The following is a 41,617-nucleotide window of genomic DNA, read 5'->3' on the forward strand; positions in this document are numbered from 1 at the left end:
GCCCGTCATCGACGGGCCGCGCCTTTCAAATCAAACGACTACTGCGGGAAGACCACCACACGCCGGCGGGGGTCTTCGCCCTCGCTCTCGCTGTGGACGCCCTTCACCGACGCAACCGCGTCGTGGACGACCTTGCGCTCGAACGGCGTCATCGGCTGCAGCCGCACCCGCTCGCCGCTCTCCAGGACCTTCTGCGCCGTCGCGCGGCCGAGGTCGCGGAGTTCCTCGCGGCGGTCGGAGCGCCAGCCCGCAACGTCAAGCATCAGCCTGCTGCGCGTGCCCGTCTCCTGCTGCACCGCCAGTCGCGTCAGTTCCTGCAGCGACTCGAGCACCGTGCCGCGGGGACCCACCAGCTTCTCCAGGTCCTCACCGCCGTCGATGCTCACGACCGCGCGGCTGGCCTCGACGTCGAGGTCGATGTCGCCGTCGTAGTCGAGGATGTCGAGCAGCCGCTCCAGGTAGTCCCCGGCGATGTCGCCTTCCTGGACCAACAGCTCCTCTGTCGACCCACGCCCGCTGGTCTCGGTCGCACCCTCGGCCGGGGTTTCCCCGCCCTCAACCTCGACAACGGTCTTCTCGGACTCCTGCACCGTCTCCGGCACGGTTTCTCCTCTCCAGGTCCAGCAACGCCTCAGCGGTTCTTGCGACCTGACTTCTTGCTACGGGATCGGTCTGAGATCAGACCGGGAATCTCGGTGCCGTTATCGGCGGGCGGCTGCGGCGTGACGGCCGGCTTCTCCGTCGAAGCAGCGGGCTTCGGAGTGGTCGAGGCGGTGGAAGCTGCCGGGCCGGCGGGACGCTTCTTGGCCGCGGGCTTCTGGCCGGGCTTCGGAGCCAGCGCGTTGCGCTTCTCGATGACCGCGGCCTTCTTCTCCTCTTCCTCCGCGTCGATCTTGCGGTACACGAAGTGCTGCTGCGCCAGCGTCCACCCGTTGTTGCTCAGCCAGTACATGAGCAAACCGATCGGGAAGAAGAAGCCACCGATGAGCACGCCCAGCGGGAACATGTACAGCGTCAGCTTGTTCATCATCGCGGTCTGCGGGGTGGCCGACTCCGGGTTCTGCCGAGCCACCGAGTGCCGCGCGGTGAGGTGGGTCAGGATGCTCGCCGCGATCATCAGCGGGACGGCGACAGCGATGACCGCGCCACGGGAGACATCGAACCTCGCGAGCTCAGCAGCCGGCTCAGTGATCCAGTTACCCAGACGCGCACCGAAGAGGTCGGCCTTGAGGTAAGAGTCGACACCTCGACCGTCGAAGAAGTAGTTCTCCGTGGGGCTGTTGCCGAACGAGCGGAGCACGTGGAACAGACCGAGGAAGACCGGGATCTGCAGCAGCATCGGCAGACAGCCACCCAGCGGGTTGACGCCGTGCTGCTGCTGCAGCTTCTGCATCTCCTGCTGCATCTTCTGCTTGTCGTTCTTGTACTTCGTCTGCAGCTTCTTGATCTCGGGCGCGAACTCCTGCATCTTCCGCATGGAGCGCACCTGCTTGACCGTGGGCTTGTACATGATCGCCCGCAGTGTGAAGACCAGGAACACGATGCCCAACGCCCAGGAGACGGCGCTCGCCTCGCCGAACACGTGGCCGAAGACCCAGTGCCAACACCAGAGGATGAAGGACACCGGGTAGTAGATGAAATCGAGCACGGACTACTCCTCGGCAACATTCGGTTCGGCCGGGCTAGGGGACCCGGACTCGTTCTTCGGCTTTCGGGGCGGCACGGGGTCAAGGCCGCCTGGGTGCCACGGACCACACCGCAACAGTCTGCGTAACGCGAGCCACGAGCCGCGCACCGCACCGTGGACGGTCAACGCCTCGACGGCGTACGCGCTGCAGCTCGGATAGAAGCGGCATGCGGGCGGGAGCACCGGCGAAATCCACCGCCGGTAGACGTGCACGGGAACCAGCAGCACGCGCGCGACCGGGCCGGGACGATCGGCCGCGACTTCGCCGCGTACCGCCGTTGCCTGCTTCACCGGTCACCACCACTGTCATCCGCGATCAATCGCAGTTTGCGGATCGCGGCGTCGAAGTCCTGGCCTAGTTCGGCACTCGTCGCGCCTGCCGCCGGGGGGAGAGCCCTAACAACCAACGCGGTACCGGCCGGGAGAGTTCCGAGCCGGGCACCCGCGACGTGCCGGAGCCTGCGCGCGACGCGGTGGCGGACCACCGAGTTGCCCACAGCCTTACTCACGACAAAACCGACCCTCGGCGGCACGGTGTCCCGCTCCGCACAAGGGTCGGCTTCGGTAGTCGCTTGCATCCGCTCCGTCACGGCATGCACCACGAGACGGGGACGTCCAGCACGGCGACCTTTCCGGGTCACCCGTTGGAAGTCCGCGCTGCTGGTCAGCCGAGCGGCCGCGGGGAGCACGGCGGCCTGGAATCAGGCCGACAGCTCTTTGCGGCCCTGCCGACGACGGGACGCGATGATCGCGCGGCCCGCGCGGGTCCGCATACGCAGACGGAAGCCGTGGGTCTTGGCCCGACGACGGTTGTTCGGCTGGAAGGTGCGCTTGCTCACGGCTCGTTCTCCCGATACTTGCTGGCCAGGTGGTTCCGGCTGAGTTCTTGTCTCGCGCCCCCTGCCGGGCACGGCTGGACGAACTCGCGCGACAACCAGTGACGGGCACGCAGAACTCGCCCGCCGCAAGCGGGAGACCTTATGAGGGTACGCACTGGGTCGAGCCGGGCCAAACCCGGGGCCTGTCGTCGACGCGGGGCGACCGCTCGGCGACACGCCGATGTCGTCCACATTGTTGCCTGCGACCTCGTCTTGTGGCATCGGGCCCGCCTTGTTAGCGTGCGTTCCCTTGGCTGGACGGACGGGGAATGGGAGCCCTGCTGAGCCGTCGTCGCCGAGCCACTGAGTACCGTGAACCCCCCACCGGGGGTTTCCTCTGCGGTTCGCCGTACCTTCGTGCACAGTTGTGGACAACCCTGTGGATGCACGTTTGACGGCGCCCGCGGACGGGACCAGCCTTGGACCACAAGCCGACGAGGGGAGGGGAGCGGCACCGATGTCCGACAATCAGCTGAATCTGGCTGTGGTCTGGGAACAAGTAGTTCGAGAGCTGTCCGCGGGAACACTGTCCCCGTCGCAGCGCGCCTGGATGCGCATGACCCGGCCGATCGGACTTCTCGACGGGACCGCTCTGCTGTCGGCGCCCAGCGACTTCGCCAAGGAAGCCATCGAACGCGCGCTGCGCGAGCCGATCACCGAGGCCCTGTCCCGCCGCCTCGGCCGCGCCGTGTCGCTCGCCGTCAAGGTCGATGTCGCGCTCGCGCCGCCCAAGCCCGCACCCCCGGTGCAGCACCCGGGCCCGGTCGACCAGCTGCCCGACGGCCAGGACGCCCCGATGGCCGTAGCCGTCGAAGCTCCGCCCGCCTCGCAGTACGCGGGCGAGGCCGAGGACGACGGCGAAGAGGTCGACGAAGAGGGCGACGCGCTCGCCACGGTCCACGAGATCTGGCCGACCTTCACCGGCCAGCCCACGACCAGCGGTCAGCCCTTCACCGCTCCCGCGCAGCCGCAGACGTCGAAGACCCGGCTGAACGAGAAGTACACCTTCGACACCTTCGTCATCGGCGCGTCCAACCGCTTCGCGCACGCGGCCTCGGTCGCCGTCGCCGAGGCGCCCGCCCGCGCATACAACCCGCTCTTCATCTGGGGCGAGTCCGGTCTGGGCAAGACCCACCTGCTCCACGCGGTCGGCCACTACGCGCAGCGCCTGTTCCCCGGCATGCGCGTGCGCTACGTCTCGACCGAGGAATTCACCAACGACTTCATCAACTCGCTCCGCGACGACCGGAAAGTGGCGTTCCAGCGCCGCTACCGGGACATCGACGTGCTGCTGGTCGACGACATCCAGTTCCTTGAGGGCAAGGAAGGTACTCAGGAAGAGTTCTTCCACACCTTCAACACCCTGCACAACGCGAACAAGCAGATCGTGGTGTCGTCCGACCGTCCGCCCAAGCGCCTCGAGACGCTGGAGGACCGGCTGCGGACCAGGTTCGAGTGGGGCCTGATCACCGATATCCAGCCCCCGGAACTCGAGACCCGCATCGCCATCCTTCGGAAGAAGGCCGCGCAGGACCGGCTGGCCGCGCCCGCCGAGGTCCTGGAGTTCATCGCGGCCAGGGTCGAGGCGAACATCCGGGAACTCGAAGGCGCCCTCATCCGAGTGACGGCTTTCGCCTCGCTGAACCGCCAGCCGGTCGATGTCACCCTCGCCGAGATAGTCCTCCGCGACCTGATTCCAGACTCCCAGGCCCCGGAGATCACCGCGCCCACGATCATGGCCGTGACCGCGGAGTACTTCGGTGTCTCCATCGACGACCTGTGCGGCCCAGGCAAGACGAAAGCGCTTGCGCAAGCCCGCCAGATCTCCATGTATTTATGCCGGGAGCTCACGGACCTGTCGCTGCCGAAGATCGGCCAGACCTTCGGCGGCCGCGACCACACCACGGTCATGCACGCGGACAAGAAGATCCGCAAGGAGATGGCCGAGCGGCGGCGCATCTACGACCAGGTCCAGGAACTGACCTCCCGCATCAAACAGCGCGCACGCGCCTGACGCCGCTGAACGCCCGCCTGCACCCCGCGGGCGTGGCTGACAGCCGCGCCTGCTGCGGCGGGCACCGATACCTGTCCCTGTATCCCGGAGATAGGCGGGCGAGGCTATAGAACGCACCCAATGACAAGGCTGGCAACACCCGGCCCTTCGACGATCAACGATCGCGAAGGGCTTAAGTGCTTTGCCCAGACCACCCCAACACCGGCGCACGCCCAACAAGCCCGCGCGACAAGCAGGCACAAGCGAGCGACCAGCACACCTGAGTTCGACGCGCCCGAGCGGTCGGCACCCGTGATTTGGCATGCGCAACCACGGCAACGCCCAAGTTCGGGGTCCGATTTCATGCTGCCCGGAATCGACGCCGCACCACTCGGTACACCGGAGTCCGGCAACGGAGTTCGGCTACCCGAGCCCAGCAGACCCGACCGGTCGGCACCCGAACTTCGACACGCGTATCTCGGGATCGGGTTCAGCGGCCGGGTTCGGCGATCGAGCTCGGCGTTGGTCGGTCGCCGCTGAGTGATCGGGACGCCCTCATCGGTGCCACCGATTACGGCAGGTCGGTTATCGGCCTGGCTTGGTCGCGCGGGAGCTGGTGAGGTTCGCGGCGCTTTTCGGGGAGCCGTCGTCTGCTGAGGGATGACGTGTGATCCGGCCGAACGCGCACAGCTGTCGGCTGGCGCCGGAAACGGTTCGGCTGGCGTGCGAAGCATCCGCGCACGGCAGGAGGTGGGGTGGGTGGAGCAGTGGGGCACGCCGGCCACCGACGAAGGCGTGACGGCCATCCGTCGCAGAGTGCCGCGGTGGCTGGATCAGTCGGATCGTCGGCAGTCGTAGTGACGGCTCCAGTCAAGAAGGTGGACATGCGCCCGGAAGCACCCGAGCCGCCGACCGAGCCGCGGCGCGCGCCGGTACTCCCACCTTCCCGGCGCGCGCTCATCCACATCTTTATTGCCGCCGTGGACGCCCGCCCACACCCCCAGAAAACTTCGCCGGATCCGCCCGCCCGGCGACCCGTCACCCCGGCGGGCCGCGTCGCTCAGCACAGGCGGCGCCACCCGGTCAGACCTCCAAGTCCGCCCGTTCGCATCTTTTCTGGGGCGGTGGAGCGTCCGTCCCCACCCCCCAGAAACCTTGCGAGCGTCGAAATGACGTGGTCTGCGTCACCGATACGGGGGATTTGCCTGTGTACAACCCTGTGGATGGCGGAACGCCTGCCTGGGCACAACTCGACCGACATCTGGGGAGGGATCTGTGGACAACTTGGCCCCCCTGTGGACGGATCTGGGGACCCCCGAAACCATCCACCGACGGCCCGATCTGTCCACCGGTCCAACCCCAGGCTTGCCCACAGGCCGGCACGGCCCCGGACCTGCGTCAACGGGGGTTGTCCACACAATCCACAGCACCTATTACTACTGCTGTCTTTGTTCTCCCTAAAGGAAAAGAAAAAGCTAGAAACAGGGGTCGGCGAAATCTGGGGACAGCTCGCTCCACGGCCTCCCGCCGCCACACCGCCCCGGATGACGCGGACGCGGATCACGCTCTACGGTTGGGCCCTACAGCGTGGACAGCTCGACGGACCCGCCTCGCAGGATCGGTGAGGGGGACCGGTCGGGCCTGGAAAGGACTCCCATGAAGATCCGCGTCGAGCGCGACGGCCTGGCCGACGCCGTCGCTTGGGTCGCGCGCAGCCTCCCGTCCCGGCCTCCCGTTCCCGTCCTTGGCGGGGTTCTCCTTGATGCCGGTTCAGCTGACGGCTCCGAAGGACTCACCGTCTCCGGTTTCGACTACGAGGTGTCGGCCACGGTCGGCATCCCCGCGACAGTCGCTGACGGTGGGCGGACCCTCGTGTCCGGCAGGCTGCTCGCCGACATCACCAAATCCCTGCCCGCGCAGCCGGTCGAGATCTCGGTCGACGGTTCCCGGGTGGCGATCACTTGCGGCAACGCGAAGTTCAGCCTGCCGACCATGCCGGTCGAGGACTACCCGCAGCTGCCCGCGATGCCGCAGCACGCAGGCGAGCTCGCCGGTGAGGTATTCGGCCAGGCGGTCAGCCAGGTCGCGGTCGCGGCGGGCAAGGACGACACCCTCCCGATGCTCACCGGCGTCCGGGTCGAGATCGCGGGCGACAAGCTCACCCTCGTGGCGACCGACCGCTTCCGGCTCGCGATGCGCGAGTTCGAGTGGAAGCCGTCCGGCGATGTCGAGGACGCCGCGGTGCTCGTGCCCGCGCGCACCCTGGCCGAGGCGGCCAAGGCGCTCGGCAGTTCGGGGCGCACGGTCGAACTCGCGCTCGCGCCCGGCGACGGTCTGCTCGGTCTGTCCGGTTCCGGCCGCCGCGCGACGACCCGGCTGCTCGACGCCGAGTTCCCGCGGTACCGCCAGCTGCTCCCGTCCGAGCAGACGTCCGCGGCGATCATCTCCGTCGCCCCGCTCGTCGAGGCGATCAAGCGTGTGTCGCTTGTCGCCGAGCGCGGGACGCAGGTGCGGCTCGAGTTCTCCGACGGCGGTCTGCGTCTGTCCGCCGGTGGCGACGACGAAGGCAGCGCCGAGGAAGAGCTGCCCGTGGAGTTCACCGGCGACCCGGTGACGATCGCGTTCAACCCGGGCTACCTGCAGGACGGTCTGGCCGCGCTGCACTGCGACCGCGCCGAGCTGTCGTTCACCACCCCCAACCGCCCCGCGCTGATCAAGCCGGTCGGCGAGGACGGCGAGGTCACCCCCGGCTACCTCTACCTGCTGATGCCGGTCCGCCTCCCGGGCTGACCCGCGACCGAGGAGATTCCACACATGCAGCTCGGACTGGTCGGCCTGGGCAAGATGGGCTTCAACATGCGCGAGCGTCTTCGCGCATCGGGCCACGACGTCGTCGGGTACGACCGCAACCCCGAGGTCAGCGACACGGAGTCGCTCGCCGACCTCGCGGCGAAGCTCGACGCGCCGCGGGTCGTGTGGGTCATGGTTCCCGCGGGCGAACCGACCCGGCAGACGGTTGCCGAACTGGGTGACCTGCTCGGCGAGGGCGACCTGGTGATCGACGGCGGCAACTCGCGCTTCACCGACGACACCGTCAACGCCGACCTCCTCGCCAAATGCGGGATCGGCTACCTCGACTGCGGTGTGTCCGGCGGAATCTGGGGCAAGGACAACGGTTACGGCCTGATGGTCGGCGGCGCCGATGCCGACGTCGAGCGGGCGATGCCGATCTTCGACGCCCTGCGTCCGGAGGGCCCGCGCGAGGAAGGCTTCGCGCACGCGGGCGCCGTCGGCGCGGGCCACTTCGCGAAGATGGTTCACAACGGCATCGAGTACGGCCTGATGCAGGCCTACGCCGAGGGCTACGAGCTGCTGACCGCGGCGGAGGCCGTCACCGACGTGCCCGCGGTGCTCAAGGCGTGGACCCGCGGCACGGTCGTGCGGTCCTGGCTGCTGGATCTGCTGGTCAAGGCCCTGGACGAAGACCCGGGCCTGGCCGAGCTGACCGGCTACGTCGAGGACTCCGGCGAGGGCCGGTGGACCGTCGAGGAGGCGATCAACCACGCGGTTCCCGCGCCGGTGATCTCCGCTGCGCTGTTCGCCCGGTTCGCGTCGCGGCAGACCGACTCGCCCGCGATGAAGGCGGTCTCGGCGCTGCGGAACCAGTTTGGCGGGCACGCGGTGCACAAGGCCGGACCGACGTCCGGGGCAGGCGAAGTGAAGTAGTGCACGTCCGGCACTTACAGGTCGTCGACTTCCGCTCCTGGGAGCTAGCCGACCTGGAACTGGAGCCGGGACCAGCGGTGTTGGTCGGCGCGAACGGCGAGGGGAAGACGAACCTGGTCGAAGCGATCGGATATGTCGCGACCCTGTCCTCGCACCGGGTCGCGTCCGACGCGCCGTTGGTCCGGCACGGCGCTCAGCGCGCGATCATCCGCACGGCCGTCGTCAACGACGGCCGTGAGCTGACCGTGGAACTCGAGGTCACGCCCGGCAAGGCGAACCGGGCCCGGGTCAACCGCGGCCCGGTCCCGCGGACCCGGGATGTGCTGGGCATCCTGCGCACAGTGTTGTTCGCGCCCGAGGACCTGTCGCTCGTGCGCGGCGACCCTGGCGAGCGCCGCCGATTTCTGGACGACCTCTTGGTACTGCGCGCGCCGCGCTACGCCGGTGTCCGCGCGGACTACGACAAGGTCCTGCGCCAGCGGAACGCGCTGCTCAAGAGTGCTGCGACGAGCAGGCGCGCGCGCCGCGCCGATCCCGACGCGCTCTCCACGCTCGACGTCTGGGACGGGCACCTCGCGACCCACGGCGCCCATCTGCTCGCCGCCCGGCTCGACCTGGTCGCCGATATCGGGCCCCTGGTCTCGGCCGCGTACGCGGGGGTCGCTCCCGAATCGCGTCCCGCGAAGATCGAGTACCGCGCCGGAATCGCGAGCAGCCTCCCCGAGGGCTACGGAACACCCGAGGGCGAACGCGCGGATATCGAGGTGGTCGCCGACGCGCTCCTGGCCGAGCTTGTCGTGCGGCGTGAGGCGGAACTCGATCGCGGCGTCAGCCTGGTCGGACCGCACCGCGACGAGCTCGACCTGATCCTCGGCGAGGCGCCGGCGAAGGGGTACGCGAGCCACGGCGAGTCCTGGTCATTCGCGCTGGCCCTGCGGCTGGGGTCCTACGACCTGCTCCGGTCCGAGGGCAGTGAGCCGGTCCTGGTGCTCGACGATGTCTTCGCCGAGCTGGACCGCCGCCGCAGGCAGCGACTCGCCGAAGTCGCCGTAGGAGCCGAACAGGTCCTCGTGACCGCCGCGGTGGAGGAAGATGTGCCCAGCGAGCTGGCCGGGGCGCGGTATTCCGTGGCGGACGGGGAGGTACGACGTGTCTGACGATCTCTTCGGCGGCACCATTCGGCCTAACGACCCTCCACGATCGGTTACCCCAAGCAAGGTGCGTGGCACCACATCTGGGGATAAACCTGTGGATAGTGTGGATAACACCGTGACTAAGCGTCCGTCCGGCGTAGTAAAGCCCGCCACATCCGGGGATGAATTCACACTTCAGGGTGGTCGAGAAAACAATTCATCCACTGGTACTACGGAGGGTGAGAACGCTCCGCTCCGCGGATCCGATCTTGCCCGGGCCGCCCTCGACGCCGCCCGCAAGGCCGCCGACGTCAAACGCGCCGGCCAGCGCGGCCGCAATGTTCCACGTGGAACATCCACCGGCTCCCGCCGTCGACGCCGCTGGTCAGGGCCCGGCGCCGACGACCGCGACCCGCAGCCGCTGGGCAGGCTCGCCTCCCGGCTCGCGGTCGACCGCGGGTGGAACGAGCACCTGGCGGGCGGCCAGGTCTTCGGGAAGTGGGCGGCCCTGGTCGGCGCTGAAGTCGCCGAACACGCCAAGCCGGTCTCCCTCAAGGACGGCGAACTCACCGTCGCGGCCGAATCCACGGCTTGGGCCACTCAGCTTCGCCTGCTTCAACGCCAACTCCTCGGCCAGATCGCCGCGGGCGTCGGCAAGGGAGTCGTCAAGAAACTCAAAGTCCAAGGCCCGACCGCGCCCAGTTGGCGCTATGGACCAAGGCACGTTTCCGGCCGAGGTCCGCGAGACACCTACGGCTGAGTGTCGCGGGTCGAGATCTCCGGGATGGCGTCGGGACCCGTGCCCGATCTCATCGGCCGCCCTGTGACTCAACCAGGGGTGTCCTTGACCCGGTTCTGGACGACCGCACCAGTAGTATGTGACGAGGGGTGCGCAGGGCGAGGTCCGCGCACCGCCGTCGCAGTCGATCCGACGCACGAGGAGACACCGAGCACGTGGCAGCCAACAAGCAGGAAAACTCGTACGGCGCTGGCTCGATCTCCGTCCTCAAGGGGTTGGAGGCGGTCCGGCTCCGGCCCGGTATGTACATCGGTTCCACGGGTGAGCGCGGCCTGCACCACCTGATCTGGGAGGTCGTCGACAACTCGGTCGACGAGGCGATGGCGGGTCACGCGACCAAGGTCGAGGTCACCCTCCTGGCTGACGGCGGCGTGCGCGTCGTCGACGACGGCCGTGGCATCCCAGTCGGTGAGCACCCGGAGGAGAAGCGCTCCACCCTTGAGGTCGTCATGACCATGCTGCACGCGGGCGGCAAGTTCGACAGCGAGAGTTACGCGGTCTCCGGCGGTCTGCACGGTGTCGGCATCTCCGTGGTCAACGCCCTGTCCCGGGTGCTTGAGGCCGAGATCAAGACCGACGGCCACGTCTGGCGCCAGCGCTACGAGGACACCAAGCCGGTCACCCCGGTCCAGCAGGGTGAGCCGACCCGCGAGACCGGGACGTCGATCACCTTCTGGGCCGACCCCACGATTTTCGAGACCACCGAGTACAACGCGGAGACGGTCGCCCGCCGCCTGCAGGAGATGGCGTTCCTGAACAAGGGACTCACCATCGTTCTGCGCGATGAGCGCGTCTCCGACGAGGACTCCGAGGCCGACGCGAGCGGCCTCGCGGCCCGCGTCAAGGAGCGCACCTACTGCTACCCGGGTGGCCTCGAGGACTTCGTCAAGCACATCAACCACGCGCGCGAGGCCCTGCACAAGAAGGTCGTCGCGTTCGAGGCCAAGGGCAAGGGCATCGAGGTCGAGGTCGCGATGCAGTGGAACACCGGCTACAGCGAGTCGGTCTACACCTTCGCCAACACGATCAACACGCCCGAGGGCGGCACACACGAAGAGGGCTTCCGCGCCGCGCTGACCCGAGTGGTCAACGTCTACGCGCGCGACAAGAAGCTCCTCAAGGAGAAGGACGCGAACCTCAGCGGTGAGGACGTCCGCGAGGGCCTGGCCGCGATCGTGTCGATCAAGCTGGCCGAGCCGCAGTTCGAGGGCCAGACCAAGCAGAAGCTCGGCAACACCGAGGCCAAGACGTTCGTCCAGCAGACCTGCAACGAGTGGCTCGCCGACTGGTTCGAGCGCAACCCGGTCGAGGCGAAGACGATCGTCACGAAGTCGGTCGGCTCCGCGCAGGCCCGGATGGCGGCCCGCAAGGCCCGCGAACTGGTCCGCCGCAAGGGCGCCCTCGACATCGGCGGCCTGCCCGGCAAGCTCAAGGACTGTCGCTCCACCAATCCGGAGGAGTGCGAGCTCTACATCGTCGAGGGCGACTCCGCGGGCGGCTCGGCCAAGGAAGGCCGCGAGTCCCGCTTCCAGGCGATCCTGCCGATCCGCGGAAAGATCATCAACGTGGAGAAGGCCCGGATCGACCGGGTGCTCAAGAACACCGAGGTCCAGAGCCTGATCACGGCCCTGGGCACCGGCATCCAGGAAGACTTCGACGTCAGCAAGCTGCGCTACCACAAGGTCGTGCTGATGGCCGACGCCGACGTCGACGGCAAGCACATCACCACCCTGCTGCTGACCCTGCTGTTCCGCTTCATGCGCGGGCTGATCGAACACGGGCACGTCTACCTCTCCCAGCCCCCGCTTTACAAGATCAAGTGGCAGCGCGCCGAGCCGGAGTACGCCTACTCCGACCGCGAGCGGGACGGCGTGCTCGAAGCCGGTCTCGCGGCGGGCAAGAAGATCAACAAAGAAGACGGCATCCAGCGCTACAAGGGTCTTGGCGAGATGAACGCCAACGAGCTGTGGGAGACCACGATGGACCCGGCGCACCGACTGTTGCTCCAGGTCACCCTGGACGACGCCGCCACCGCGGACGAGTTGTTCAGCGTGCTGATGGGTGAGGACGTCGAGGCCCGCCGGTCCTTCATCACCCGCAACGCCAAGGACGTTCGATTCCTCGACGTGTGATCGGTCCCCACATGATCACCCGGATGGAAGCTATGAAAGGAACTTTGCGTCGTGACTGAAACCCTGCCGCCGACGGGGGACCGGGTCGAGCCGGTCGACATCCAGCAGGAGATGCAAAGCTCCTACATCGACTACGCGATGAGCGTGATCGTCAGCCGCGCGCTGCCCGATGTGCGCGACGGCCTCAAGCCTGTCCACCGCCGGGTGCTGTATTCGATGTTCGACACCGGTCTGCGCCCGGATCGCAGCTACGTCAAGTGTTCCCGCGTCGTCGGCGATGTGATGGGCAACTACCACCCGCACGGCGACTCATCGATCTACGACACCCTCGTGCGGCTCGCTCAGCCGTGGTCCATGCGGTACCCGCTGGTCGACGGCCAGGGCAACTTCGGTTCCCCGGGCAACGATCCAGCTGCCGCCATGAGGTACACCGAGGCCCGGCTCATGCCGCTGGCCATGGAGATGCTGCGCGACATCGGCGAGGACACCGTCGACTTCGTGCCGAACTACGACGGCAAGACCGAAGAGCCGGTCGTCGTCCCGTCGCGCATCCCGAACCTGCTTGTCAACGGCGGCAGCGGAATCGCCGTCGGTATGGCGACGAACATCCCGCCGCACAACCTGCGGGAAGTCGCCGACGGTGTGTTCTGGGCGCTGGAGAATCCCGACGCCGACGACGACGAGCTGCTCGCGGCGCTGCTCGCCCGGATCAAGGGCCCCGACTTCCCGACCAAGGGTCTTATCCTTGGCACGCAAGGGATCCAGGACGCCTACCGGACCGGCCGCGGCTCGGTGCGGATGCGCTCGGTCGTCGAGGTCGAGGAAGACGCCAAGGGCCGCACGATCCTGGTCGTCACGGAGCTGCCCTACCAGGTCAACCCGGACAACCTGATCGAGAACATGGCGCAGCTCGTGCGCGACGGGAAGCTCACCGGCATCTCCGAGATCGCCGACGAGTCGAACAACCGCGGCGGCATGCGCATCGTCATCGGCCTCAAGCGCGACGCCGTGGCGAAGGTCGTGCTGAACAACCTCTACAAGCACACGCAGCTGCAGCACAACTTCGGTGTCAACATGCTGGCCCTGGTCGACGGCGTACCGCGCACGCTGCGCCTCGACCAGATCATCCGGCACTACGTGAAGCACCAGGTCGAGGTCATCGTCCGGCGCACCCGCTACCGGCTGCGCAAGGCCGAGGAGCGCGCCCACATCCTGCGCGGCTACGCCAAGGCCCTCGACATGCTCGACGAGGTCATCGCCCTCATCCGGCGCTCCCCGTCGGCCGACGAGGCCAAGACCGGCCTGATGTCGCTGCTCGACGTCGACGAGATCCAGGCCGGCGCGATCCTCGAACTGCAGCTGCGCAGGCTCGCCGCCCTCGAACGGCAGCGGATCATCGACGAGCTCGGCGAGATCGAGCGCTACATCGCCGAACTGCAGGCCATCCTCGAGAGCCCGGTCAAGCAGCGCGAGATCATCCGCGACGAACTCAAGGAGATCGTCGACAAGCACGGCGACGAGCGGCGCACCCGCATCCTGCCGTTCGACGGCGAGGTGTCGATCGAGGACCTGATCGCCGTCGAGGACGTCGTCGTCACGATCACCCGCACCGGTTACGCGAAGCGCACCAAGACCGATCTGTACCGCGCGCAGAAACGCGGCGGCAAGGGCGTGCAGGGCGCGGCGCTCAAACAGGACGACATCGTGGAGCACTTCTTCGTGTGCTCCACCCACGACTGGATCCTGTTCTTCACGAACAAGGGCCGCGTCTACCGCGCGAAGGCCTACGAGCTGCCGGAGGCCAACCGCGCCGCCCGCGGCCAGCACGTCGCGAACCTGCTCGCCTTCCAGCCCGACGAGCAGATCGCCCAGGTCATCGAGATCAAGGACTACGAGGTCTCGCCGTACCTGGTCCTCGCCACCCGTGACGGTTTGGTCAAGAAGTCGAAGCTTTCCGACTTCGACAGCAACCGCGCGGGGGGTCTGATCGGTATCAACCTCCGTGAGGACGACGAACTCGTCGGCGCGGTCCTGTGCTCCGCAGAAGACGACCTGCTCCTGGTGTCCGCGGGTGGCCAGTCCATCCGCTTCCACGCCAGCGACGACGCCCTGCGCCCCATGGGCCGTGCCACATCGGGCGTGCTCGGGATGCGCTTCAACGCCGGGGACGAGCTGTTGACCCTCGGCGTGGTGAAGGAGGGCACCTTCGTTTTGGTGGCCACCGACGGTGGGTATGCCAAGCGCACGCCCATCGAGGACTACTCGGTGCAGGGGCGCGGCGGCAAGGGCGTGCTCACGGTCCAGTACGACTCGCGTCGTGGCAGGCTGGTCGGAGCGGTGATCGTCGACATCGACGACGAACTGTTCGCGATCACCTCGTCGGGCGGGGTCATCCGGACCACGGCCGCCGAGGTCCGCAAGGCAGGCAGGCAGACAAAGGGCGTCCGTTTGATGAACCTGGGTGAAGGGACCACCCTGGTAGCCATCGCACGGAGCGCGGAAGGCGTCGCCGAGACCGACGGCGACGAAGAAGCGCCTGAGGCGCCGACCGAGTAATGCGAACGCGCAGACCTAGGGGATTCCGCTCGTGACACCACCCGACAAGCCGGACACCAACGCACCGGAGCAGGCCGCGCAGGAGCGAGCCTCCGTGGCGACCAGCAAGGTTGAGCCGGTGGCCGAGCCCGCCCCGGCGGAACCCGCCGCCCCGGCGCCGGAGACCACCTCGGTCAACCCGCCGCCGTGGCAGCGGGTCACCGCCGACGAGGCCTACGGCGACACGGGCGACACCACGGACACCCTGTCGACCGACGGCGACACCACCCAGGCGCTGCCGGTCAACGGGATCGCCGAAGCGGCCTACCAGCCGCACACCGCCGCCCCGGTGAACGAGCGTCCCGTCGTGACCGGCACCGCCGCGTCACGGCTGTTCGGCGGCCACCCGGAGCCCGAGGCCCCGCACCGCACCGCGGTCCACCTCGACCCCGGCGTCCGCACCACCCCGCCCCCCAGCGCCCTGCGCAGGCCAGGGCGGGGCCCGCGGCGGGCCAACCTGCAGATCAAGCGTTTCGACCCGTGGTCGGTGCTGAAGCTGTCCCTGGTCCTCGGCGTCGCCCTGTTCTTCGTCTGGCTGGTCGCCGTCGGCGCCCTCTACGCCGTCCTCGACGGCATGGGCGTCTGGGACAAGCTCAACGGCATCTCCAGCGAACTCCTCAACACGGGCACCGACGGCGGCAGCACCGGCGACCTCATCAGCGCGGGCCGCGTCTTCGGCGTCGCGGCGATCATCGGCGCGATCAACATCGTGTTGTTCAGCGCCCTGGCCACCGTCGGAGCCTTCATCTACAACGTGTCCGCCGACCTCGCGGGCGGCCTCGAAGTGACCCTCGCCGAACGCGAGTAAGCGGAAGGGGATACCGATTTGGGACCGCGAACCCCTCTGCGGTAACCTTCTCGCGTTCCCAGGGGCCTATAGCTCAGGCGGTTAGAGCACTTCGCTGATAACGAAGGGGTCGGAGGTTCAAGTCCTCCTAGGCCCACCAGAGCAAACAGGGCCGGTACGCGAGTCGCGTGCCGGCCCTGAGTTTTAGCCGGGTGCGCGAACCGCGACATTGGTCAGCACAGGGTGGGGTTGGCGCAGTGTGCGACCTTTCCGCCGACGACGGTTGTGAGCACCTGGATGTGTGGCAACGCGTCCACGGCGACGGTGGTCGGGTTGTTCGACAGGATCACGAGATCGGCGTGCTTGCCGGGGGTCAGGCTGCCCTTCACGTGCTCCTCGAAGGTGCCGTGTGCGGCGTTGATCGTGAACAGGCGCAGTGCCTGATCGACCGTGATGCGCTGCGCCAGCTGCCAGTCCTCGGGCGGCCTGCCGAGGTAGCTCTGTCGGGTCACCGCCTGGTGGACCGCATCGAGGGGTGATCCGTGGGGCAGATCGGCGCCTCGGTCACCCAGACCCAGCACCGGCCACGGCATGTCGCTGCTGCCGATGGTGTGAACGTCGCTCTCCACCAGTCGCGCCAGCGGGTCATCCACCGGGTCTGGCCACGGGCCACCAACTCCGGGAAGCCTGCCTCCACCGCCAGATCGCCGGGGAGTCCAGGCTGGATGGACGCGATCAAACCCAGGTCGCCCATCGTGGTGAGCTGGTCGTCGCGGATCTGGATGGCGTGCTCGACGCGGTGGCGTGCGTCCGGGTTGGGGTGGGCGGCCTGGGCCCGTGCCACCGCCGTCAGGAACTGGTCGAGGGCCTCGGCGCTGACCGTGTGCGCCGCCACCTGCCAGCCGCTGCGGTGCGCGATCTCCACATACGCGTCCAGGTCGGGCTGGTCCCAGTGGAACGTGGTGCCCCAGTCGTGGTCGAGGAACAGCTTGATGCCCGCCAACCGCAGCTGCGGGCTGAACGTGTGGCGCGGCTGGTACGCGAGGTACCAGGTGTCGAACTTGTCTTCCTCGAAGTTCATCGGCGCGTAGGCGTTGACACGCAACCGGAGTTCTCCGGCAGCGTCGAGCACGCGCAGCGTCTCCAACCACCCCTGGCTGACGAACAACTCGTTGATGCTGGTCCACCCCCGGCGCACGGCGCCGTCGATCGCCGAATACGGGGTGAGGCCCACCATGAGCCCGTCGCCAATCCCATGCGCGTGCGAGTCGATGAAACCCGGCAACACGGTCCGACCACCGAGATCCACCACACGCGTCGAGTCTTTCCGCAGCGCCAGGACACTGCCATCGTCACCGACCGCCAGGATTCGCCCCTCGCGGATCGCGATCGCCTCGGCCCGGGGCTGCGCCGCCTCCATGGTGAGCAGCACCGCGTTGTGGTAGATCACCTCAGGCGGCGCGGGCCTCGCCTCGGGAACCGGCACCAGCAGCAGCGCCGCACACGCCACCAGCGCGACACCATGACGCCACGACACCCGCATGCACCATCATCCCATCTGACGCCTGGCACCGTGACGAACGGGTGATCGAGAGCTGTCGGGGTCTTGGGTAGTGGAAGGGCGGGTTGTGGCAGACTGGGCTAGGTCACGTCGGGTGTGGCGTGGAACTGACTTGAAGTGCCAAAGGAGGCATTCGAAGTGAAGAAGCTTCTCGCGCTCGCCGCTATTGCTGGTGGCGTCCTCCTGGTGGTGCGCCGCAAAAGCTCGGCGAAGGCAGAAGCCGACCTGTGGCGTGAGGCGACCGCGCCCGCGGCCAACAACGGCGTGAAGAAGGCCTGACCCAGCACGGCGCGGCCCGCGGGCCGCGCTGAACGGGGACGTAGCTCAATTGGCAGAGCACTGCCTTTGCAAGGCAGGGGTTAGGGGTTCGATTCCCCTCGTCTCCACCGATCTGACCAGCAATAATGCTTCAGGAACGCCCGCTCGGATGTTCAATGGGCATCACAGTAGGCTCGATCGAGCGGCGCGGTGACGCCCAGCGGGTGAAGGTGTCCGCAGGTCTGGACCCGCTCACCGGTCGCCCCTTGTACCTGGCCGAGTCGACGACCGGCGAAGCCCAGCCCATCCTGAACCGGTTCCGAATCCTGGTCGACAGGCTGCCCGACGAGGTCTCCAGGCAAGGCGTCCAAGATCAGGCCGTGGAAGGACTGGTGCGCTAATGTCCGCTCACGCACACTTGTTTTGGTGGCCAGGTAGGGCAGAGTTCGGTGGGGGAGGTGGCGTCCATGATCGATAGGTTTTTGGACCCGGTCATGACGCCCAAGGACGTCGCACGGCACCTGGTCATCCCCGAGTCGACTGTCTATTACTGGTTGGCCGAGGAAGCTGCCGGTGAGCCGCTGGTGCACAAGGTCGAGCCCGAAAAGCGAGGCTGGCCCTCGGTGCCCTTCGCGGCCGTGGTCGAGGCGTACGTCCTGCGGACGTACCGTGGTCTCGGCTTCACGAAGTCGAAGATTCGCGAAGCCGCTGCGCAGACCAGGAAAGACTTCGACACCCCCTACGCTCTTGCGTCGAGGCGCATAGCCACCGACGGGATCGACATCTTCATCCACTACGCCGACGACGACATCGCCCGCGTCGGTGATGGGCAACGCCCAGTCCGCGACATCATTACCGGCCACCTGCGCTTCATCGATTGGGATCCCAGCGACAACTTCGCCAGCACTCTGCGGCTGCAGCAGTACCCCGATGTGGCGCCCGTCATCATCGACCCGCGGTTCGGTTGGGGCACCCCAGTTGTGCAGTCGACCAAGGTCCCTGTCGACGCGGTCGTCGATCTCTGGCTCGCTGGGGAGCCGCTGGAGGCAGTCGCCTACGAGTACGACATGACTCGGGAACAGGTCGAGGCCATCTGCCGGACCGCCCGTGCCGCCTGAGTTCTTCCTCGATCGAGGACTTGGGCGCGGCGTCGCCGAGCAGCTCACCCAGCGCGGCTGGATCGTGCACGGGGCGACCGACCACTTCCCGAATGACGCACAATGTGTCGAAGACGCGGACTGGCAGTTCTGTTCTATCTCGACAACCAACGCCTTGTGATCGACGAGATGGTGCGCCGATTCCATCAAGCACAGAGCGCCATCTATCGCGCGGTCAGTCGAGGCGGACCCAGGTCTATGCGGTCGGCCAGTCTGGTTTGCGACTAACCTGGCCGGGGCCGCCAACGCGAGCACGGCGGTCGTGATCCCCGTAGGTCGGTGGTCCGGGTGGGACGCGCGTAGCCGCACGGGTTCGGTGCTCGGGATGTCCATTATGGACAGAACCCTCAGATCAAAGAGCATCCCACCGGGAACATGAGCAACTGCACGCCCAGCGCCGCTGCATCCGGGCGTGATCACGGAATCTGTGCCCAGAGCCAAGATTCAGCTGCCGTTGACACCGGTGACGCTAGTACGCCAGCCTGTGCCGCTCCACCAGCGGCATTGTGGCGTCGAAGTCGAGGTCGCAGCCGTAGCGGCCTGCCAGTTCGGCGAGGTCCGGGGTCATGCCGCCCACGCGCGGGCCGAGCTCGCGGAAGAGGTCATCCAGGCCGGCGGGTGTGATGATCCCCAAGACCCTGGCCGGTTCGTCGCCGGTGTTCAGAAGGTGTGCCACTGTCCGCGCGGTTTGAAGATCAGGTCACCCGGGCGTCCGACGACCTCCCGCTCTCCCAGGAGCACGCCGACTTCGCCTGCCAGCACATAGCTGTACTCGTCCTCGCGGCTGCGGCGGTGTACGGGCGCAGCCGGCGCTCGCGGCGTCAGGCCGTGCTCGACCAGTGCCAGACGGCCGTCACTCTCACCACCGTTGATCATGAAACGGTCGGTGGTCGCGGCCTGGTCGCCGAGGATCTCACCCTCGCCCGGGCCGAGTATCTGGCTGGTGGCGGTGAGCCTGCTGTAAGTCGTCATGGCTGACTCCTTCGTCGGGGGGGTCTCCGCCACCGACGCTAGGAGCGACCGGATGTGGCCCATCCCAGATTTGTTGTATTTGTTCGGCCTGACCAGGACTTACGCTAGGTCCCACGGGCGCCGACCCCCTGAGCCGGGCGCAGGCCGAGAGCGTGCGACTCGCGGGCAGGCGCTGGACGTCGTGTCGTTCTGGCGTGCCGTGACGGCCGTGCTCGGTGGCGCCGTGCGCACTACCTGGCGCCCTGCTTCTTCACCCTGGACCCGGCGTCGCTGCTGATCACCAGCCAGGAGGATCGGTTAGCCCGAATCGGAGATCGCCACCGAGCGGAACGACTGCTACCCGCCGCACGAGATTCGGCTCGAGCCCTCGCCCGTGGGAAGTGTTTCCCCTTGACCGCAGACCGCGCCTTGCGTCATGTTCCACGTGGAACATGGCGGATCACTGCGCCATTCGGCGGTCTGGTTGACTTGCGGGGCCATGAGACGAGTTGTGATCTTCGCCGCGTCCCTGTTCGCTCTCAGCGCGTGCACCGTGAAGCCGGTGACGTCGACTGTGCCGGACTCGACGGTCGAGGTGCCCGCGAGCACCCCCGTCGCGCCCGCATCCGCCCAAGCCCCTGCCGCGCCGGAGCCCGTGGCTGATGGGCCGTGCCCATACCTTGAGTCCGCCGCGGTCGCCGACGCCAACGGGCAGCGGGTGACCAAGGTGCGGATCTCCGCGGACAAGCCGCACCCGGCGTGCTTCTTCTACCGGCCTGACGGGACCGTCCAGCTCACTGTGCGGATCTACGTCGGTGAACCCGCGGTCGCCACGGCGATCGTCGACGAGGCCGCACCGCGGGCTACGTCTGATCCGGCCCGGTCACCCCAAGGGTGGAAAGGTGGCTCCCTTTCGGGTGAGAAGGGCGCCGTGTACGCCGTGGCCAAGGACAAGGTCGCCGTCGTGGTCACTTCGAACCAGGCGCAGACCATCAAGGCCCGGCGGATCGTCGAGGCCGTCGTCACCGAACTGGGGCTCTGACGCGAGGGAAGGTGGCCCCGCGCGGGGCCACCTTCCATGTGCGCGCCTAGTTCTTGTCGGACGTGATCGGCTCGACCGGGCTGGCCTGGCCGTTGCGCTCGGCTGATTCCGGCCTGGGGGCAGGCTTCGGCTTCGGCGCGGGAACGGGCTCCGGCTTGGGCGTCTGCGCCGCCGGGGCCTGCTCCGAGCGGCCACGCATGATCACCGCGGCCACACCGCCCGCCGCGGCGAGCAGCAGGAACAGCGGCCACTTGCGGCGCTTGTTGCCGGGGTCCTTCGCGGCCTTCTTGGCCGCCGACTTGGCTGCCTTGATCTGGTCGCGAAGCTCGCTCTTGTAGGCCTTGACCTGCGGCTTCAGGTCCTTCTTCAACTGCTTGACCGGCACGGACACCTGCTCCGGAATCTCGAGGGACTGGCTGGCCCGCTTCGCGGCCTTCGCCAGTTGCTTGCGGGCGCGCCGGGTCTGCGCGGCCATCTCGTCCCGAGCGACGTGCGCGGTCTCGGCGATCACTTCGGCCATCTGCTTCGGCGCGACACCCTTCGCGGCCAGCTTCTGCTCGGCGGTCTGAGCCGCCTCACCGGCGCGAGCGGCACCTTGGCGCGCCGCGCGCCAGCCGGTACCGACGGCCTTGCCCACCGTCTCTCCGGCCCGGGTCATGGCTTCACCTCGTTCATTGTGGGACTGATTCAGACCATCAATCCTGCCCCTTCCCGACAGATCCTGCCGAAGATGGCACGATGGGGCGGTGGCAGACAGCAACGCATCCCTCGTTGGGACGAAGGTGAAGGCCACCCTGCACACCTCGCAGGGTGACATCCGGATCAACCTTTTCCCCGACCACGCACCCAAGACCGTGGCAAACTTCGTCAGCTTGGCGGAGGGCACCAAGGACTATTCGAAGATGAACGCGTCGGGCTCCAAGTCCGGACCGTTCTACGACGGCTCGATTTTTCACCGGGTGATCGACGGCTTCATGCTCCAAGGCGGTGACCCGACCGGTACCGGCCGCGGTGGCCCCGGCTACGAGTTCGCCGACGAGTTCCACCCCGAACTGCAGTTCAACAAGCCCTACCTGCTCGCCATGGCCAACGCCGGGGCGAACACGAACGGCTCGCAGTTCTTCATCACCGTGGGCCCGACGACCTGGCTGAACTTCAAGCACACCATTTTCGGTGAGGTCGCCGACCAGGAATCGCGCACCGTGGTCGACGAGATCGGCCGCACCGCGACGGGCCCGAACGACAAGCCCCTCACGGACGTGGTGATCGAAAAGGTCACCATCGAGCGCTCCGAGGGCTGAGTGTCCACTCCGCCCGAACCGACAGGAACGCAGGCGGGCCTGCCCGCCTGCGTTCGTCACCCCGGCAGGCAGACCGGGCTGCGCTGCACGCGCTGCGACCGGCCCGCGTGCCCGGAGTGCCTCGTCGAGGCGTCGGTGGGATTCCAGTGCGTCGACTGTGTCCGTCAGGGGCGCAGCGAGGTGCGGCGGGCGACCACCGTGGCCGGTGCCGAGCTGTCCGACAAACCGGTCCTCGTGCCCGCGCTCATCGCCGTCAACGTGGCGATGTTCGTCATCACGGTCGCGTTGGCCCGGGACCTTTTCAACAACCAGCAGTCCGGTCTCTTCGCGGCGCTGCTCGCTTATTCGCCGTCGATCGCCGAAGGCGAGTGGTGGCGCACCATCACCAGCGGATTCCTGCACTACGGACCGCTGCACGTGCTCGTCAACTGTGTCGCCCTGTGGTTCCTGCGTGACCTCGAGCTGCTCCTGGGCAGGCTGCGGTTCGCGCTGGTGTACTTCCTGTCGATGCTCGGTGGAAGTGCCACGGTCTACCTGTTCGACGCCGTCGAGACCAGGAGCGTCGGTGCCTCCGGCGCGGTCTACGGCATGCTCGGTGGCCTGCTCGTGGCGGTGATCCGGCTCAAGCGCGACAAGCACGTGTTGATGTCCGTGCTGGGGATCATCGCGCTGAACATCGCGTTCAGCGTCTCCGTGCCGGGTATCTCGCTGCTGGCGCACCTCGGCGGCCTGGTCGTCGGCGCGGTGGTCACGGCGGGCATGGTCTACGCCCCGTCCGCGCGGCGGCAGCCGCTCCAAATCTGGACGGTCCTCGCTGTCGTGGTCGTGCTGGTCGCGTTGTTCGCGGTGCGCACGCCCCAGGTCAAAGACCAGGTGTTCTGTGTCAACCCGACCGCGCTCGAGTGCTACTACGCGACCCGTCTCTAGGTCCGTAGACGCAGCAGGGCGTCGGTGACGTCGTGCGGCTCCGCTCCGAGGTCCAGCCTGCCCAGGATCACCAGGGCGGGCTCCTCGGCGTTGTCGGCGTCGAGTTCGACGACTTCGCTCTCTCGGCCAAGCCTGCGCGTTCGGGCGAGGCGGACGTTGACCTCGCCCCACGACCAGTGCCGCGCGCCGAACAGCCCCCGAACGGTGACACCGGTCTGGTCCGCGGCCAGCCGAGGCCGCGCGACCGTGCCGAACAAGGAAGGCAAACCCACGGCGAAAGTGGCGATGACCAGCAGAATCGTGCCTCGGACGTCGCCCACGAAAAGGGTGCCCAGCAGCGCGAGCGCGGTCATGACCCAGCCGACGCCGACGACGGCGGGCTGGGGCGCCCAACTCATGGGTTCAAGGTTTGGCACGGTTATCCACAGTAGTTATCCACACTGGGGATGACTTACATCCATGTGGTTCAGTCATGTGGGCTGAATGGATGTATCCCGCCGAACACGATGGGGTGAAACGGCAGGACTCTCCGTGGGCGCGGGTCAGCGCCAGCGCATCGTCATCAGCAGGCCGGCGATCATCAGCGCGAATCCGATGGCGAAGTTCCAGTTGCCCAGGTCCGCCATGAACCCGATCTTCTGACCAGCGATGTAGTTCACGACCAGCCACGCGAGGCCGATCAGCATCACTCCGAGCATCACCGCGACGTAAATCGGGTGGGACGGTCCCGCTGACTTGACCTTCACCGGCGTGCGGCGATCGCTCGGCGCGGTGTAGACGTCCTTCTTGCGGACCTTGGACTTAGGCATGCTGTCCTCGCCTGACGTGGAGCGTTGGGTGCGGTTGTTCTAAGGCATGGGCGCAACTCCCGCCGATGCAACACGTTAACGTAGCTGAGCACGTAGCCGAATCACCAGTCGCCAACGTTCTGACTTCGTTAGCGCGAGGGTGGACGGGCAACACCCGCGAGAGGAGCCCGCGTGAGCACGCTCGGCGGCGGCGACAGCCCAGCGGAATCCCCGGTCGGCCCTGGTCAGGGCCCAGATTTGGGAGATTCCGATCGGGTTCGCTCGGTTGTTCGCGGGCTTGGCGAATTACTCATCACGGCGGGTCTCGTGGTGCTGCTTTTCGTCGTATACGAGGTTTACGTCACCGACCTGGTTTCCGCGGGCAAGCAGCGGGACGCCACGTCGGCGCTGGAGGACACCTGGAAGGCAGGCCCGCCCGAGCAGGAGCGGGTCGACCACTTCGACGGCCTGGGCGAGGGCGCGGGCTTCGCGAAGATGTTCGTCCCCGCGCTGGGCAGCGACTACGCGTTCACCATCCTCGAGGGCACGACCGAGAAGACCCTGGAGGTCGGCCCCGGCCACTACCAGGGCACGGCGTACCCCGGTCAGCCCGGCAACTTCGCCGTGGCGGGCCACCGGGTCGGCAAGGGCGCGCCGTTCAACGACATCGACCTGCTGAACTCGTGCGACGCGATCGTGGTCGAGACCCGGTTCAGCTGGTTCGTCTACCGGGTGATGCCGAAGAAGGACGAGGCGGGCCGGTGGGCGGAGAAGGCGTCCGACCCGCGGTGCAAGGGCGTGGCCCCGCTCGGCGAGCCGTATGACGAGGTGGTCGGGCAGGAGATCGTCAGCCCGAGGGACAGTTCGGTCATCGAGCCCGTCCCGCACCGCCCGGGCGCCGAGGGCAGCGTCGGCGAGCAGGTCACGCTGATGACGCTGACCACTTGTCACCCGCGGTTCTCCGACCGCCAGCGCCTCATCGTCCATGCTGTGTTCGTCCAGCACTGGGCGAAGGACCCGGCCCATCCTGAGTTCAGGCCGCCAGAGTTGAAGGAGACCTCCTGATGTACGGGTGGATTTGGCGGCATCTGCCGGGTCCGATGGCGGTCCGCGCGATCACCGCGTTCCTGTTGATCGCGGGGGTGGTCGCCCTGCTGATGTTCGTGGTGTTCCCGTGGATCGAGCCGAAGCTGCCGTTCAACCAGGTCACGACCGAATAGCGAGCCTGGCCAGCAGCCCGACGGCGAGCACACCCGCGCCGATGAGGACCGAGCCGAACGGCAGGGTCAGGGCGAGCACGACGCAGCCGACTAGACCGGCGACGTTGAGCCACCGCGGCCACCGACGTTCGCTCGCCTGCTGGCGGCACGCGCTCGCGTTGGCGACCGCGTAGTAGACGAGCACACCGAACGACGAGAACCCGACAACGCCCCGCAGGTCCGCGACCAGCACAAGCACGCACACAGTGGCGCCGACGGCCACCTCGGCGCGGCGGGGGACACCGAAGCGGGAGTCGACGGCGGCCAGGAACGGCGGCAGGTCCCGGTTGCGGGCCATCGCCATGGCGGTCCGGCCGATGCCGGTGATCAACGCCAGCAGCGCGCCGAGGCTGGCGGCCGCGGCGCCGATCCGGACCGCGATGGTCAGCCCAGGTTGCCCGGCCACGGTCAGCATGTCGGCCACCGGCGCTTTGGAGCCCGCGAGTCGGTCGGGGCCGAGGACGAGCAGCAACGTGACGCCGACCGCGAGGTAGACCGCCATCGCTCCGCCCAGTGCGCCCAGGATGGCGCGGGGGATGGTTCGGGTCGGTTCACGGACCTCTTCACTCACCGTCGCGATTCGCGCGTAACCGGCGAAGGCGAAGAAGAGCAGCCCCGCGGCTTGGAGCACGCCGAGCGGTCCGTGGGTGAACCAGTCGCCCATGGGGACCGCGGCGGGCAGCGCGAGTGAGACGGCGCCGACCAGGACGACGAGGACGACGCTCAGGAGCACCTTTGTGAGCAGCGCGGTCCGGGTGATGCCGAAGCAGTTGACCACCGTCAGCACCACGACCGCCGCGGCGGCGATCGGCCGCTCCCAGCCGGGCGCCGCGTAGGCGGCGAAAGTCAGCGCCATCGCCGCGCAACTGGCGGTCTTGCCGATGACGAACCCCCACCCGGCGAGGAACCCCCACCACGGCCCGAGGATTTCGCGCCCGAACAGGTAGGTGCCACCGGAAGCCGGGTAGGCGGCCGCGAGCTGAGCGGACGCGGTGGCGTTGCAGTAGGCGACAAACCCTGCGATGACCAGCGCGAACAGGACCGCCCCACCCGCACTGGCCGCTGCGGGCGCGAACACCGCGAAGACGCCTGCGCCCAACATCGACCCAAGGCCGATGGCGATCGCGTCCACCGTCCCAAGCCTGCGCGTCAGCTGAGTCACGGCGCTCATGGTGTCATGGGGGAGTTATCCACAGCCAAGATCGACATCGGCCGGATTGTCCCCTCTCGCCGATAGATTGGCCAAGGGCAGTGCCCCCCGGGGGTGGGGGTCTCCGCCCGGATCCGGTCGTGGTGGGCGGTAAGTTGTGGGTATGCGTGTACTGGTCGTCGACAACTACGACAGCTTCGTTTACAACCTTGTGCAGTACCTGGCCCAGTTGGGCGCGGAGTGCGAGGTCTGGCGCAACGACGCCGACGAGCTGGCCGATCCGGACGCGCTCACCGGATTCGACGCCGTCCTCATCAGTCCTGGGCCGAGCACCCCGGAGCGGGCTGGGCTAAGTGTCGACGTGGTCCGGCGATGTGCCGAAGCGCGGAAGCCGTTGCTTGGGGTTTGCCTGGGGCACCAGGCCATCGCCGTCGCCTACGGGTCGACCGTTGATCGGGCGCCGGAGTTGCTGCACGGGAAGACCAGTCAGGTCGTCCACACCGGCACGGGGGTTCTGGCCGGGTTGCCGCATCCGTTCACCGCGACCCGCTACCACTCGCTGACCGTGGTGCCCGAGACGATCTCCGATGAGTTCGAGGTGACCGGGCGCACCGAGACCGGCATCGTCATGGCGATGCGGCACCGGGACCTGCCGATCGAGGGTGTGCAGTTCCACCCGGAGTCGGTGCTGACCGACGGCGGGCACCGGATGCTCGCCAACTGGCTCGCCACCGCCGGGTTCGTGGTGCCGGAGGCCAGGGTCGCCGAGTTGGAGCGCGACATGCGCGCGCTCACCCAAGCGCTGGCATAAGAAAACGGCCCCTCCGTGTGGAGGGGCCGTTCTCGTCAGGCCATCAGGACGACGGGATCCCGACCCCGGGCTTGCGCCCGACGAGCAGGTTCACGGTCGCGTTCTTGTCGAGCTTCTGACCGGTGTTCGGCCGCTGGTCGATGATCTTGCCGACCTTGTCCTCGTCGTTGGTCAGCGTCTCGTTGACGTTGAGCGTGCCGGTCCAGCCCAAGGCCTTGAGGATCTGGTCGGCCTCCGTGGGTGTCTTTCCCTCGAGGTCGGGCATCTCGATGGAGACCTGGTCGCCGTTGGACACCTCGAGGGTCACCGTCGACCCGGGCTTCAACTTGCCGCTCTTCGGCGACTGGTTGACGACCGTGCCCGCGGGCTGGTCGGACGAGACGTCCTTGCGCTGCGGCTTGAAGCCCAGCTTTGTCAGGTTCGCCGCGGCGTTGTCGTAGTCCTGGCCGATCAGGTTCGGCACCTCGACCGCCTCCGGCGCCTTGCCGACGGTCAGTTTGACCTGGGTGCCGACGTTGACGCTCAGCCCACCGTTCGGCGTCTGGCTGACGACCTTGCCGACCTCGGCCGGGTCCTCGACCGGAGTCTCCTCGACTCCGGACACCTGCAGTTGCAGTTTCTGCAGCTCAGCGGTGGCCTCGTCCTTCGTCTTGCCGGTCAGGTCGGGCACGGTGACCTTGCCGGGGCTGCCGCCGATGCGGACCATCACGGTGTCGCCCTTGCGGACCGTGGCTCCGGCCGCGGGGTCGGTCCCGATCACCTTGCCGATGCGGTCCGGCCCGCAGGTGGGCGAGCCGTCCGCCGCGGGCTGGCAGGGGACGACCGTGCGGTTGATCTTCAGACCCTTCTCGGTCAGGGTCTGGATCGCCTGGGGCTCGATCTGGTCGGTGACGTCGGGCATCGGGAACGTCTCGGCCCCGGCGGGCGGTGCGTTCTTCTCCGACATCAGCCAGAAGATCAGGCCGGCGAGCCCCGCGACGAGCAGGCCGACCAGGATGATCATCCAGGTCTTGCGCTGCTTGCGTCTGCGTTCTTCCTCGTCGTCGGCGAACCGGTCGTAGTCGTCGTAGTCGTCGGAGAGGGCCTCCGGGCGGTGACGGCCGCGGGTCTCGGACTGACGAGTCGCGCCGAGCACGGCGGTGCGGTCGTCGTCGGTCATCACCATCGGCGCCGCGGGCCGCTGGCCGGACAGCACCCGGACTATGTCGGTGCGCATCTCGGCCGCCGACTGGTAGCGGTTGGCCGGGCCCTTCGACATCGCCTTGAGGACGATCGCGTCGAGCTGCGGGCTGACCCGCGGGTTGACCGTCGACGGCGGCCGCGGGTCCTCGCGGACGTGCTGGTAGGCCACGGCGACCGGCGAGTCGCCGGTGAAGGGCGGCTCACCGGTGAGCAGCTCGAACAGCACACAGCCCGCGGCGTAGACATCGCTGCGGGCATCGACGGACTCGCCGCGCGCCTGTTCGGGGGACAAGTACTGCGCGGTGCCGATCACCGCGGCGGTCTGGGTGACCGCGACCTGGCCGTCGGCGACCGCGCGGGCGATGCCGAAGTCCATCACCTTGACCGCGCCCGACTTGGTGATCATCGCGTTCGCGGGCTTGACGTCGCGGTGCACGATGCCATGGCGGTGGCTGAAGTCCAGCGCCGCGCAGACGTCGGCCATGATCTCCATCGCCCGCTGGCCCGACAGCGGGCCCTCGGTCTTGACGATGTCGCGCAGGGTGCGTCCGTCGACGTACTCCATGACGATGTACGGGAGCGGACCGGTTTCGATCCTGGTCTCGCCGGTGTCATACACGGCGACGATCGCGGGGTGGTTCAGCGCGGCGGCGTTCTGCGCCTCGCGGCGGAACCGCTCCTGGAACTGCGGGTCCCTGGCCAGGTCCGCGCGCAGCACCTTCACGGCGACCTCGCGTCCCAGTCGGACGTCCCGGCCGCGGTGGACCTCGGACATGCCGCCGTACCCGAGAGTCTCGCCGATCTCGTAGCGGTTGGAGAGCAGTCGCGGTGTGGTCATCGGTGCGTCGTCCCGCTCCTAGTCAATTCCTGTCCCATCATGCCTGCTGTCCGCCTCCGAGCCTGCGGTTCACGGTGTGGCTCGCTCATCCTGCTCATCCCGGTGGAGTCTGCTGCGGCCGGCACACGATTGTGATGTGGTCGCCGCGTTGCAGTTTCCCGATTGGCGTGATCTCCGTCACCGCACAGGCCGCTGGGTCTTCCGGCGGGACATCCGACTCGGTGACCACGGTCGTGCGAAGGCCGTCGCGCTCGAGTTCGGCGGCGACGTCCGAGGCAGGTCTGCGGATGTACCGAGTCGGAATGACCGTCACGATCTCACTATCGGTGCCCGCGTCGGACGGTTTCGGTGAGATCGACGTAGGACTGCTACCTGGCTTGCCCGCGGGCTGTTCGTCCGTGGCCTCGGTAGTCCTGGATTTGCTGCCGCCGGTCTCGTTCGGCCGCTCGTTCGAGCCGTCCGACGCGAAGATCGCGGGCAGCAGGAACGCGAGCGCGGCGATGAGCGCGACGGCGAGCACGACGATCGTGATCCACAGGCCGGTCCGACTCTCCCGCATCGGCTGACGCGGCGGGATGCGCATCGGGAACGCACCCGACGGCGGACCCGGCGGTCGGACGGGCGCCATCCCGGGGTGGGTGCCCGGACCGCTCTGCGGGCCCATCCGGTGCGCGGCCATCGCCAGACCGGACGGCGCGGGCAGCGGGTGGCCCGCGCGAACGGCGGCGACGGCGTTGGCGAACTCGCCGCCATTGCTGTAGCGCTGCCTCGGGTCTTTCACCAGGGTCGCCTCGATGACCGCGCGGGCGCCCGGCGGGACATCGTGCGGCAGCGGCCGCGGCAGGTCGCGGATGTGCATCATCGCGACCGTCACCGCGTTCTCCGACAGGAACGGCCGGTGCCCGGTGAGGCACTCGTAGCCGACCACGGCCAGCGAGTACACGTCGCTGGCGGGCTCGGCCTCATGTCCCAGGGCCTGTTCCGGGGCGATGTAGTGGGCGGTTCCCATGACCATGCCGGACCGGGTGACCGGAGCCGCGTCGGCCGCCTTGGCGATGCCGAAGTCGGTGAGCTTCACCGTGCCGGTCGGGGTGATCAGGATGTTGCCGGGCTTCACGTCGCGGTGGACGTACCCGCGCTCGTGGGCCGCCTGCAGCGCGTGACCCGCCTGTTCGAGGATGTCGAGCGTCCGCTCGGCGCCGATCCGGCCCTCCTTGGCGAGGATCGCGGCCAGCGGGTCGCCCTCGACGAGTTCCATCACCAGGTACGCGGTGTCCTGCGGGCCGTCGACGATCGCGGCCGTCTCGCCGTAGTCGTGCACCGCGGCGATGCCCGGGTGGTTGATCGACGCGGTGGTCCGGGCCTCGGTGCGGAAGCGGTGCAGGAACTCGGCGTCGCCGGAGAGCTCCGGCTTGAGCACCTTGACCGCGACCTTGCGGTCGAGCCGGGTGTCGGCGGCCTCCCAGACCTCGCCCATGCCGCCGACCGCGATGCGGCTGCTGAGCCGGTAGCGGTCGGCGAGGAGTAGGCCGGAGGTCAGCACGTCAGCTCCTCCCGGCGAGGAAGGCGTTGATCGTCGCCCGGCCGACGGCGGCCGAGAGCTTGCCGCCGGTCGCCGCGACATCGCGGCTCTCGACGAGCACCGCGACGGCGATCTTCGGGTCTTCGGCGGGCGCGAACGCCACGTACCAGGCGAACGGCGGGGTGTTCTTCGGGTCGTTGCCGGTCTCGGCGGTGCCGGTCTTCGACGCGATGGTCAGACCGTTGGTCTTGCCGTCGCCACCGGTCTTCGCCTCGGAGGCGATCATCATGTCGCGCAGCTGGTCGGCGCTGGAGCGCGACATCGCCCGGCCGAGGCTGTCCTCGTCGAACTTGGCGATCTCCGACAGGTCGGGGGCCAGCACCGACTTGACCAGCTGCGGCTTCATCCGCTCGCCGCCGTTGGCGATGGTGGCCACGATCTGGGCGTTCTGCAGCGGGGTGAGCCGGACGTCGCGCTGGCCGATGCCGCTCTGGTAGAGCGCGTTCGGATCGGTGATCTTCATGCACTGCTCGGTGCCGGGACCGACGCACGACTGCGTCACCTTCATCGGCACCCGCAGGTCGTTCTCGCCGATGCCGAACTTCGCGGACTGCTCGACGAGCTTGTCGTCGAGGTCATGCGCGAGCTGGGCGAACGCGGTGTTGCACGACAGCGACAGCGCGGTCTCCATGGTGACCGTCGTCTGGCTGCCGTTGCAGAAGCCGCGGTTGTAGTTGCGCAGCTCGGAGCCGCCGACGCCGATCCGGTCGGTCGCGGTGACCTGGTCGTCCTTGGTCTTGCCGTCCTCAAGCGCGGCCGCGGCGACGACCAGCTTGAACGTCGAGCCCGGCGCGTAGGTGTCGGCGATGGCCCGGTTGAGCATGGGCTTGCGCTTGTCCGCGTTGTACTCCCGCCACGCCTTCTCCTGCGCGGCGCCGTTGTGCGCCGAGAGCGGGTTCGGGTCGTAGGACGGGGTGCTGACCATCGCGAGGATCTCGCCGGTCTTCGGGTTCAGCGCGACGACCGAGCCGGCGAAGCCCTGCTTCTCCATCGCCTGGTAGGCGGCGAGCTGGGTGGCCGGGTCGATCGTCAGCTCGATGTTGCCGCCGCGCGGGTCGCGGCCGGTGATCAGGTCCGAGAGCCTGCGCACGAACAGGCGGTCGTCGGAACCGTTGAGGATCTCGTCCTCGGCCCGCTCCAGGCCGCCCGCGCCGTAGCGCACCGAGTAGAACCCGGTGACCGGCGCGTACAGCGGGCCGTTGTTGTACTGCCGCAGGTACCGCAGCCGGTTGTTCGTCGGCTGCACCGTCGCCAGGACCTGGATCTTGTTGTCGGACGAGCGGGCGAGGATCTTGCCGCGTTCGCGCGAGTACTCCTCCAGCAGGACCCGCTGGTTGCGCGAGTCCTTGCGGTAGTCGTCGGCCTTGATGATCTGGATGTACGTGGCGTTCGCCAGCAGCAGCACGATCATGCAGAGCATGGCCAGGCCGACTCGGCGCAGCGGTGTGTTCATGAGGGCCGCTCCGTCGGGGGTCGTTCCACCATCACGGTGCGGTCCTCGGCGATCGGCACCTGCGCCACCGGACGCGGGCGCACACCGGTCTGCGGTCGGCGCGCGGCGTCGGAGATCCGCAGCAGCAACGCGACCAGGACGTAGTTGGCCAGCAGCGACGACCCACCGTAGGACAGGAAGGGCGCGGTGATGCCGGTCATCGGGATCAGCTTGGTGACCCCGCCGACGACCACGAACACCTGCATGACCAGCAGGAACGACAGGCCGCCGCCGAGCAGCTTGCCGAAGGTGTCGCGCACGGCCAGCGCGCTGCGCATGCCGCGCATCGCCAGCAGCGTGTAGACCATCAGCAGCGCGGCCAGGCCGATGAAGCCGAGTTCCTCGCCGATCGCGGCGGCGATGAAGTCGGTGTTGGCCAGCGGGACCAGCTCCGGGCGGCCCGCGCCGAGTCCCGTGCCGCCGACTCCGCCGGTGCCGAGGCCGAACAGCGCCTGCGCGATCTGGTAGCCGCCGCCCGCGTCGTCGTAGGTGCCCAGCGGGTCGAACCAGTTGGCGACGCGCTGCTGGACGTGGGTGAACAGCTGGTAGGCGACGATGCAGCCACCGACGAACAGCGTCAGCCCGACCACGACCCAGATGCCGCGCTCGGTGGCGACGTAGAGCATCACCAGGATCGTGCCGAAGAACAGCAGCGACGTGCCGAGGTCCTTCTGGAACACCAAGACCGCGAGCGAGACGCCCCAGGCGAACAGGATCGGCCCGAGGTCGCGCGCCCGCGGCAGGTCGACGCCGAGGACCCGGCGCCCGGCGACCATGAACAGGTCGCGCTTGGAGACCAGGAACGCGGCGAAGAAGACCAATAAGAGGATCTTGGCGAATTCACCCGGTTGGATGGAGAACGGCCCGAACCGCAGCCAGATCTTCGCGCCGTTGATCGTCGGGGCGATCGCGTTCGGCAGTGCGGCGGGCAGCGCCAGCAGGAACAGCCCGGCCAGGCCGAACGTGTAGTTGTACTTCGTGAGCGTCCGGTGGTCCCGGATCACGATGAGCACCGCGAGGAACAGCACCAACGCGAGCGCGGTCCACAGGATCTGCTTCGGGACGTCGTTGTTGATCTCCTGGCCCGCCCGCAGCGCCTTCTCGGTCATCGCCAGGTCGATCCGGTAGATCATCACCAGGCCCAGGCCGTTGAGCAGCGCCACACACGGGAGGATCAGGGGGTCGGCGTAGGGGGCGTACTTGCGCACCGCCCAGTGCGCCGCGCCGAACAGGGCCAGGAACGCGAGCCCGTACCAGACGATGCGCAGCGTGAGCTGCTCGTTCTGGTTCGCCTCGACGAGCATGAGTGCCGCGGAGACAACGAACGCGGCGAACCCGAGCAGCAGCAGCTCGGTCCCTCGGCGCGTCGGCGCCGCACCGTCGGGCCCGACGCCGCTCAGCCCGGCCGCCGGACCAACCGCGCCCTGGACCGGTGATCCCATCAGCCGCCGCCCTTGTCCTCGTCGCGCGGCTTGCGGCAGTTCACACCCGGTTCCGGGGTGACCTGGCCCGCAGTGGGACCAGCGGTGGTCGTGGTCGGCGGGGCGATGTTCGAAGTGGCCACGTTCGGCTCGGAGGTGGTCTCCGGCGGCTGAACGGGCTGCGTGGTCGTGGGTGTGGTCGCAGGCGGGGTCGTGTTCTTCGCCAGATCCGCGCAGTCGGGCAGGCCGAACTTGCTGCGCAGCTCGCGGACGAACTCGCGCGCCCCGACGATGTTGTCGAACGTGATGCTGCCCGACCGGACCTCGTCCTTGCCGAACTGCTCAAGGTCGTCGACGTAGAACTTGTCGCACGTCCCCGCCGTCGCCGGGTCGCACGAGCCCTCACGCTGGCTGTTGAGCGACAACCCCAGGACACTGCCGCGCACACCCTGGAAGATCGCGATCTCGCCGTTGTCGCCCTCACCGACGAAGTACTGGTTGTTGACCCACAGCCGGGCCGCGATGGCGCCCGCGACGAGCAGCAGCAGCACCAGCAGGCTCGCCAGGACCAGCCGCACGCGCTTGCGGCGCTTGATCCTCGGGTCCGGCGGCGGCGGCGGAGCCTCGACCCGCGGCAGCCTCGGCGCGGTGATCGTGGCCGCACGGGACGCGGGGGAGTCGCCGGGCGGCATCTCGTCCATGCCGTTGCCCGCCGCGCCACCGACGATGGGGTTGTTGTCGCCGTAGTCGACGTCGATCACGTCGGCGACGATCACGGTGACGTTGTCCGGGCCACCGCCCTTGAGCGCCAGTTCGATCATCCGGTCCGCGCACAGCTGCGGATCCGGGATCTCGATGGCCTCGCTCATGGTCTCGTGGCTCACCGGGCCCGACAGACCGTCGGAACACAGCAGGTAGCGGTCGCCCGCGCGTGCCTCGCGCACCGTCAGGCTCGGCTCGACCTCATGGCCGGTCAGCGCCTTGAGCAGCAGCGAACGCTGCGGGTGGGTGGCGGCCTCGTCCTCGGTGATCCGACCCTCATCGATCAGCGACTGGACGAACGTGTCGTCGTGCGTGATCTGGGTGAACTGGCCGTTACGTCGCAGGTAGACCCGCGAATCGCCGACGTGGACCAGGCCGATGCGGTTGCCCGCGAAGAGGATCGCGGACAGGGTCGTGCCCATGCCGTCGAGGTCCGGGTCGCCCGCGACAAGCTCGGCGATGGCGCCATTGCCCGCCAGCGTCGCCTCACGCAGCTGGCCGAGAAGGTCGTCGCCCGGCTCGTCGTCATCGAGCGGCGCGAGCGCGGCGATGACGACCTTGCTGGCCACCTCGCCCGCCACATGGCCACCCATGCCGTCGGCCAACGACAACAAGCGGGGACCCGCGTACACGGAGTCCTGGTTGTTGGAACGCACCAGGCCCCGGTCGCTTCGGGCCGCGTAACGAAGAACAAGGGTCATGAGCGCAGCTCGATCACCGTTTTGCCGATACGGATCGGGACACCAAGTGGCACCCGGAGGGGTGCGGTGACCTTAGCCCGGTCGAGGTACGTCCCATTCGTCGAGCCCAGGTCTTCCACGTACCAGTCCGTTCCGCGCATCGACAGCCTGGCATGCCGGGTCGAGGCGTAGTCATCGTCGAGAACCAACGTCGAGTCATCGGCCCGGCCGATCATGATCGGCCTGCCGTCCAGCGAGATCCGGGTACCGGACAGCGCGCCGTGAGTCACCACGAGCTGCCGAGGCGCCTTACCGCGCACCTTGCCCGCCGCGGACCGGCGGAAACCGGGCACCGCGACCCGCAGCCCGGAGGCCGCGTAAAGATCGGAGCGGACCACCCGAAGCGCGGCCAGCACGAACAGCCAGAGCAGGGCGAGAAACCCTGCCCTGGTCAGCTGCATAACCAACTCTGGCACTTGTTGTGACCGCTCCCGCTTCTGCCGCGTCCGACCCGCCCGCGAACCCCGCGCCCCCGGATGGGGCCGTGTGTGGATCGCAATGAGGACTGCCCGGGGGATTAAACCCTGGACAGCCCTCAGGACGTCCGGTCGACCTCGAACGTTGCTTGCCCCGACCCGACTCTTACTCGACCGGCGAGTCGACCGCTCAGCCCTGCGTGCGGAACACCAGCGACGAATGCCCGATTCGGACCACGTCGCCATCCGCCAACTGCCAGGTCTGCACGGGCGTGCCGTTGACCGTGGTGCCATTCGTCGAACCCAAGTCGGCGAGCGTGGCGCTCTGCCCGTCCCAGGTGATCTCCAGATGACGGCGGGACACACCAGTGTCGGGCAGCCGGAAATCCGCGTCCTGACCGCGACCCACCACATTGCCGCCCTGCTTGAGGGCGTAATTGCGGTTGGAGCCGTCATCGAGCTGAAGGCTCGCGGACAGGGTGCGCGGACCGGTCTGCACGGCGGGCGGGGCGTATCCCTGCTGGGCGTACGGGTCCTGCCCATAGCCCTGCTGCGGCGCCTGGCCGTAACCCTGGTCGTAGCCAGCCTGCTGCCCGTAGCCCGCCTGCTGCCCGTAACCCTGGTCGTAGCCGCCGCCCTGCTGCTGGCCATAGCCCTGGTCGTAACCTGCCTGCTGGCCGTAGCCTGCCTGCTGCCCGTAACCCTGGTCGTAGCCCGCACCTTGCTGCTGGCCGTAACCCTGGTCGTAGCCGCCGCCCTGCTGCTGGCCATAGCCCTGGTCGTAGCCGCCGCCCTGCGGCTGCTGGCCATAACCCTGGGCGTAGTTGGGATCATTGCCGTATTGGCCCTGGCCGTACCCGTACTGCTGCTGTCCGTACGGGTCGCCCTCGGGCGGCTGGCCGTAGCCGGGAGGCTGGCTCATGGATGGGTCTCCTGCGTTGCGGGGTTGTGCCTGCTGTCTGCCTGCCTGATGGCCTGCACCGCTGACATGAGGCTTCACATCAGGGTCGACGGCTGAGCGGGTTCGGAACTGTCCGGTGTGCAGTGCTTCGGAGCGCTCCAGGGAGACTACGACGTCACCATAGGTGTCCCAGCCGTGCTCGGCGAGATGTTCCGCCACACAGTCCGCCAACAGCGACTTCATGCGGTCTTCATCGCCCGCGAAATTCTGGTGGTCGGCCGGCCCCAGCTGCACCACGTAGTGGTTTGGAGCCAGAAGTCTGCCACCCGCCAACTCGCGGACGTTGTCCTCGCCTTCACGCTGCAGCGCCTGTGCCACTTCTTGGGGCACCACGTTGCCACCGAAGACACGCGCGAAGGTGTTGCCAACGACATCCTCGAGCTTGCGGTTGAGACGCTGTCCGATGCCCATGACCCTCCTTCCCGTGCGTGCTCCTGCTGCGATCGTATCCGGGTGCGCCCGCCAGGACACGGGTATGTGCCAACCAGGTTCCGAGTGCGTGCTAGGCTTCCGCACGTTCCCAGAGACCAAGTCCCTGGAACGGTCACTCGGGCGAGTGGCGGAATGGCAGACGCGCACGGTTCAGGTCCGTGTGTCCGAAAGGACGTGGGGGTTCAACTCCCCCCTCGCCCACGCAAATAACGGCGGGTGCTCGCACAGAGCGCTCGCCGTTTTTTGCGTCTCTGGGGACCCAACCCGCACCGCGTGGGGCGCGAACAAAAATGCGGCGTTTGGGGTACGGCTCGGCGGCCGTTTGGTGGGTGGGTGCTTAAAACCAAATGGTGGCCCTCTAGCTGCGGCTTTGTTCACTGTGGGCGTTTGGTTGAGCACTCCTGGTTGAGCCGTTGAGCCGTCCACCTCGGGCGTCACCCGGTCGGCCGCACAGTCGGGGCGAAGTCCGATTACCGTTGGTCGACCGGTTAACGCCCGCCTAGCGCCGCCGGTCGCACAAGGGCATTCACACTCTCTTAATCGCCCGTCCTGGCCTGGTACTCCAGACATGTACCAATCGACACCGCGTTGATTCGCTGACCACTGTGCGGCGAGCGGCGACGGTGGAGGAGAAGGGCGGAAGTTTCGTGACCGGCATTCCAGGGCGCATCGCGGTTACCGAGAACCTCAAGGCGATGCCCGCACAGCTGGCCCCGCCGGTCGAGCTGCCCGCTCCCGTCGACGACCTCGCCGCGGCAGCACTACCGGCGCTCGGCTGGGCAGGCACCGTGCTCCCCGAGATGACTCTCCTCGGGCGCCGCGTGTGCCTCGTGGCCGAACTGCGGGCCGACGTGCACGCCGAACGGATCTGCCTCGGCCAGGAACCGGTCACCGACCGGGCCAGCGTGGCCACGTGGGCGTTCCCCGAGCTGGCGGGCCGCGTCCCCGAACCCGCGGCCCGCATCGTCGGCGTGATCGCCGTCGCCCGGCACTGGCGCACCGGCCTCGCCAACGCGGTGCCGTTCCTGCGCTACGGCGACGCGGCGGTCGTGCTCCCCACCTCAGCCGTGCTCACCCACGACTACCTCGCCAAGTGCCTGCCCCGCGCACGCGCGTACGGCGTCGGCATCGTCAGCGCCGAACCCAACGGTGAAGTCGACCTCGACCTGCCCGGCCGCTGCGACCGCGCCTTCCCCGAGACCGACGGCCTCTACCGGTGGATCAGCGAGCTGGCCTACGACTCGATCATGGAAAGCGTCGCCGTCTAGTCGGTCAGCGGCCCAGAACCCTTTCCGTATAAGGGTTCTGGAAACGACGCTCAGGATCCACCGCGGACCGCACGCCAAGGAAGTCATCGAAGCGCGGATACCGGGTGCGCAGCGAATCGGCGTCGAGCGAATGCATCTTGCCCCAATGCGGGCGACCGCCCACCTCGTTGACGATCGACTCGAACAAGTCGAAATACTCGCGATACGGCATCCCGAGGTACTGGTGGATCGCCAGATACGCGGAATCGCGGCCGTACGCGGTCGACAACCAGATGTCATCCGCCGCCGCCACCCGCACCTCGACCGGAAACATCACCGGGTCCTTCAACAAGGGCACCCGCTTGCGCAACTCCGCGAGGACCCCGCTCAACGCCTCTCGTGGGATGGCGTACTCCGACTCCACGAACCGAACCTTGCGGCTCGTCACGAAAACCTTGTGCGACCGGTCGCTGTACTCCCTCGACGACATCGCCGACGCCGACAGCTTGTTGAGCGGCCGCACCAAACTCGGCACCCGCCGCCCCAACCGGCACATCGCGCCGAACAACGCGTTCTCGACGACCTCGTACTCGACGTACTGGCGCACCCGGCCCATCGGCTCCGGCACCGCACCCGCGGGCAGCCGGTTGTTCCGCTTGGTCAAAGCCTGCTGACCGTAGGGAAACCAGTAGAACTCGAAGTGGTCATTGGCCGCGCACTGCTCATCCAGCGACGCCAGCACCGCGTCCAGCGGCTCCGGCCGCTCCTGCGCGGCCAACACGAACGCGGGCTCGGTCCGCAGCGTCACCGTGGTGATCACACCGAGCGCGCCCAGGCCGACCCGCGCCGCCGCGAAGAGTTCCGGCCGCTCCGACTCCGAACACGACACGACCGAACCGTCGGCGAGCACCAACTCGAGCGCCGCCACCTGGGTGGCGAGACCGCCGAGCCGCGCGCCGGTGCCGTGCGTGCCGGTGGAGATGGCACCCGAAACCGTCTGCGCGTCGATGTCGCCGAGATTGGTCATCGCCAGACCCAGGTGGTCGAGTTCGGCGTTGAGCGTCTTCAGCGTGGTGCCCGACCGGACGATCACCTCACCGGTGTTCAGATCCGCCGACTCGACGCCGGTCCAGCGCGACAGGTCGATGGCCATGCCGTGGGCGGCGCCGACCGAGGTGAAGGAGTGGCCGCTGCCGCGGGCGCGGACGCTCATGCCGGACTCGCCCGCGGCCTTGACGGCGGCGGTGATCTCGGCCACGTCGCGCGGGGCGCGCACTTCGCCCGCCACGGCGGATGCGGTTCCCGCCCAGTTGCGCCACGCGGCCTGCGGTGCGGTCGAACGGGTCATTGGCGACCTCCTGGCCGTCGAGTCAGCGAGGAAAACGTTAAGTGAATCTGCTTCACCTTTCAAGACTTTGCCCGTACCGTTGTCGTTGTGCCCTTGAAGAGTCAACGAACGCGGCTCGATGCTGCCACCGAACACCTCGACCCACCGGTCGCGGTGGTGGATCTCGACGCGTTCGACCGCAACGCCGCCGACCTCGCGCGGCGCGCGGACGGCAGGCCCATCCGGGTCGCCAGCAAGTCGGTGCGATGCCGGTTCCTGGTGGAACGGGTCCTGCGGACGCCGGGCTTCGAAGGGGTCATGAGCTACGCGCTGCGCGAAGCGCTCTGGCTGAACCGCGAATGGGCGGGCACCGACCTGGCCGACACGGACATCCTGGTCGCCTACCCGACCGCCGACCGCGCCGCGCTGCGCGAACTCGCCGCGGATGAACAGGCGCGCGAGCGGATCTCGATCATCGTCGACTCGGTCGGCCAGCTGGACTTCATCGACGCCACCCTCGACGCGGACCACGCGGAGATCCGCGTCTGCCTCGAACTCGACGTCTCCTGGCGCCCGCTGGGCAGCCGAGTCGTCCATGTCGGGCCCTACCGCTCTCCGGTGTTCACCCCGAAACAGGCCGCGGATCTCGCTGTGGACGTGAGCAAACGGCCGGGTTTCCGCCTGGTCGGGGTGATGGGTTACGAGGGTCAGATCGCCGGACTGGGCGACACCCCCGCTGGAAACCCGCTTCTCGGTGTCATTCGTCGCTGGATGCAGGGCCGTTCGGCGCAAGAACTCGTCCGCAGGCGCGGCACAGCGGTCCGCGCGGTCACCGCCGTGCAGGAGCTGGAGTTCGTCAACGGCGGCGGCACGGGCAGCATCGAGGTCACCCGGGGCGACTCGTCGGTCACCGAGATCGCCGCGGGATCGGGTCTGATCGGGCCCACCCTGTTCGACAACTACAGCCGCTTCACCCCGCAGCCCGCCGTGCTGTTCGCGGTCCCGGTGGTGCGCAAGCCCGGACCGGGCCTGGCGACCCTGCTCGGCGGCGGCTACCTCGCGTCCGGTCCGGCCAACAGTGCCCGGCTGCCGCGGCCGTACCTGCCCGAAGGCCTGAAGCTGCTGTCGATGGAAGGCGCGGGCGAGGTGCAGACCCCGGTCAGCGGACCGGCGGCGGACTTGCTGCAGGTGGGCGACCGGGTGTGGATGCGCCACGCGAAGGCCGGTGAGCTGGCCGAACGGTTCAGCGAGTACCACGTGCTCGACGGCGACAAGCTGACGATGACCGTGCCGACCTACCGCGGCGAGGACAAGTCTTTCGGTTAGGTCGTGTCCTGCAAGTCCGGCACACGATATCCGCGCCCGCGCGGCCCCTGGCCGCACCACGACACGACCCAAGTACACCCAGTACGAGCAGCCGCGCCGTGGCACGGCCAGGAACCACGCGGATCACGGATCTCGCGCACCGGACTCACAGGACACGACCTAGGTGCCGAAGTTCTTGCTGGAGATGTAGTCGCGCACGACCTGCTTGGCCTCGGCGATGACGACGTCCTCGGGGAACAGCTTGCGCCGGAACGCCAGGTTGAGGATCGAGTCGGCGATCTCGTTGGCGACCGCCACCGGCAGCCGCAGCTCGTCGAACGAGACGTTGAACCGCTCGGCGAGGAACGTCGCGATGCTGTCCGCGATCACCGTGTTGTTGTCGCGCTGGTCGTCGATGAGCCGCAGGTCGACCACGTCGCCGAAGCGGATGCGGCTGAAACCGGGCACCTCGCGGTACATCTGCACGTAGATGTCGAAGATGAGGTCCGCGGCGTGCCCCCAGCGTTCCAGCGGGGACTCGTCGAGCCTGCGGCCGATCTCGGCCATGAAATGGTCGAGGTTGCGCTGGGTCAACGCCTGCACGACGGCCCGCTTGTCCGGGAAGAACTGGTAGAGCGAGCCGACCGCGACGCCCGCCCGCTCGGCGATCAGGGTCGTGGTGACCCCGTCGTAGCCGAGCTCGTCGATCAGCTGGGCGCACGACTCAAGCATTTTCTCCACACGCTTGGCGCTGCGCTGCTGAACCGGCTGCCGGCGGAGTGGGGTAGGGCTGGCCACTGAATCTCCTCCTGGTCGCTGCGGTACATCTTGCCCGTTCAACGACCGATAAAGCGGCTCGGAGCGCCGACCTCCCACTATCGGGAACAAATTTCACAAATCTACCCCTGGGTAGCTTGTGGACAGTGACAAGTGGAACCGCGGACCGGTGCTGGTCGGGGGAGGGAGTACAGCAGCAC

General features: G+C 68.1%; 42 protein-coding genes and 3 tRNA genes. 23 read left to right on the forward strand and 22 right to left on the reverse strand.

All coding sequences use genetic code 11. From position 1 onward, the window contains the following. Positions 1 to 38 precede the first annotated feature (38 nt). Genes ACRDSQ_RS00135 through rpmH form a run of 5 tightly spaced genes read right to left on the reverse strand, consistent with a single transcriptional unit; the run spans position 39 to position 2,526 of the window. Positions 39 to 602 (reverse strand): protein jag, encoded by a 564-nt coding sequence (locus ACRDSQ_RS00135; RefSeq protein WP_431417671.1) that lies wholly within the window; start codon positions 600 to 602, stop codon positions 39 to 41. 29 nt (positions 603 to 631) lie between these two features. Next, positions 632 to 1,648: a membrane protein insertase YidC gene (gene yidC, locus ACRDSQ_RS00140; RefSeq protein ID WP_431417673.1), complete on the reverse strand. Its 1,017-nt coding sequence runs from the start codon at positions 1,646 to 1,648 to the stop codon at positions 632 to 634. Between the two features lie 3 nt (positions 1,649 to 1,651). Then, complete coding sequence (yidD, locus tag ACRDSQ_RS00145) at positions 1,652 to 1,978, reverse strand: membrane protein insertion efficiency factor YidD (protein WP_431417675.1); 327 nt, start codon at positions 1,976 to 1,978, stop codon at positions 1,652 to 1,654. Continuing rightward, positions 1,975 to 2,376, reverse strand: a complete 402-nt coding sequence (rnpA, locus tag ACRDSQ_RS00150; protein ID WP_431417677.1) for a ribonuclease P protein component — start codon at positions 2,374 to 2,376, stop codon at positions 1,975 to 1,977. Before rnpA ends, yidD begins: the two co-directional genes overlap by 4 nt. Before the next feature lie 12 nt (positions 2,377 to 2,388). Further along, positions 2,389 to 2,526: a 50S ribosomal protein L34 gene (gene rpmH, locus ACRDSQ_RS00155; RefSeq protein ID WP_091383715.1), complete on the reverse strand. Its 138-nt coding sequence runs from the start codon at positions 2,524 to 2,526 to the stop codon at positions 2,389 to 2,391. A 496-nt stretch (positions 2,527 to 3,022) separates the two neighbouring features. On the opposite strand from rpmH, the gene dnaA reads away from it, so the two are divergent. The 9 genes from dnaA (at position 3,023) to ACRDSQ_RS00200 (ending at position 15,890) form a co-directional block, all read left to right on the forward strand. Then, on the forward strand, positions 3,023 to 4,579 hold the full coding sequence (gene dnaA / locus ACRDSQ_RS00160; protein WP_431417678.1) for a chromosomal replication initiator protein DnaA: 1,557 nt from the start codon (positions 3,023 to 3,025) through the stop codon (positions 4,577 to 4,579). A gap of 1,635 nt (positions 4,580 to 6,214) precedes the next feature. Beyond that, positions 6,215 to 7,348 carry a DNA polymerase III subunit beta gene (gene dnaN / locus ACRDSQ_RS00165; protein ID WP_431417680.1) on the forward strand — a complete coding sequence of 378 codons (1,134 nt, stop codon included), beginning with the start codon at positions 6,215 to 6,217 and terminating at the stop codon, positions 7,346 to 7,348. Between the two features lie 15 nt (positions 7,349 to 7,363). Further along, complete coding sequence (gene gnd / locus ACRDSQ_RS00170; RefSeq protein ID WP_431417731.1) at positions 7,364 to 8,284, forward strand: phosphogluconate dehydrogenase (NAD(+)-dependent, decarboxylating); 921 nt, start codon at positions 7,364 to 7,366, stop codon at positions 8,282 to 8,284. Beyond that, positions 8,284 to 9,441, forward strand: coding sequence for a DNA replication/repair protein RecF (gene recF / locus ACRDSQ_RS00175; RefSeq protein ID WP_431417681.1), 1,158 nt, complete (start codon positions 8,284 to 8,286; stop codon positions 9,439 to 9,441). The genes gnd and recF overlap by 1 nt, the downstream gene beginning before the upstream one ends. 112 nt (positions 9,442 to 9,553) lie before the next feature. Continuing rightward, positions 9,554 to 10,177, forward strand: coding sequence for a DciA family protein (locus ACRDSQ_RS00180; RefSeq protein ID WP_431417683.1), 624 nt, complete (start codon positions 9,554 to 9,556; stop codon positions 10,175 to 10,177). 194 nt (positions 10,178 to 10,371) lie between these two features. Then, on the forward strand, positions 10,372 to 12,348 hold the full coding sequence (gene gyrB / locus ACRDSQ_RS00185; protein WP_431417685.1) for a DNA topoisomerase (ATP-hydrolyzing) subunit B: 1,977 nt from the start codon (positions 10,372 to 10,374) through the stop codon (positions 12,346 to 12,348). A 51-nt stretch (positions 12,349 to 12,399) separates the two neighbouring features. Next, positions 12,400 to 14,904: a DNA gyrase subunit A gene (gene gyrA / locus ACRDSQ_RS00190; RefSeq protein WP_431417686.1), complete on the forward strand. Its 2,505-nt coding sequence runs from the start codon at positions 12,400 to 12,402 to the stop codon at positions 14,902 to 14,904. Positions 14,905 to 14,935: 31 nt separating this feature from the next. Continuing rightward, entirely contained in the window at positions 14,936 to 15,751 is an 816-nt protein-coding gene (locus ACRDSQ_RS00195; protein ID WP_431417687.1) for a DUF3566 domain-containing protein, read from the forward strand. Between the two features lie 62 nt (positions 15,752 to 15,813). After that, positions 15,814 to 15,890 (forward strand) — tRNA-Ile (locus tag ACRDSQ_RS00200). Between the two features lie 73 nt (positions 15,891 to 15,963). On the opposite strand, the gene ACRDSQ_RS00205 is transcribed toward ACRDSQ_RS00200, so the two are convergent. Together ACRDSQ_RS00205 and ACRDSQ_RS00210 are read right to left on the reverse strand one after the other, a co-directional pair. Further along, positions 15,964 to 16,323, reverse strand: a complete 360-nt coding sequence (locus tag ACRDSQ_RS00205) for an amidohydrolase family protein (protein WP_431417688.1) — start codon at positions 16,321 to 16,323, stop codon at positions 15,964 to 15,966. Beyond that, a complete protein-coding gene (locus ACRDSQ_RS00210) occupies positions 16,239 to 17,273 on the reverse strand; it encodes an amidohydrolase family protein (protein ID WP_431417689.1) in 1,035 nt (344 codons plus the stop codon). The genes ACRDSQ_RS00205 and ACRDSQ_RS00210 overlap by 85 nt, the downstream gene beginning before the upstream one ends. Before the next feature lie 156 nt (positions 17,274 to 17,429). Between ACRDSQ_RS00210 and ACRDSQ_RS00215 the strand changes: the two genes are divergently transcribed. The 5 genes from ACRDSQ_RS00215 (at position 17,430) to ACRDSQ_RS00235 (ending at position 18,827) form a co-directional block, all read left to right on the forward strand. Beyond that, positions 17,430 to 17,570 (forward strand): DLW-39 family protein, encoded by a 141-nt coding sequence (locus ACRDSQ_RS00215; RefSeq protein WP_431417690.1) that lies wholly within the window; start codon positions 17,430 to 17,432, stop codon positions 17,568 to 17,570. Positions 17,571 to 17,604: 34 nt separating this feature from the next. Further along, positions 17,605 to 17,677, forward strand: a tRNA-Ala gene (locus ACRDSQ_RS00220). 48 nt (positions 17,678 to 17,725) lie between these two features. Beyond that, on the forward strand, positions 17,726 to 17,950 hold the full coding sequence (locus tag ACRDSQ_RS00225) for a hypothetical protein (RefSeq protein WP_431417692.1): 225 nt from the start codon (positions 17,726 to 17,728) through the stop codon (positions 17,948 to 17,950). Positions 17,951 to 18,016: 66 nt separating this feature from the next. Beyond that, on the forward strand, positions 18,017 to 18,667 hold the full coding sequence (locus ACRDSQ_RS00230) for a DUF433 domain-containing protein (RefSeq protein ID WP_431417694.1): 651 nt from the start codon (positions 18,017 to 18,019) through the stop codon (positions 18,665 to 18,667). Further along, the gene (locus ACRDSQ_RS00235) at positions 18,657 to 18,827 is read left to right on the forward strand and encodes a hypothetical protein (protein ID WP_431417695.1); all 171 of its coding nucleotides are present in this window, start codon (positions 18,657 to 18,659) and stop codon (positions 18,825 to 18,827) included. The genes ACRDSQ_RS00230 and ACRDSQ_RS00235 overlap by 11 nt, the downstream gene beginning before the upstream one ends. Before the next feature lie 348 nt (positions 18,828 to 19,175). On the opposite strand, the gene ACRDSQ_RS00240 is transcribed toward ACRDSQ_RS00235, so the two are convergent. Both ACRDSQ_RS00240 and ACRDSQ_RS00245 read right to left on the reverse strand, forming a co-directional pair. Beyond that, positions 19,176 to 19,382 carry a hypothetical protein gene (locus tag ACRDSQ_RS00240; RefSeq protein ID WP_431417696.1) on the reverse strand — a complete coding sequence of 69 codons (207 nt, stop codon included), beginning with the start codon at positions 19,380 to 19,382 and terminating at the stop codon, positions 19,176 to 19,178. Beyond that, complete coding sequence (locus ACRDSQ_RS00245) at positions 19,367 to 19,678, reverse strand: cupin domain-containing protein (RefSeq protein ID WP_431417698.1); 312 nt, start codon at positions 19,676 to 19,678, stop codon at positions 19,367 to 19,369. The genes ACRDSQ_RS00240 and ACRDSQ_RS00245 overlap by 16 nt, the downstream gene beginning before the upstream one ends. 478 nt (positions 19,679 to 20,156) lie before the next feature. Between ACRDSQ_RS00245 and ACRDSQ_RS00250 the strand changes: the two genes are divergently transcribed. Next, positions 20,157 to 20,699, forward strand: a complete 543-nt coding sequence (locus ACRDSQ_RS00250; protein ID WP_431417700.1) for a DUF2020 domain-containing protein — start codon at positions 20,157 to 20,159, stop codon at positions 20,697 to 20,699. Positions 20,700 to 20,745: 46 nt separating this feature from the next. On the opposite strand, the gene ACRDSQ_RS00255 is transcribed toward ACRDSQ_RS00250, so the two are convergent. Further along, on the reverse strand, positions 20,746 to 21,357 hold the full coding sequence (locus tag ACRDSQ_RS00255; RefSeq protein ID WP_431417702.1) for a hypothetical protein: 612 nt from the start codon (positions 21,355 to 21,357) through the stop codon (positions 20,746 to 20,748). Positions 21,358 to 21,445: 88 nt separating this feature from the next. On the opposite strand from ACRDSQ_RS00255, the gene ACRDSQ_RS00260 reads away from it, so the two are divergent. Both ACRDSQ_RS00260 and ACRDSQ_RS00265 read left to right on the forward strand, forming a co-directional pair. Further along, entirely contained in the window at positions 21,446 to 22,000 is a 555-nt protein-coding gene (locus ACRDSQ_RS00260; protein WP_431417704.1) for a peptidylprolyl isomerase, read from the forward strand. After that, positions 22,001 to 22,927 (forward strand): rhomboid family intramembrane serine protease, encoded by a 927-nt coding sequence (locus ACRDSQ_RS00265; RefSeq protein WP_431417705.1) that lies wholly within the window; start codon positions 22,001 to 22,003, stop codon positions 22,925 to 22,927. Here the strand turns inward: ACRDSQ_RS00265 and ACRDSQ_RS00270 are convergent. Together ACRDSQ_RS00270 and crgA are read right to left on the reverse strand one after the other, a co-directional pair. Continuing rightward, the gene (locus ACRDSQ_RS00270) at positions 22,924 to 23,325 is read right to left on the reverse strand and encodes a PH domain-containing protein (RefSeq protein WP_431417707.1); all 402 of its coding nucleotides are present in this window, start codon (positions 23,323 to 23,325) and stop codon (positions 22,924 to 22,926) included. The genes ACRDSQ_RS00265 and ACRDSQ_RS00270 overlap by 4 nt on opposite strands. Positions 23,326 to 23,469: 144 nt before the next feature. Continuing rightward, on the reverse strand, positions 23,470 to 23,736 hold the full coding sequence (gene crgA / locus ACRDSQ_RS00275; RefSeq protein ID WP_091383699.1) for a cell division protein CrgA: 267 nt from the start codon (positions 23,734 to 23,736) through the stop codon (positions 23,470 to 23,472). A 237-nt stretch (positions 23,737 to 23,973) separates the two neighbouring features. On the opposite strand from crgA, the gene ACRDSQ_RS00280 reads away from it, so the two are divergent. Then, positions 23,974 to 24,780, forward strand: a complete 807-nt coding sequence (locus tag ACRDSQ_RS00280; RefSeq protein WP_431417732.1) for a class E sortase — start codon at positions 23,974 to 23,976, stop codon at positions 24,778 to 24,780. Then, complete coding sequence (locus tag ACRDSQ_RS00285) at positions 24,780 to 24,935, forward strand: hypothetical protein (protein ID WP_431417709.1); 156 nt, start codon at positions 24,780 to 24,782, stop codon at positions 24,933 to 24,935. Before ACRDSQ_RS00280 ends, ACRDSQ_RS00285 begins: the two co-directional genes overlap by 1 nt. Here the strand turns inward: ACRDSQ_RS00285 and ACRDSQ_RS00290 are convergent. Then, positions 24,922 to 26,145 (reverse strand): APC family permease, encoded by a 1,224-nt coding sequence (locus ACRDSQ_RS00290; protein ID WP_431417712.1) that lies wholly within the window; start codon positions 26,143 to 26,145, stop codon positions 24,922 to 24,924. The genes ACRDSQ_RS00285 and ACRDSQ_RS00290 overlap by 14 nt on opposite strands. Positions 26,146 to 26,287: 142 nt before the next feature. On the opposite strand from ACRDSQ_RS00290, the gene ACRDSQ_RS00295 reads away from it, so the two are divergent. Next, positions 26,288 to 26,935 carry an aminodeoxychorismate/anthranilate synthase component II gene (locus ACRDSQ_RS00295; RefSeq protein WP_431417714.1) on the forward strand — a complete coding sequence of 216 codons (648 nt, stop codon included), beginning with the start codon at positions 26,288 to 26,290 and terminating at the stop codon, positions 26,933 to 26,935. A gap of 43 nt (positions 26,936 to 26,978) precedes the next feature. Here ACRDSQ_RS00295 and pknB read toward each other — a convergent pair whose 3' ends face one another. The 7 genes from pknB to ACRDSQ_RS00330 form a co-directional block, all read right to left on the reverse strand. Further along, positions 26,979 to 28,955 (reverse strand): Stk1 family PASTA domain-containing Ser/Thr kinase, encoded by a 1,977-nt coding sequence (pknB, locus tag ACRDSQ_RS00300; protein ID WP_431417716.1) that lies wholly within the window; start codon positions 28,953 to 28,955, stop codon positions 26,979 to 26,981. Between the two features lie 94 nt (positions 28,956 to 29,049). Then, entirely contained in the window at positions 29,050 to 30,498 is a 1,449-nt protein-coding gene (locus tag ACRDSQ_RS00305) for a serine/threonine-protein kinase (RefSeq protein ID WP_431417718.1), read from the reverse strand. 1 nt (position 30,499) lies between these two features. Further along, positions 30,500 to 31,990 (reverse strand): peptidoglycan D,D-transpeptidase FtsI family protein, encoded by a 1,491-nt coding sequence (locus tag ACRDSQ_RS00310; protein WP_431417719.1) that lies wholly within the window; start codon positions 31,988 to 31,990, stop codon positions 30,500 to 30,502. Beyond that, positions 31,987 to 33,471, reverse strand: coding sequence for an FtsW/RodA/SpoVE family cell cycle protein (locus ACRDSQ_RS00315; protein WP_431417720.1), 1,485 nt, complete (start codon positions 33,469 to 33,471; stop codon positions 31,987 to 31,989). The genes ACRDSQ_RS00310 and ACRDSQ_RS00315 overlap by 4 nt, the downstream gene beginning before the upstream one ends. Then, positions 33,471 to 34,913, reverse strand: coding sequence for a PP2C family protein-serine/threonine phosphatase (locus ACRDSQ_RS00320; protein ID WP_431417722.1), 1,443 nt, complete (start codon positions 34,911 to 34,913; stop codon positions 33,471 to 33,473). Before ACRDSQ_RS00320 ends, ACRDSQ_RS00315 begins: the two co-directional genes overlap by 1 nt. After that, complete coding sequence (locus ACRDSQ_RS00325) at positions 34,910 to 35,368, reverse strand: FHA domain-containing protein FhaB/FipA (protein WP_091383688.1); 459 nt, start codon at positions 35,366 to 35,368, stop codon at positions 34,910 to 34,912. The genes ACRDSQ_RS00320 and ACRDSQ_RS00325 overlap by 4 nt, the downstream gene beginning before the upstream one ends. Before the next feature lie 190 nt (positions 35,369 to 35,558). Then, entirely contained in the window at positions 35,559 to 36,740 is a 1,182-nt protein-coding gene (locus tag ACRDSQ_RS00330; protein ID WP_431417725.1) for a DUF3662 and FHA domain-containing protein, read from the reverse strand. A 139-nt stretch (positions 36,741 to 36,879) separates the two neighbouring features. Between ACRDSQ_RS00330 and ACRDSQ_RS00335 the strand changes: the two genes are divergently transcribed. Both ACRDSQ_RS00335 and ACRDSQ_RS00340 read left to right on the forward strand, forming a co-directional pair. Then, a tRNA-Leu gene (locus ACRDSQ_RS00335) sits at positions 36,880 to 36,962 on the forward strand. A 494-nt stretch (positions 36,963 to 37,456) separates the two neighbouring features. Beyond that, a complete protein-coding gene (locus ACRDSQ_RS00340; RefSeq protein WP_431417735.1) occupies positions 37,457 to 38,029 on the forward strand; it encodes a hypothetical protein in 573 nt (190 codons plus the stop codon). Positions 38,030 to 38,033: 4 nt separating this feature from the next. Here the strand turns inward: ACRDSQ_RS00340 and ACRDSQ_RS00345 are convergent, their stop codons facing one another. Then, on the reverse strand, positions 38,034 to 39,356 hold the full coding sequence (locus ACRDSQ_RS00345; RefSeq protein ID WP_431417727.1) for a D-arabinono-1,4-lactone oxidase: 1,323 nt from the start codon (positions 39,354 to 39,356) through the stop codon (positions 38,034 to 38,036). Positions 39,357 to 39,449: 93 nt separating this feature from the next. On the opposite strand from ACRDSQ_RS00345, the gene ACRDSQ_RS00350 reads away from it, so the two are divergent. Beyond that, on the forward strand, positions 39,450 to 40,661 hold the full coding sequence (locus ACRDSQ_RS00350; protein WP_431417728.1) for an amino acid deaminase/aldolase: 1,212 nt from the start codon (positions 39,450 to 39,452) through the stop codon (positions 40,659 to 40,661). Between the two features lie 159 nt (positions 40,662 to 40,820). Here the strand turns inward: ACRDSQ_RS00350 and ACRDSQ_RS00355 are convergent, their stop codons facing one another. After that, positions 40,821 to 41,438 (reverse strand): TetR family transcriptional regulator, encoded by a 618-nt coding sequence (locus ACRDSQ_RS00355; RefSeq protein WP_431417729.1) that lies wholly within the window; start codon positions 41,436 to 41,438, stop codon positions 40,821 to 40,823. Positions 41,439 to 41,617: the final 179 nt, after the last annotated feature.

Origin of the sequence: Actinokineospora sp. (genome assembly GCF_050699995.1) — a bacterium.
Classification (GTDB): Bacteria; Actinomycetota; Actinomycetes; order Mycobacteriales; family Pseudonocardiaceae; genus Actinokineospora.

Coding starts and splice junctions, on each gene's coding strand:
- dnaA (WP_431417678.1), top strand. CDS start 3,023: ATGTCCGACAATCAGCTGAATCTGGCTGTGGTCTGGGAACAAGTAGTT.
- dnaN (WP_431417680.1), top strand. CDS start 6,215: ATGAAGATCCGCGTCGAGCGCGACGGCCTGGCCGACGCCGTCGCTTGG.
- ACRDSQ_RS00205 (WP_431417688.1), bottom strand. CDS start 16,323: ATGCCGTGGCCGGTGCTGGGTCTGGGTGACCGAGGCGCCGATCTGCCC.
- ACRDSQ_RS00210 (WP_431417689.1), bottom strand. CDS start 17,273: ATGCGGGTGTCGTGGCGTCATGGTGTCGCGCTGGTGGCGTGTGCGGCG.
- ACRDSQ_RS00225 (WP_431417692.1), top strand. CDS start 17,726: ATGGGCATCACAGTAGGCTCGATCGAGCGGCGCGGTGACGCCCAGCGG.
- ACRDSQ_RS00230 (WP_431417694.1), top strand. CDS start 18,017: ATGATCGATAGGTTTTTGGACCCGGTCATGACGCCCAAGGACGTCGCA.
- ACRDSQ_RS00245 (WP_431417698.1), bottom strand. CDS start 19,678: ATGACGACTTACAGCAGGCTCACCGCCACCAGCCAGATACTCGGCCCG.
- ACRDSQ_RS00250 (WP_431417700.1), top strand. CDS start 20,157: ATGAGACGAGTTGTGATCTTCGCCGCGTCCCTGTTCGCTCTCAGCGCG.
- ACRDSQ_RS00255 (WP_431417702.1), bottom strand. CDS start 21,357: ATGACCCGGGCCGGAGAGACGGTGGGCAAGGCCGTCGGTACCGGCTGG.
- ACRDSQ_RS00270 (WP_431417707.1), bottom strand. CDS start 23,325: ATGAGTTGGGCGCCCCAGCCCGCCGTCGTCGGCGTCGGCTGGGTCATG.
- crgA (WP_091383699.1), bottom strand. CDS start 23,736: ATGCCTAAGTCCAAGGTCCGCAAGAAGGACGTCTACACCGCGCCGAGC.
- ACRDSQ_RS00285 (WP_431417709.1), top strand. CDS start 24,780: ATGTACGGGTGGATTTGGCGGCATCTGCCGGGTCCGATGGCGGTCCGC.
- ACRDSQ_RS00290 (WP_431417712.1), bottom strand. CDS start 26,145: ATGAGCGCCGTGACTCAGCTGACGCGCAGGCTTGGGACGGTGGACGCG.
- ACRDSQ_RS00295 (WP_431417714.1), top strand. CDS start 26,288: ATGCGTGTACTGGTCGTCGACAACTACGACAGCTTCGTTTACAACCTT.
- pknB (WP_431417716.1), bottom strand. CDS start 28,955: ATGACCACACCGCGACTGCTCTCCAACCGCTACGAGATCGGCGAGACT.
- ACRDSQ_RS00310 (WP_431417719.1), bottom strand. CDS start 31,990: ATGAACACACCGCTGCGCCGAGTCGGCCTGGCCATGCTCTGCATGATC.
- ACRDSQ_RS00315 (WP_431417720.1), bottom strand. CDS start 33,471: ATGGGATCACCGGTCCAGGGCGCGGTTGGTCCGGCGGCCGGGCTGAGC.
- ACRDSQ_RS00320 (WP_431417722.1), bottom strand. CDS start 34,913: ATGACCCTTGTTCTTCGTTACGCGGCCCGAAGCGACCGGGGCCTGGTG.
- ACRDSQ_RS00330 (WP_431417725.1), bottom strand. CDS start 36,740: ATGGGCATCGGACAGCGTCTCAACCGCAAGCTCGAGGATGTCGTTGGC.
- ACRDSQ_RS00340 (WP_431417735.1), top strand. CDS start 37,457: ATGCCCGCACAGCTGGCCCCGCCGGTCGAGCTGCCCGCTCCCGTCGAC.
- ACRDSQ_RS00345 (WP_431417727.1), bottom strand. CDS start 39,356: ATGACCCGTTCGACCGCACCGCAGGCCGCGTGGCGCAACTGGGCGGGA.